Below are 57671 nucleotides of genomic sequence, written 5' to 3'. Positions count from 1 at the left end.
GACCAATCTCGTCGGGCTCATCGGCGAGCTCGGTGCTACATGGAGCCGCTGGGGGCAGCCACTGTTCCCGATCGGGGTGGTGTATGACCCGTTCGTCGAGCGCGCACTGGAGCCGTGGTCCTTTGGGATCTACGCCGGCGGGCAATCCATTCTGGTCGGCACGCCGTCCGGGGTCACACTGGCAGCCGAAGGCGGGGCACACCAGTCCATCAAGACGCCGTCGATCGGCCTTGAGCAGCCGGGGTGCATCTCCTACGAGCCGGCGTTCGGCATCGACGTCGAATGGACCTTGCTCGCCAGTATCGGCCGGCTCGGCAAGCCGGACGGCACATCTGCCTATCTCCGGCTGTCCACGCGTCCGGTCGATCAATCCATGGCACATGTGCCCGAGGACCCAGCAGCCCGTGAGCGCCGACGGCGGCAGGTCGTGGCGGGAGGCTACCCGCTGATCCGGCGCGAGAATCCGGCACTGACGATCGTCGGGATGGGTGCCCTCATACCCGAGGCGCTCGCTGCCGCCGGACGCCTGGAGCAGGTCGGCGTGCTTGCCGATGTCCTGTGTGTCACCAGCCCCGGGCTGCTCTTCGAAGCCCTCCAGGCACGACGGGGCCAGGGCTCGGCGTCGACGTGGATCCTCGATCAGTTGCTACCCGCCGAGCGGGCGACACCAATGGTCACCGTGCTCGATGGCCACCCCCACACCCTGGCGTTCCTCGCCGCAGTCAACCGGGTGCCGTCAGTCTCATTGGGAGTCAGTCAGTTCGGCCAAGTGGGCTCGCTCGAGGACGTATACAAACACCACGGCATCGACACCGACAGCATCGTGCGTGCCGCACTCGATGTGCTCCCGTGACTGCCTCATGCCTCGTCCAACCGGCTCTGAAGACCTCCTGCAAGGGAACACGATGACGAACACACAGTCGACGACCACCGTCGGCATGCCCGCTCTCGGCGAGAGCGTCGAAGAAGGAACGATCACCCGGTGGCTCAAGGATCCCGGCGACCGGGTGCAGGCCGAGGAACCGTTACTGGAGGTGGCCACCGACAAGGTCGACACCGAGATCCCCTCTCCGGTCACCGGTGTCCTCGTCGACATCCTGGCCGCCGAGGACGACGTCGTGGGTGTCGGAGCCGCTCTCGCCATCATCGCGACGGGCTACGCCGCCGGGGATGTCTCGGACACCGACAAAGGCACCACGGACACGCCCGCCAATCATCCAGCGGTGCGACCGGCAGCCCCACCTGCCGAAACCGAGGTCGTCAGCGCGGCACCGCCGCGGACAGCGCCACGCGAGGCGTCGTCGGTGACCGAAGGTGTGGTCGAGAAACTGCCACGCATCCGTCGCACCATTGCCGCGCGGATGGTCGAGTCCCTGCAGACCTCTGCCCAACTCACCACCGTGCTCGAGGTCGATGTCACCGAGATCGCCCGCCTGCGGCGCGCCCACAAGGACGAATTTCTCACCCGCTCCGGGGTCAAGCTGTCGTTCTTCCCGTTCTTCGCCAAGGCCGCGGTCGCTGCGCTGAGCGAACATCGTGTCCTGAATGCGTCGGTGAATCCCGACGTCACCGAGATCACCTACCACGGCGCATGTCATGTGGGCATCGCGGTGGACAGCGACAAAGGACTGATGGTCCCGGTCATCCGGGAGGCGCAGGACCTGAGCATCGAGGGACTCGCGCGAGCAATCGCAGACAAGGCCGACCGCGTCCGTACCGGCACCATCACGCCCGCCGAATTAGGCGGCGGCACCTTCACCCTGACCAACACCGGCAGCCGCGGGGCATTGTTCGACACCCCGATCATCAACCAACCGCAGACTGGCATCCTCGGCATCGGCGCTGTCGTCGAGCGTCTCATTCCATCTCGCCGCGATGACAACCTCAACATCGACGTGCGCTCGATGGCCTACCTGTCGATCTCCTATGACCACCGCGTCGTCGACGGGGCCGACGCTGCACGATTCCTCACCGCAGTGAAGCATCGACTAGAAGGAGGCTTCAGTGCTGACGACCTACGCTGACGCCTCCGTCCCGGAACTCGTCGCCGACGACCGGGCGATGATCCGCTACGCAGTCAGTTGGCTGCCGTTCGGAAGCGGCGACGAGTACATCTTCCCCGAATTCGGTATCACGCCAGCGGTTTTCTATCACAGAATCGTTCTGTTCATCGCCGCTGGATACGTGGACTTCCTGGATAGCTACACACGCGATGAACTCCGTACTTTCTGCACGCGGAAGATCGCGCTGTCGAAAGGCGAGTCGCATGTCGCATCGCTCGCCGGCTGAATCCATCGGCTTGATCTCAAGTGTCTGTTCAACCCGCCCCATCGCCGTACGGAACACCTCAAATGGATCTGATCACCACCTCATCACCACACAGTCGACCGCGAACGCCCGAGGTGCGTCACCTCATTGACGACACGCTAGCCGAAAGCAGCTGCGAGGGAGAACAACTCACTGGTGCAACGGCATTGGCGCGTAGCCTTGAAGCCCTCGCTGTCGAGGCAATCTTCGCGCTGCCGACAGCCGACATCATGCCGATGTGGGCTGCGCTGGGCGCCTCCGCGACGATCAGAACTGTCGCGGTTCGGCACGAGCAAGGGGCTGGGCACGCCGCAGCCGGATATGCCATCGCCACCGGCAGGACCGGTGTCTGCCTCGTAGCGCCAGGATCCGGAGCCACGAATCTGGTCACCGCACTGGCCGATGCAAACATGGACTCCGTCCCGATCGTCGCCATCATCGCCAACGTGCCAACAGGTTCTCTCGGTACCGACACGTCCGCCGAGATCGACACCATCGGAATGACACAGTCGATCACCAAGCACAGCTTCCGGATCAATGACCCCGGGGACATCCCTGGAGTCATCGCCCAGGCGTTCCACATCGCGTCGACGGGACGGCCGGGGCCCGTCGTCGTCGCAGTCCCGCTCGACGTCGCCACGGCCGACCTGAGGTTCGCGTGGCCGCCGCAGTTCGAGTTGCGCGGTTACAGCGTTGCCACGACGGTGGCGAACGGCGACATCAATGGAGCCGTCAGGGAAATCCGGTCCGCCCGCGCGCCCGTACTCTACATCGGCGGCGGTGTCATCAAGGCCGGTGCCTCCCGATCGCTTCGAGAACTGGCCGAACTCACGCGCATTCCCGTGGTCACCACCCTGATGGCGCGTGGCGCACTGCCAGATCACCACCCGCAGCACTATGGCATGCCCGGAATGCACGGCACGGTCGCCGCGGTCGCAGCATTGCAGAAGAGTGACCTCATCATCGCGATCGGCGCCCGCTTCGATGACCGCGTCACCGGTGAGGCCCACTCGTTCGCGCCGAACGCACGTGTCATCCATATCGACATCGACCCGGCCGAAATCGGGAAGAACCGACGCGTCGACGTCGCGATCGTCGGGCACGCACGAACCGCGATCAGGGCCCTCACACTTGCGCTGCGATCTGAGGTCGCACAACGACAGCTGCCTGATCTCGGAGGCTGGCAGGACTATCTCGACCAGATGCACCAGGACTACTCACCCAGCTACGCCGACCCCGTCAACGGAACCCTCTCCCCCGAGCGGGTCATCCAGACACTGAGCCGTTCGGTGAGTGCCGGGACCATCTTCAGCGCCGGCGTCGGACAGCATCAGATGTGGGCGGCGAACTACATCGACTTCAGTGAGCCGCGTACCTGGTTGAACTCCGGAGGACTGGGCACCATGGGTTTTGCGGTGCCCGCGGCCATCGGCGCACAGGTCGGGCATCCCGGCCGCGAGGTGTGGGCAATTGACGGTGATGGTTGTTTCCAGATGACCGGACGCGAGCTGGCCACCGCAGCGGCCGAGGGCCTCCCCATCAAGGTGGCCATCATCAACAACGGCAACCTCGGCATGGTTCGCCAACTGCAGACAATGCACTACGATGGCCGATTCCACGGTGTCGATCTCGCGACGAAGACCCGCCTCATCCCCGACTTCGTCCGTTACGCAGAAGCTCTCGGGTGTGCGGCATTCCGGTGCACCGACCGAGTCGAGCTTGACGAGACCATCCTTGCCGCTCGGTCCGTCACTGATCGGCCGGTGGTCGTTGATTTCGTTGTCTCCGACGAAACCCTGGTGTGGCCCATGATCGCCGCCGGCGCAAGCAACGACGAGATCCTGACCGCTGGAGGCGTCCGGCCGCTGTTTGAGTCCGCAGACTGACCGAACTCATTCTGATCGTGGGCTGGGCGTCGAGCACGGTGGCTCAGCACGGGCCGCGATCGGTCCCTTCGGGGCAGCTTTCAGGGCCTCGGCAGGATGCGATGCAGCTTGATTGCCGTCTCGTCCCAGTGCACGACTGCGTTGTACGTCGTGGGCTCTACCGCACACAGATTGGTTACAGACCTCCAATTGGTCCTGCGAATCCTGATCGCGCGCTTGGGTGTTCACTCGATCGTTCGCGGCCCCGGCGTGCCGCCACCACCGGCCGGGGAATCTGGTCGAGTCCCGCCGATACAAATACAGATCCCACCGATCCGCCGCGACACGCCGAGAATCCTTGGTTCGCCACGGCGTGTCTGCGTCAACATATTTGCATCCGGCTGGGCCGCCGGCCGCGAGCCCGAGTCGACCGATCAATCAGCCCACGTCGAGTATCGCGGCGAAATAGTTGTCGGACAGGGGTTTTCGGGTCTTCAGCGGCCCCAGCCGTTGCCATTGAAGGGCATGATCGGTCCGCGCTCCCCGTCCGCGTTGCGAGGCGAGATCGGCGAGTACCCACCACCCGTCGAGTGGTAGGCGCGTTTCTCGCGTCTCGGGATCAGCTTGCTGAGTCGATCACGCCAGCCTCCGTGCCCGTTTCCGCGTCCCATACAGCCAGGTTACGACCTCTCGCCGTCGCCCGGCCACCGTTCGGTGATCAGCTCGACCATCTCGTCGACCCAGGTGTCGTCGAGCGCCGCGTCGCTGCGAATGAGGATGCGGAAGATCGCGGTACCTGCGACCACCTCGGCGAGCATCGGCAGCCGGTCGTCGTCGCGACGTTCCTGACCGAAGCGGGACTCGAAGGCGGTGAGGTCGCCCGCCAGCCTCGCGATCATCTGGCTGTGGACGTCGGGCGATGCCACGGTGTCGGCGATCAGTCCGGGTAGCGCCACCCGCACCTCCGGCCGGTTGAACATCGAGCGCACGATCTCGACGAGCGCGCGGATGTCCTGTCGGACGTCCCCGGACCCCGTCGGCGGTGTCAGGACCTCCGCCGACAACACCGCCTCGTGGACCAGCTGCGCCTTACCCGACCATCGCCGGTAGATGGCCGCCGTGGTCGTTCCGGCACGAGCGGCTATCGCCGACAACGACAGCGCGGGATAGCCGGTCTCGAGAATCAGCTCGCGGGTGGCGGCGATGATCGCGGCGTCGATTCGACCATCTCGGGGCCGCCCCGCCGATATCGGCCTCTTGTTATCACCTCGACGATCTGGTGTCATGGATCACATTCTAGTTCCAATGCAATGTGCGTCGTATTGATAGGGAGATTCGGTGGAGCTGAGCCCCCTCGACGAGTATCCGATCCATCAGACGCCCGCGCCGATCACCTGGCCGGCCACCTCCGACCGGAACTTCTACGACCGCTCGTACTTCAACGTGCTCGACCAGCAAGGCCGTTTCATGGCCTTGACCGGCATCGGCTACTATCCGCGTCTGGGCGTCAAGGACGCCTACTTCGTCGTCCGCCGCGGCGACACCCAGACCGCTGTTCATCTGAGCGACGCGATCGACGACGACCGACTCCACCAGAACGTCAACGGATATCGCCTCGACGTCGTCGAGCCACTACAGCAGATGCATCTGACCCTCGCGGACACCGAGGGCATCGCCGCCGACCTCACCTGGCGCGGATTGTTCCCGGCAGCGCTGGAGAAGCCGCACACCATGCTCACCGAGCGGCGAGTCACGTTGGAGGCGTGCCGCTTTGCCCAAGTGGGTTCCTGGGAGGGATGGATCGACGTCGACGGCGAACGACTGACCGTCGAACACGACACCAGTGTGGCGAGCCGCGACCGGTCGTGGGGTATCCGGCCGGTCGGCGAGCCGGAATCGCCCGGACGTCCCGACACCGCTTTCCGCGGAATGTGGTGGCTCTACCTGCCATTGGCGTTCGACGACTTCGTATTGTTCCTCATCCTGCAGGAGGACCCCGACGGTCATCGCAGTCTCTACGACTGCACCCGTCGGTGGCGCGACGGGCGCATCGAGCAGCTCGACGGCGTACGGGTCACCATCCACTACACCGCCGGGACCAGGATTCCGCACGGCGCGCACATCGAATTCCTCAATCGCGCGGGTGAGCAGATCTCACTCGACGTCGAGTCGAAGTTGTTCGCGCCCATTGCCTTCGGGTCGGGCTACGGTGGCGATTCGACGTGGGCGCACGGCACGTGGAAAGAGGGCCCGTTCGCCGAACGCGTCACCTTCGATCTGACGGACGCGCAGGTGATGGCCCGCGCGCCCTTCAGCCTCATCGATCACGTCGGGAGTGCGGTGTGCACCGAGGCCGACGGCCGACAACATCGCGGCGCCGGCCTGTTCGAGCACGGCATCATCGGCCCACACCATCCGTCGGGTTTCTCCGACTGGACCGACGTGGCGGGATAGGCAACGCCATGAAGATCATGACCGCACTCTTCGGACCCACCGACGCCGTGGACCGGGCGAACCTCCTGAAGGAGGCCGGCGCGTCCGGCGTCTTCACCTTCGAGGGGCCGTTCGATGTGTTCACTCCCCTGGTGCTGGCCTCGTCGGTCGACGGCCTCGACCTCATGTCCAACGTCGCGATCGCTTTCCCGCGCAACCCGATTCAACTCGCCCACCAGGCCAACGACCTGCAATTGCTCAGCAAGGGACGGTTCGTCCTGGGGCTCGGCACCCAGGTGCGCGCACAGATCGAGAAACGCTACGGTACCGAGTTCGATCGGCCGGTCGAGCGCATGACGGAGATGGTCGGTGCATTGCGTGCGATCTTCGCGACGTGGAACGACGGCGAACGATTGAACTTCCGCGGTGAGTTCTATCGCCACACGCTGATGACCCCGACGTTCAACCCCGGCCCCAACCCGTATGGGCCGCCACCGATCTATCTGGGCGCGTTGGGTCCTCGGCTCACCCGTGCGACGGCCGAGGTGGCCGACGGTCTGTTGGTGATGCCGTTCGGGTCCACACGCTTTCTGCACGGCACGACGCTGCCCGCGGTACGCGACGGCCTTGCCAGGGCCGGGCGGAGCGCGGACGAGTTCACGGTGATCCCCGAGATCATCGTGTCGGTCGCCTCCGGTCACGACGACGACCACACCTCGACGCGAATGTTGCTGGCCTTCTACGGTTCCACCCCCGCATACCGACCTGTGCTGGACGCGCACGGATGGGGCGACCTGCAGCCCGAACTCAATGCGATGTCCAAACAGGGGCGTTGGCAGGAGATGGCTGCGCTCATCGACGACGAGATGCTGCACACCATCGCCGCATGCGGGACGCCCGCCGAGATCGCCGCGCACATCCGCGACCGCGTCGACGGTGTCTCCGACAGCATCTGTCTCTACCAGCCACGCCCGATCGCGGTCGAGGCACTCGCGGAAATCGTTGATGCGCTGGGCGGTTCCCGATGACAGCGGCCACCGTCGAGTTCGACGACATCACCGACGACCGGTACGGCGGCAAGGCCGCCGGCCTTGCACGTCTGCGCGCTCTGGGGCTGCCCGTCCCGGTCGGTTTCGTGGTCGCGGATGCCTCGGTGGACGGATCTCTCGACCGCGTGACGGCCCGGTTCGGCGAGATGGCCTCCGCCGGAACGACTCCGGTGGCCGTACGGTCCTCCGCGGCCGGGGAGGACGGGAGCGAACAGTCCTTCGCCGGCCAATACGACACCGTGCTCGGCGTCGACTCCATCGACGCCTTGACCGAGGCCATCCACACGTGCGCCGCCTCGGTGCACTCCGCACGCGCGTCCGCCTACAGCGGTCACACCGCGGCAACCATGAATCTGGTCGTTCAGCGAATGGTCGACGCGCGGGCCGCCGGAGTGGTGTTCACCGCGGACCCGGCGTCGGGTCGCCGCGACCTGATGGTGATCGATGCCGTCGCCGGACTCGGTGAGTCGCTGGTCGACGGGACCTCGGCTCCCGATCACCTCGTCCTCGACAAGGAGGGTGCACCGGTGGTCGCGGAATACGTTGCCGCTCCGGTGTTGTCACCGCAGGAGATCGACCTGATCAGGGCGGGTGCGCTGCGCGCGGCACACGAATGGGGTATGCCGATGGACCTCGAGTGGGCCATCGACCGGTCGGGCAACCTCTGGTGGCTGCAGGCCCGGCCGATCACCACCTTGCCGGGTGATCTCAACGAGATGGACTCGCCCGTCGCCGGCGCCGACCACGTGTACACGCGGTGCAACATCGGCGAGATGATGCCGGGTGCGTTCTGCCCGTTGACCGCATCGGTGTCCGGGTTCGCGATCGACTATGCGATGCAGACGATTCAGGTCGTCGCGCGGGCACAGGAGGGTTACCACACGCCGTGGCTGCAGGTCGGATACTTCTACGGCCACATGTTCCTCAACCTCACCGAGGGCACGGCGCTGAGTTCCGGGATTCTGGGGAACTCGCTGGAACAGTTCTCGACCTCGATCTGCGGCCGCGTGGTCGATGAGCTGGAACCGAAACCGGCACAACCATTCTTGCGCAAGCTCGGCAGCACGATCAGGCTGACCACCCATGCGCTGACGGTGGGGCCGGCGATCCGCCGGATGCCTTCTGACATCGCCGGTTTCCGTGTTCCGACCAGCTCGGACCCACGGGCCGTGCTGCGGCAGTTGGACGACGGCGTGCAGTTGTACTGCGACATCACGCTCACACACGTCCGTTCATCGTCACGCGCGGCCGTCGCGGCCAATGTCCTCGAGAGCGTGATGGTTCGCCGGGTGGTCACCGACGGCCGTGATGAGGACGAGGGCAAAGCTCAGGCCGCCCGCCTCATGTCAGGGGCATCGGGGGTCGAGAGCGCCGAGACGCTCGCCGAACTCGACGAGGTCGTGCAGACGATCGCGGCCGACACAGCCATCGCCGACGAATTCCTCTCCGCAACACCGGAAGACGCGGTCACCGCCTTGCAGGCGGCGCCCGGGGACGCGGGAGTCGCCTTGCGGAAGTTCCTGGAGCGCCACGGCCACCGCGGATACCGCGAACTGTGCATGCGCGACCCGTCCTGGGCCGACGATCCCGCCGGGCTGGGGACGATGATGCAGGTCATGGTGCGATCGACGACCGAGCGGCCCGGTCGGGAACCGAGCCGCGCCCCGACACCCGAGCACTCCTCGCCGACGATTCGCCTCCTGGCACGCCTGGCGCAGGGCGGCGCGCGTGGACGCGAGGAAACGAAATCGCGGATGGCGTTGATGGCCCACCAACTCAAGCGGGGCTACCGCCATCTCGGCGAGGTGCTCGCCGAGAGCGGACGGCTCCCCGACGCCGATCTCGTCTTCTTCTTCGACCGAGCCGAGTTGCGGCGGGTCGTCGACGCCGAGGACATCACCGACCTCGTACAGAGCGCCATCCGACGACGAGAAGCGTTGGCGTTTCAGGACTCCCTCGAATTCGACGACGTCTCGGTCGGGCGTCCGTCCCCGCGCCTGACCGTCGCCGAACGTGACGTCGCCGACGATCGGATCGTGGGTCGACCGGCGAGCAGAGGTGTCGTGGAAGGCACAGTGCGAGTGGCGAAGACGATCGGTGAGGCGCGTGATGTCCGGTCCGGGGAGATCCTCGTCGCGCCGGTCACCGACGTCGGATGGACGCCGTATTTCACCGTGATCGCCGCTCTGGTCACCGACATCGGGAGTTCGGTCTCCCACGGCGCCGTGGTAGCCCGCGAATACGGCTTACCCTGCGTCGTGAACACCCTGGTCGGCACTCACCTGCTCCGGACCGGTGACCGAGTGCGAGTGGATGGGGACCGCGGGGTCGTGGTTCGGGTCGATCACGACGACCCTGGCGATATCAGGAACCCTTGACGTCATGAACCGGCCCACACCAGGTTCCCGGTCGAGGACGGTTCACAGATCATCGTGGTGCTCCGGACGCGCCGAGGGTTGCCGAATCGACGCCTGCGAGACAGTCGTCGAGCCAGTCGTAAACGACCGCGTCCCACGCTTTCTGCCCCCGGCCGCCGCAGTGTCCGGCGATGCCGGTACCCGCCACGGGCGTGCATATCGTCTTGTGTTCGACGGCCAATGCACTGTAGAGCTCCGCACCGTGCCCACCGACAGGATCTCCGGGAGATTCCATGATCAGTGTGGGACAACCGATGTCGGCGGCCCGATCAGTCATAGTGTAGGTCCTGAGTTCCGCGAGGTAGTCGGCAACGGTACGCACTCCGTGGGATGCCATGCGTGCACCGAAGAAGTCGGCCCGTTTCCGGCTGACCCGGCTCAGTACCGTCATGAGCGGTGCCGCGATACGGCCCTTCCAGCCACCGGGGATCTTCGCCCCCATGTCGGGTTGGGCGGGGTCGCAGATCATCGCGACGATGCGGGGCTCGGAGGCGACCGCACGTGGGATGAGATACCCGGCGAAGGAACGGCCCATGGCGACGATCCGTTGGGGGTCGACGCTTGGTGCGGCGCTCAGCCAGTCGACGATCGGCGATAGGACGTGCTCGTAGTCCGGTCGAAAGAAGATGCGGTGCAGATAGAGTGACGCTCCCTGGCCTGGTCCTTCCACGCTGAGAACGTTGTACCCACGCGCGAGCGCGCCTTGGGCGAAGATCCATCCCGATTCGGCGGTGGAGTCGTATCCGCAGGGCATCACGATGGTCGGAGAAAGTCGATTCGGGTCGGTCACCGGCCGGAAGAGCCAGGCGTGAATGTCGGTGCGGCCGCCGACCGTGGACCGATTGTCGGCGTACGGAATCGCGACCTCGTCGGCGACGATGGGCACCGAGGTGTGCGGCAACAGTTCCATGGCGTGACGGAAGGTGTCGCAGTGCGCGTGATAGGCGTCGTGCAATCGCTGATCGTCGAGATCGGCACGAAGGAAGTAGTACGCCTGCCGGTAGTACTCACTGGCACGAAGGTACGACTGGTGGGCGGTGATGAGGTGGCCGGTGACGTGTGCTGTCTCGGCGGATTCCCGAGCCGATTCGGCGCGGGCCATCCAGTGGGTGTACCAGCGTTGCGTGTTGTACCTTCCGCCGATCAGGTCAGCGGTGGCGTGGGCTTCGCCGAGATCGGCGGCGCCGACGGCCGCGGCCTGCAGTGTGCGACTGAACTGTCCGTCGAACTCTTCGTCGGACATCGCCAGGTGCTGTGTCATGAGTACCTCCACGGTGGATGTCGAATCACGAGGTCCGTCGACCCTGGTCGTGATGTGACAAGAAGACCGTACGGTCCTCACAAAACGCTCACATGCCGGCGAAGCGCTCGTGATCACCCATGACGAGTGCGTCTCGAGCATCGGCAATACCTGCGCGCCACCCCTGGTCGAAGGCCGTGTTCTCGTCGTCGCGGCACCGGCGGATGGCGTCGTGCGTGAACGGATGGCGCGGCCACTCCATGCCCGCGTCCAGCGCGTAGGTGCGTGCGACCGCGAACGCCCGGCCGGCGCGGTTCACCTCACCGGCCGCGGCCAGGTGGTTGCCGCGCTGTTCGACCGTGTCACAGATCTGTACGCCCCCGGCGTCGAGGTACGCGTGAAACGCCTGGTCATTCCAGCGAAGTCCCATGCGGGTGTCGCCGCTGATCAGAGCTCGGATACCCAGCATCACGGCCGCGAGATGGATGGCCAGTGGATCGCCCAGTTCGGCTCCGAGCGCGAGTGCGGTGTGGGCATGGTGCGTGCCTTCCGCCACGTTGCCGGCCGTCAGCTCGCACAGAGCTTTGGTTGCGGTCACGATGGCTGCCTCGCGAGAACCCGTGGCCAGTGCGTCCCAAGCCCGCTGTGCGAAGATGCTCGCCAGGGCGTGGTCGTCACCTGTCCAACTCGCCAGGGCGAGAAAGGCGAAGCGCCGGCAGCCGACGTCGGGGTCCGGGTCGTCCACGACGATCGCCGTGTCGAGGTCATCGGGTGACAGTGCGGTCAGATGCCGGTGCGCTTCGGCAGTCTGCTGACTGAATGCCAACGCTGCACCGAAACAGGCAGTCACCATCGCGCTCGTACGCGCCGAACACCTGCCCCGCGAACAGGTTTCGGATGCGATGCGGAGCAAGCGGATACCGGCGGCGAGACGTCGGCGGAGGTACCAGTACGGGCCGAGCTGTTCGATCAGGTCGATGTGGGTGTCGAGGCGAGCGGGGTCGCTCACCACGGACTCGAGAAAGGCGAGCACCGTGGAGACATCATTGTCGACGCGGGCGAGGTCTCGCGCCGAGGACACGGTGCTGTGCATCGGAGTCGTGGCCAGAATCGCGGTGACTGCGTGGTCTCGTCGTCGTACCGCCTCGAGTGCAGCTGGTCGGTCCAGTACTCGAGCGTGCTCGGCGATCGTGTCGAGAATGGTGAATCGGGTCGGCCGGAGTCGGTCACCGCGGATGGGCCACAACAACGAGCGGCGACAGAGTTCGGCCAGATCATCGGCGACGTCGGCGCCGCACACGGCTTCGGCCAGCGCCGAGGTGAACGGATTGCGCAGAGCGGTGAGGCGGAGATACCGGCGCGCCAGGCCGACATCCAGGGACTCGTAGGCCAGCCGGAAAGCGCGGTCGATCGGCTCGGGGACCGCACTTCCGAATTGGTCGGCCACTTCCCGCACCGAGAACGTCGCCATCCGGGCCGCGGCGAGTTCGAGACCCAGTGGCAATCCACCCATCGCCGTACAGATCCGGTCGAGATCGTCGAGGTCGGCGGCGTCGGGATCGAAGACGCCACGGGCAACGCGGATACGGTCGACGAGAAGTTGCTGAGCGGGTGACGGGCCGCCGGTGCGACCGATGTGGACGGTCAATGGGTGCACGGTCAGCACCCGCTCGCCCCGTACCCCCATTGGTCCGCTCGAGCCGAGAATCGTCACTGCGGCGCAACGTTGCAGGATCGCGTCGACAACGTCGACGTCCTCGGACGACATGGGGCCGTCGAGAACAAGTAGCACTGACATCGTCGCCAGATGATCACACACCTGATCGAGACCTGCGGTGGAGTCTGCCGCGGGCTGGATTCGCATCGTGGTGAGGACGGTCTCGGCCACGCCCGCATCGGTGCTCCGGTCGATGAACCACACGCCATCGTCGAACGAATCGGCAACGCGCCGTGCCGCTTCCAGCGCCAGGCGCGTCTTGCCGACACCCGGGATGCCATCGAGCGAGACGGCGCGTTCCGATTCGAGCAACCGCACGGTCTCGGCGAGTTCGGCGGCGCGCCCAACGAACGACGTGTGTTGCGACGGCAGATGGAGCCGTCTGACGCTCCTATTGTGCTGGCCGAGAGCGTGGCGATGAGCCGCACGAATCTCGTCTCCCGGGGTGACGCCGAGTTCGGTCGCGAGGAGTTCGCGAGCGTCGCGGTACGCGGTGAACGCCTCGGCGCGTTGGCCGGTCGCGGCGAGGGCCGCGATCTTCAGCGCCCACGCGTGCTCGTCGAGCGGGTCCCGGGTGATCAATGCTTGGGCCTCGTCGATCGCCCGATGGTGCTGACCCGATTCCGCGCTCAGATCGGCCCGACGGGTCAGCAACGCTGTCCGGATGACGTCCAGCTGCCGACGGGCCTGATCGAGGCCTGGGGAGGGCGCAGCCGTGGTGAACGGCTCGCCGCGCCACGTCGAGAGCACCGCGTCGAGTGCCGACGGGTCCACCACAGCACCGCTGAGCACCGCGACGCCGGCGGCATCGAAATCGATCGAGTCCACCGACACCTCAGCGAGATCGAGCCGATACCCGGCGCGTTCGGTGATGATCACCGGCGGAAAGCCCTCCGGTACCAATGCTTTCCGCAACCGCCACATCTGCGATTCCAGCGCCCGCTGGGTCTTTGCCGGGGCGTCGGCGCCCCACACCTCGGCAATGAGCGTAGACGCGGGGACCGGCCTCCCGGCGTGAGCACACAGCAGCGCGAGAATCGTCCGGGGTTTGGTGCCGCCAGGATTGACAATGACACCATCCCGCCAGACCACCATCTCGCCGAGATCCCGGATCACGAACATGACGGGTCTCGCGCAGAGCTACTCGATGCGACTGGATTCTTCACTTGCTGCTCCTGGTCACTCACCCCGACTTCGTTTTGCCTCTGCGACGCCGGGAAAGTCGTCTATTGCCCCAGCTCGTTCTCTGACTCGCTGAGCAGTGCCTCCAGTACCGGTATCAGGTCCGACACGTCCATCGTCGCTGCTGTCCACACGATGGAACTGTCTACCTGGGCATACCCATGCACAAGGACGTTACGCATGCCAATAATCTTGTGTACGTGCGGTATTCGTGCAGCCAGGTCCTCATCAACCCGCCGAAGGTTGCGAAGGGCTTCCCCGACGATCTCAATCTGACGTTCGGTCGCAGACTCCACCAACAAGTCACCGATGTAACGCTCAATCGGGACATTGGCGACGATCAGCCCAACGTTTTGCGCTGCGGTCAACGCGTCCCAGATGTATCCCGCTGTGCTGTTGTCAGGCCGCGTAGACATCTTCAGCGCTGTCGAAGATCGACTTGGCGACATAGGGATTCTTCACCGCGTTGGCCACCACCAAGTCCACATCACGCCCGACGATCTGTTCAAGCGCCGCTTTGAGGTCAAAGTAGTCATGAAACACGTTCTCGCGGCCGCTCTTGAACTCGACCAGGAAATCGACATCGCTCCGGCCCGGATCGAAGCGCTTGGTCAGTACCGAACCGAAGACGCGTAACCGCTTGACGCCATACCGGACGCATACACCAGCGATCGCCTCAGCGTCGAGCGGGATCGCGGTGGTCATGCCTCAGTCTCTCAGACTCCGAGCCGCATTTCGACAATCAGACCGACCTGCAAACGAGATCTCAGTGGAGCTAAGGGGAATCGAACCCCTGACCTACTCGATGCGAACGAGTCGCGCTACCAACTGCGCCATAGCCCCGTGCCGGTCCGGAAACCGACCGTTGACACTCTAGCAGCACCGCCCGCGCACCTCACAAACGCCAGGTCACACCGTGTCGTGACCTCGTGCCGCTATCCTGCACCTCGTGGCCGAGATGAAGAATGAGCAGTTGGCAAGAGCGTTGGACGCAGCGATCGCGGTGATCGATCCGCTCCTCGACGTGCTGGCCGAACGGGACCCGCTGGGACTGAAGGCACACACCTTCGACGAGGGCGACCATTCGGGGATCGCCGCAGTCCAGCACACCGTTGCCAAGGCGCTCGACGTCGCCGACTGGCCGGGCACCAAGGGCTGGACGGAGCTGTCGATGAAGGACCGCGCCGACTGGTGGATCAGTCGGCTCGGCACCGTCAACACCATCGCCGTCGCCTATCCCGGCGCACTGGGCGCGTGGGCCAAGGTGTTGCCCCTGGCAACTCCGCTGGGCTTCGCCAATCAGGCCACGGTCCTCGTCGCGATCGCCCGCGAGTACGGCGTCACCGATCGCGCGTGGCAGATCCGCCTGCTCGCGTCGGTGCTGTGCGACCGCGACCTCCCCGATGACGCTCTCCCGGCGTCGGTGACACCGGTCGGCCCGGAGAACGCAACCTCGAAGCGATCGGCGCTGCGTCTGCTGTGGGACATCGCGCAGATCCTGCGCAAGGTCGACGCACAGATGAGTCGACGCCCCCAGCCGCCCCGACCGTTCTCGACGCTGTCGTGGGTTCCGCTACTGGGAGCGCCGTCGCTCTACATCGGGGAACGGCTGGCGCTGTGCCGCGCCGTCCGGTCGGGACGCGAATGGATTGTCGCGCACCCGGAGTCGCTGGATGTCAGCCGGCGGCGGCCTGCCGGAAGTCCTCGTCCTCGCGCATGACGCGACGCCGCTGGAACGGCGGCAGATGGTCGAACACCGGGTCCTCGTCGTCGATCTCGAGGACCACCGCACCACCGGGACGACGTAGCCGCGGCGGCGGTGGGGCGGCAGCGAACTCCGGCGTCTGCATCTCGCGGCGCTCGCGCTCTGCGTCGGCCTTCGCGGCGCGACGTGCGCGGGCGATGCGCTGGGCCCGAATCTGCTGCTCTGCCTTGACGGTTCGCCGCAAGTAGAACAGGTATCCGACGAACAGCACGCCCGACACCCCGGTGGCGATCCAGCCATATTGGCCGAACAGCACACCGCAGACAATGGCCGCAATGACCATTGCCGCGAGTGCCAGGGTGACCCGCTGGCGCTCCTTGTAGCGCAACGCGTCGCCGGTCGCATCGATCGTGTACGCACTCCGACGACGAGACTTCCTGTCCTGCTTGACCTCCGGAACCGTTTCCTTCGCCGCGGCAGGTGTTGCCTCCCGACGCTTCCGGATACCTTCGAGTTCTTCGTCGACCTCGTCCTCGAGATCTAGTTCGTCGTCGTAGTCGTCATCGTCATACTCGTCGTACTCGGAATCCTCGTAGTCACCGTCGAGATCGTCCTCGTACTCGGCGTCCTCGTCGTCATACTCGGCATCTTCGTCGTAGTCATCGTCGAACTCGGCGTTCTCGTCATCGTCGTACTCGTCGTCGAGTTCGGCGTCCTCGTACTGCGACTCGTCGTCGAGTTCGTCGTCCTCGTCCTCGTCGAGCAGGTCCACCTCGACCTCGACGACATCGACCTCGACACGAGTGATGGTGACCTTCTCGGCCACTGCGTCCTCGGTGTCGTCGGCTTCGTCGGTCTCGACGTCACCGGTAAGCACCTCGTCGGCGTCGGAGTGAACCGACGAATCCGCTTGTGCAGTCAAGTCTTCGGCGTCGCCATCGACGGTGTCGCCGTCACCGGCAACATTGTCCTCGGTGGCATCGTCCTCGGCGTCGAGAACGGCGGCCGCCGAGCGACGAGCGGTCGTGCGTTCGGCGACGTAGCTCGGGTCGTGCGGGTGTGCACCGGCCGCGCGCCGCCGCCGGGTGCTGCGGGTTCGGGTGCCACCACGATGGAGGAGACGGGTCGCCTTGGCGACCTCGGTGGTCTTCTTGGTCTGCGGGCGACCCTTGATCACCATCGGCACCAACACGAAGAGCCACACCGCAACGAGGCAGATCCACAGGACGGAGTTCGGCATGGCTCTCCCTTTCTTCACTCTGGTTACACCGGGCCACTCCACAATCTAGGTGCGGACGCGCCGCATCCTGCGCAGACGCGCCGGGGCACACCCGAATCAGTCCAGTTCACATGCACTTCTCAGCGGACGCGCTTGGTCATTCGGCGATGAAGCGCGCGTCGACGGTCACCGACAACTCGATGTCGCGGGATCGCAGGTCGAGCGATGGCGAGCCGCCGTCGCCGGCGGGCGCGCCGGCGGCCAGCAGTGCCCGGGGCATCGGCTGGTGGGCGTCGAGCATCTCCGGGTCGGCGAGTTGGGTCGGGGTGACCGGCCCGCGCCCGACCGCATCGGCGTAGGCCTGCGCCTTGAGTACCGCATCCTCGACGGCCGCGCGCCGCAACTCCCCCTCGTGCCGACGCCGGCTCTCCGGGGTGAGCGCCCACCGCACGCCGGCGATGTCGACCCCGGATTCCTGCGCCCACACGTCGATGAACCCGCCCAACGCGTCGACGTCGGCGAACTCGATGTCGACGCCGATGTTGGTGGAGTACACGAGGTCTCGCAGCTTGCCCTTCGCGTCATAGGGCCGATGGGAATAGACATGCACGGTGTCGCTCGACCACGTCGCCACAGCGTCGGTACCGGCCAGTTCGTCGAGCGTCGCGATCAGACGCGCATGCACCTCGATCGCGTCGCGGTACACCGCTTCCCGTTCACTCCCCGACACCGCCACCCGAAGGTGCACCACTGCCCGCTCGGGCGCGTATTTCCCGTCGGCGTTGCCGCGGACGATGATCTCCAGCTGCGTCATGGCCCGATGCTACGGAACCCGACGCCGTCTGCTCATCCATCGCGTCGCACCAGGTCACGCTCGTAGGCGTAGATCACCACGTGAATCCTGTTGCGTAGGTTGAGCTTGGCGAGAATGTTGGCCACGTGCGACTTCACCGTCGTCTCGGAGACGAACAACTCCGACGCGATCTCTCGATTCGACAGTCCACGAGCCACCGCGACGACCACCTGCCGTTCGCGTTCGGTCAGGTCGTCGACGGGAGCCGGGTCGGGTGCGGTGCGTGCGGGCGGAGTCGCGGCGTACGCATCGACCAGGGCTCGCGTGATACGCGGGGACATCACCGCGTCACCTCGGGCGACGGCCACGACCGCATCGACCAACTCCGCGCCACGCACGTCTTTCAGCAAGAACCCGGCCGCTCCTGCGCGGATGGCGTCGAAGGCGTACTCATCGACGTCGAATGTCGTCAACACCAGCACCCGCACCGATGGGCGGTGGGCCACCACCTGCCGGGTCGCCTCGACACCGTTCATCCGGGGCATCCGCACATCCATCAGGATCACGTCGGGAGCGCACGACTCCGCGAGCGCCACGGCCTCGTCGCCGTCGGCGGCCTCCCCCACCACCTCGATGCCGTCGGCGGCCTGCAAGACCATCCGCAGCCCGAGCCGGACGAGTTCCTGATCGTCGACGATGGCCACCCGGATCGTCATCGGTCGGCGCCTGCCGCGACCCGTCGTGTCGGGATGCACGCCCAGACCCGCCAACCACCGCCCACCAGGGGTCCGGACTCCGTGCGACCGCCGTGGAGTGCCGCACGCTCGGCAATCCCGGTCAGTCCGAACCCCGGCTCGGCCGAGCCCCCGGAGCTGCGCCCGTCGTCGACGATCTCGACGTCGATCGCGTCGTCGCGGTAGACCAGGTTCACGCGAACCGTGCTCGCGTCAGCGTGTTTTCGCACGTTCGTCAGGGCTTCTTGCACGATGCGATACACGGTCAGCCCCTCGGGCGCGGATACATCGGTCGCGGTTCCCTCGACGACGAACTCGATGTCGACTCCGGTGCGCCGACACTCATTCACCAGGGTCTCGACGTCGTCGACACCGGGTTGCGGTCGGCGCGGCAGCTCGTCGGCGCGCAGTACCCGGACGAGGTCGCGCATGTCGTCGAGCGCCTCGCGGCCGGTGTCGGCGACGCGCCTCATCGCGTCCTGCGTGGCGGCGGGGTCGCGATCCCCGGTGGCCAGCGCCCCCTCGGTCAGCGTGACCATCACCGAGAGACCATGTGCCACCACGTCATGCATCTCCCGAGCGATCTGCTGCCGGTGGTGCGCGGCCGCGAGCAGTTCGGTCTGATGCCGTTCATGTTCGCGTCGTCGGGCACCGTCGGCGGCGGCCAGGATCGCATTGCGGCGGTTACGCACCGCGATCCCGGCGCACACCGCGGCGATCAACGGCCCGGTCAACAGCACAAGGGATTCGACGCGGTCACCACTCGCCTGCCAACGCAGCACCGCCAACACCGCACCCACCTCGACGACGGCGGCCGCGGCCCAGGCCGTGCGCGCCGGATACGCCGCCGCCACCGTGTACACAGCGATCAGCAGAGCGATGTCGGCCACCAGCCGAAGGTCGAGGGCCCATTGCACGAAAGCGACGAGCGCGAGCACCGCGAACACCGTCACCGGAAGACGACGCCGCACCAACAGCGGGAGCGCCAGCAGCACACTCACGAGCAGCGCGGCCCCCGGATGAGCAGCAGTCGGGCCGCCACGCTGACTCAATTGGATTGCGGCACAGGCCAGCACAACCGCGACGGGAACGATCGCCGACGCCGCCGGCGACGTCGCACCGATACGTAACCACCGGCCGATGCGCGTGGCAAGCGAGCCGTCGGATGCCGCGGCACCCGGACCGGCGTCGGTCATCCACCACGCGCGCCATCGACGCACGGTCTCGGCAATCTGGGTCGGCATCGGAGCCAACTGTAGACCCCGAGTCCGCAGGAGGCGTCCTCCTCGCGAACGGTTCCGAACTCGTCCGCGCGGAGGACCCACACATCGTTCCCACTGCCGATGTGCCGCACCAGCCGATGGGCCCACCATGGTGCGGTCCCCGATCACCGAACGAAAGTCATTGCCCGTCATGCACACTCATCGCCACCACCCGACTCCGACGACGAGCACCACCCGGACCGTCGCCCTCGGCGTGCTGACCGCCGCGCTCGCTGCGGCGACGATGCTCGCCCCCTGGTTGCTCGTCGGCTCCGGCCCCGACGCCATGGCAACGGCATTCGGCTCGGCGTTCGCCCATTTCTGGACGAGCGGATCGGGCGCACCACCCGCCGATCTGACGGCTCTCGTCGACGACTGGCGGCGCTTTCACATCGCGAAAGCCGTGATCGGCCTGGCGTTACTCGTCGCCGCATCTCGACTGACCATCGCCCTCTACCGGGGAACGAGCGCACCCACGCGCCGCCGACCCTTGCGGGTGCTACCGGCCGCTGCCGTCGCCGCGGTCGCTCTCGTCATCGTGGCAGCGAACGTCCAGGGGGCGATCGCACCGTTGTCCTCGCTACTGCCCTTCCTCTCCGGCAGCGGTGACCCGACGATCCTCGCGATCGCGAGTCAGGCGCACACCGAACTCATGGCATCCGTCGGCGGCGGATTCTCGGCACCGTTGCAGGTTCTCGTCGACGACTTCGCCCGATACCACACGGCATTCGCGGTGATCGCCGGCGTGCTCACCGTCGGTGTTCTCGGCGCGGCCGGCGTCGCTCTTCGTGCCGCGGCAATTGCACCCCGCGGCGCCCGGACACGACCGCTCGCCTGTGCCGGAGCGTTGACGCTCGTCGCGCTGGCCACCGGAGTGGTCTGCGCCGCCAATATCAGCTCGGCCGCCGAGTCGGCACAGGCTCTGGCAGTGTTCTTCGGTGGCTGAGTTCTTCGGTGGATGACGGGCGCCCGTCGACCCACGCCCGCGGCAAATCGGCTACAGAAACGCCGCCCGCCCCGACCGCACGAGGGTTTCGGTGGCGCTGCCGGTGATCTCCTCGGCGGTGAGGGCGTAGAGGAAATGATCACGCCAGCGTTTGTTGACGTCCATGTACCGCTCGAGCAGCCCCTCGCGTCGGAACCCGATCTTGCTCAACACCGCTTGGGAGGCAACGTTGTCCGGTTGGACGGTCGCGTCGAGCCGGTGCAACCCGACCGGACCGAAGCAGTGGTCGACGCCGAGCGCGACGGCCGCGGTGGTGATGCCCTGCCCGGCGTGGCCGGCGTCGATCCAGTAGCCGATCCATGCGGTGCGCACCGCGCCCCGTTGGATGTTGCCGACCGTAAGCTGGCCGATGTAGACACCGTCGAGTTCGATCACGAACGGCAACAACGTCCCTCGCTTGGCCTCGGATTTCAGCACCGCGAACAGCGGCGGCCAGGACGAGACCTGATGACGCGACGCCCACGATCCGACGCCCGTCGGTTCCCACGGCATCAACGAGTTCTGGTTGCGGATGCGCAGCTCGCTCCAGTCCTTGGCGTCTCGCAACTTCACCGGCCGTATCGTCACCGCGCCCGCCTTGGTCCCCAGAGGTCCCAGCGTCGCCGGCCACCCCGGACTGACCGGCTCACCACTCAGCCACCTGAACACATCTGGGAGTCTATGCGGTGACCATCACCCGGCGCGGAGGTAACCGGCACGCGCGCCGACTCGTCGGCATCAGCCGCGTTGGGCGAGGAAGGCGACCTCCACCTCGTCGCCGATCCCGAGTTCCTCGACGTCGGACTCGACGATGATCAGACAGTTGGCCTCGGCGAGTTCGGCGAGCAGATGACTCGATCCGGTCGGTGACGCCCCGAGTACCTGCACGAGGTATTCACCGGAGCGTTCGTCGCGCATCAGTTGTCCGCGCAGATATCCCTTGCGGCCCTTGACCGACGCGATCGGACCGATGGTGCGTGCCTTGATGACCCGGCGCATCGGTTGCCGTTTGCCCAGGGCGATGCGGATCAGCGGACGCACCATCACCTCGAACGACACCAGGGCACTGACCGGATTGGACGGCAGCAAGAAGGTGGGCACCTCGTCGCGGCCGAGCCGGCCGAAGCCCTGCACCGAGCCCGGGTGCATGGCCACCCGCACGATCTCGAGGTCTCCGAGATCACTGAGCGCATCGACGACCGCGCCGCCCGCCTGTCCGCCGATCGCACCGCAGATCACCACGATCTCCGACCGGATGAGTTGCGCTTCAACGACTTCCCGCATGCGTGAGCTGTCGCGTTCGGCGATGCCCACTCGATTGACGTCGGCGCCGGCATCACGGGCGGCCGCGGCGAGGGCGTAGCTGTTGACGTCGTAGATCTGTCCGGGTCCGGGAGTGCGGTCGATGTCGACGAGTTCGGAACCGATGGAGATCACCGACAGCCGCGGACGCGGATGCACCATGACGCGCGCATGCCCGACGGCGGCGAGCAGACCCACCTGCGCCGACCCGATGATCGACCCGGCACGGACGGCGACGTCACCGGGCTGCACGTCGTCGCCGACGCGTCGCACGTAGTCGCCGCTCTCGACGCCGTGGCCGACCTTGACCTTCGACTCCCCGCCGTCGGTCCACCGCAACGGCACGACCGCGTCGGCGAGAGTCGGCATGGGAGCACCGGTTTCGACGCGCACCGCCTGCCGCGGTTGCAGGCGGGTCGGGGTGCGGGCGCCGGGTGAGACCTCCCCGACGACCGGCAGCGACACGATCATCGGTTCGTTCGCCTCGAGGTCGACGAGGTCGGCACCACCGGCGTCGAATTCGTCGAGATCCTCGGGTGCGCCTACACCGGCGAGTGCCACGTCGACCGCCCGTACCGCGTATCCGTCAACGGCGGCCTGGTCGAACCCTGGCATGGGGTGTTCGGTGACGACCTCTTCGGCGCACATCAAACCCTGGGCCTCGGAGATCGCCACACGCACCGGACGCGGGGCGACCGCCGCGGCCGTCACCAACGACAGATGATCCTCAACCGAACGCATCTCACCTCACTCCGCCGCCGGCCCGCGCGCATTCTCATCGGCCGGGGTACCTGCCGGTCGACCTTCGGGTAAAGGCTAGTCGTCGGGCAGGCGCACGCGTGTCAGGCGCGCGGAGGGCCGCATACCCGACACCAGAGGGGGCGGGTCAGTCCTGCTTGAGGCGCTCGGTGAGCCACTCGCGCAGGTCGGGACCGTAGTCGTCGCGGTCGAGGGCGAAGTCGACGGCCGCTTTCAGGTAGCCGCCGGGGTTGCCGAGGTCGTGACGGGTGCCGTGATGGACGACCACATGCACCGGCTCGCCTTCCTCGATGAGCAGGGCGATCGCGTCGGTCAGCTGCAGTTCGCCACCCGCACCGGGCTTGATGCGGCGCAGCGCGTCAAAGATCTTGCGGTCGAGGATGTATCGGCCGGCGGCCGCGAGATTCGACGGAGCATCCTCGGGTGCGGGCTTTTCTACCATGCCCTTGAGGCGCTTGACGTTCGGGTTGTTGGCGTCGGGCAGGTCCTCGACGTCGAAGACGCCGTAGGCGCTGATCCGGTCACCGGGGACCTCGATGGCACACAGCACCGATCCGCCGCGCCGTTGCCGGGTCCGGGCCATCACCTCGAGCACCCCGCCGGGCAACACCAGATCGTCGGGCAGCAGCACCGCGATCGCGTCTTCATCGTCGTCGAGGTAGTCCTCGACGCACCCGACGGCGTGGCCGAGGCCCAGCGGCTTCTCCTGGATCACCGAGGCCACATCGAGCAACGACGGCGCCTTGCGAACCTTGGCGAGCATCGCCGCCTTACCGCGCTTGGCCAGGGTGTTCTCCAGCACCAGGTCTTCGACGAAGTGCGCGACCACGCCGTCCTTGCCGGGCGAGGTGATGATCAGCAGCCGTTCGGCGCCCGCCGACTTGGCCTCCTCGGCGACGAGTTCGATGCCGGGGGTATCGACGACGGGCAGCAACTCCTTGGGCACCGTCTTGGTCGCCGGCAGGAATCGAGTGCCCAGGCCCGCGGCCGGGACCACCGCGGTACGTGGGATCGGCGGGGTGTCGGGTACGTCGTGGTACTCGGGAATCTCGGTCGTCGAATTACTCACGCTGGTCATGAGAAACACCCTAATGTCGGTTGCCGGGAAGCAGCCACAGATGCGATGCGCGAACGCTGGGAGATCGCCGCCACCGAGACCGGTGTCACACCTGGTCAGCGCTACGATACGCGCGGCGACAGCGATCGGCGGCGAAGGAGAATCCGTGGCGGGCAAGGACGAACTGCGGGCCGGCTTCGCAGCCCGGCGAGCAGCATTGACCCTCGAGGATCGTGACCGCGCGGCGACTCGGCTCGTCACCCACCTCGCATCGAGCCCTGTGCTGCTCGACGACACGGTGACGGCCGCGGCATACGTTCCGGTAGGCGCCGAGCCGGGGTCGGTGGCATTCCTCGACGCGCTGCGCGGCCACAGCTGCACAGTGCTGTTGCCGGTGGTGCCGCCCGGGCCGCCGGCACCGCTGGACTGGGTGCGCTACGACGCACGGGACTCGCTGGCCAGGGGTCGGTTCGGACTTCTCGAGCCGACCGGCCCGCGGCTGGGCGTCGACGCGATCTCAGACGCCGACGTCGTCTTTGTCCCAGCGCTGGCAGTCGCCCGCACCGGGGCGCGATTGGGCCGTGGCGCAGGCTATTACGACCGCAGCATCGCCGGCATTCGGGCAACACTCGTCGGCATCGTCTACGACCACGAGCTGCTCGACGACCTACCCGCCGACGCCTACGACGTGCCGATGGAGTGGGTGCTGACGCCGGGTGGTGGGTTCACGCGGCTGTCGCCACCTACATGACAAGGGAGCCACGACGAGTGTCGTGGCTCCCTTGTCAGAGTTTCGCGAAGGTGTCAGAACGGCAGGACGAGGCAGTTGCCATTGCCGAGTGGGGCAGGAAGCTGGATGCCGGTGCCGGTGACGTTGGCTGTCGTCGACTGGCTGACGCCGTTCTGTGTTGCGGTGATGGTGTAGACGCCCTTCGACGTCGGCTTCCACGTAGCAGTCACGGTGGTTGGACCTGCCTGGTTGAAGGTTACGGTTCCAATCGTCGATGTCGAGCCACCTGCCTTGGCGGCCTTGAACACCACAGACGGCGCTCCGGCCTGCGAATTGTTGATATCCGCCGACACGGTGTACGAGCAGGACGTTCCGAAGCTGCCCGAGCTCAACGCGAAGCCGGACGGCGTCGTGATCGATACGCCGGTCACATCTGCTGAGGCAGGTGCGGCCATCGCCGCGGTGAGCGCACCCACGCCGGCGATCGCGGCGGTCGCTCCGAGGACACGGACATTTCGACGAGTCTTGCTGGCTGCCATGCGTGAACACTCCTTTGTGGTTTGCGTCGCCCATTCCAAGGTTTGGGACGTGACCCACACGAAATTATCAGAGTGTGCCTACAGGACAACCCCGGCGAATACAGAAATCAGGTAAATCCGGCGCATTTGCCGCCGATTTCGAAATTTCACCCGAACGATCGACACAGCATCTCGTCGCCAGTCAATCCGGCTCCGTCAGGCCGAGGCGGGTGTCGCTGCCTTGGTGCTGCTCGAGGAGCTCGACGACGACTTGGAGTCACTGCTCGACGACGAGCTGGTGCTGCTGCTCGAGGAGTCCGAGGAGGAACTCGACGACGAGTCGGACTTGCTTTCCGAGGAGCTGCTGCTCTCTGACGACGACGAGCCGTTGCGCGAGTCGGTGCGGTAGAACCCGCTGCCCTTGAAGACGATCCCGACGGAGTTGAACAGTTTGCGCAGCCGTCCGGTGCACTGAGGGCACTCGGTGAGCGAGTCGTCGGAGAACGACTGCACGACGTCGAACTTGTTGTCACACTCCGTGCACGCATACGAGTAAGTGGGCACCGAAAACCTCCACAGGAAACGTAGGAACCTCGATCAGTTTAACCGAAACTGGCACTCGGACATTCCGAGTGCCAGTAGACGCGGTTTGTGCTGGTCAGGAAGGTTATCCGCCGATGACCTCGATGTCGCGGTCGGGAATGCCGTCGCGGTTCATGTCGGGGTCGCGGGTCTTGCGCGCGTCCCAGCGCAACAGCAGCCCGGCGAGGGCTGCGGCGATCACCGAGCCGATGAGGACGGCGGCCTTGGCCGGCGCCGCATGCTCACCGTCTTCGAACGACAGTTCCGAGATGAGCAAGGCGACGGTGAATCCGACACCGGTGAGCATGCCGATCGGTACGAGATCACGCAGACCGATCGCATCGGGCAGTCGTAGCGGCGTGAATCGGGTCATCACCGCGGTCGCGCCGAGCACGCCGACGATCTTTCCGAGCACCAGGCCGGCCACGATGCCGAGCGAGACCGGTTCCACCAGCGCACCGCCGGCGCCGACGAGAGAGACCCCGGCGGCAGCGAAGGCGAACACCGGTAGCGCCACCGACGACGACCAGGGCCGTACAGTCTCGTCGAAGAGCTCTGCACGGCTCAGCTTCTCACCGCGAATCGGATTGGCGGGCACCACGAATCCGAGGAGCACGCCGGCGACCGTGGCGTGTACCCCGGAGACGTGCATCAACACCCACGCCGCCAGCGCCAGCGGCAACAGCAACCACCAGTGAGTGCGCGGCGCCCGCACCGCGAGTGCGAAGACAACGACGACGAGCACCGCGGCACCCAACATCAGCAGATCGATGGTGTCGGTGTAGACGGTGGCGATCACGATGATGCCCAGTAGGTCGTCGACAACGGCCAGCGTCAGCAGGAAGGTGCGCAGCGCCAGCGGCAGGCCGCGCCCGCAGATGGCGAGGACCGCCAGGGCGAAGGCGATGTCGGTGGCCGTCGGCGTCGCCCAGCCGTGCAGCGCGGACGGATCGTCCGACGTGGTGCCCACGACCAGCAGATACACCAGTGCAGGAGTGACCACGCCGCCGACCGCGGCCGCGATCGGCACACCGGCGAGCCGCAGATCCCGCAGTCCCCCGGCGACGAACTCGTGTTTGAGTTCCACACCGACCACGAAGAAGAAGATCGCGAGCAGACCGTCGGCCGCCCATTGCGCCAGCGTCAGGTGCAGGTGGAGTGACTCCGGGCCGATCTCGATCGCGAGTAGATGGTGGTAGGCCTCGCGCCAGGGTGTGTTGGCCCAGACGATCGCGATTGCCGCGAAGGTCAACAGCAGGATGCCGCTGGTGGTGTCGAGGGCGAGTACCCGCCGCAGGCGTGCTCGTCGGTCGGCAACTCGCCAGGGTGTGTGGCCGGTCTTGGCGGGATCCGACTCGGCGTGGGGGTCGGTGCAGGTGTTGTCGGGGTCCGTCACGGGCGGCTCCTGATCGTTCGTCGGCAAGAATCCGGCTCATCGCGAGCGCGGAGCCGACCAGACTTCCCGGCACACCGGGTGCCATTCTCCCAGTTCACAAGGGCCCACGTCCAATCCGGGAGGTCCACCCTGTGGAAGAACAAGGCCCCCAAGCCTTTTGTCCACAGGGCGTCACTCGAGCCGGGTCGGGCGCGCCGAGTACCGCTAGTTTGCCCGTCATGAATGTCTTCGGAGGTGGTTCGGCTCTCGGGCCACGACTGCGGGATCGCGTCGCTCACGTCCTGCGTCCCGGCTGGGCACGATCGGTGATGATCCGGCGCAGCGCAGCGCTGCTACTGGTGTCGGTGGCCGTCGTCGTCGGCGTCACCGGTCAGCGAGCGAAGAACGATGCGCCTGTCCTGGTGGCAGCGCGCGATCTGCTGCCTGGTCACACCGTGACCGGCACCGACCTGCGCGAACTCCGCATTCCGGTGGACCTCGTGCCCGACGGAGCGCTACGGCTGACCGCCGACGGCGAGTCGCATACGGTGACCGGCCCGGTACGCACCGGAGAGATCGTCACCGAGTCGCGGCTGTTGTCGCCGCGCCTGCCGATGGAGTTGACCGGACGGGCCGACGCGCGGCTGGTTCCGGTCCGACTCGCCGACGACACGGTCGCATCATTGTTGCGGGCCGGGGATCTCGTGGACGTGCTCAACGCTCAGGCACAGATCCTGGCCGCGGGTGCCATCGTCGCACTGGTTCCCGGTGCGGGCCCGACGACGCCGACGCGCGCGACGACAAACCCGCCGATCTTGCTCGCGATGACCGAAACCGCAGCTCATCGAGTTGCCGGAGCAGGGCTCGACGTGCCACTCGCGGTGGTTCTGCACTGACCTCGCGCGCTGTCGGCACCGACCGATCAGGCCACTCCGACGCCGACGGCGACACCCGCATCCCGGGTGGCACCACGACCCACTGAACACAATTACTGTCGCGCGTCTTGTCGACTCACTGAGCGAAATACTCAGTCTCGTTTACGATCCTGGATAGAGTTTTCTAAAGGTCCGTGCCCACCCATGGGCGTCACGGCATGAATACCCGGCACCGAAGACCGATCAGGAAGGACCGGAAGTGCTCAAGGGCTTCAAGGATTTCATACTCAGAGGCAACGTCGTCGAATTGGCCACAGCGGTCATCGTCGGCGCCGCGTTCACCGGTATCGTCACGGCGTTCACCACCGGCATCATCAATCCGCTGCTGGCGGCGATCCCCACCGGCCAGGGCGACTGTGGCGGATCGACCACAAAGGCCGGCGAGACCGCCGTCAACAACCCGGTGTCGGTCTGTGGGCTCGGTTTCAAGATCACCGACAACCAGGCGACCTTCCTCGACTTCGGCGCGCTGATCGCCGCGATCATCAACTTCCTGATCGTCGCCGCCGTCATCTACTTCATCATCATCGTTCCGTACAACAAGCTCGCATCGCTGGGCAAGAAGCCCGACGAGGCCGAGGCCACCGAGATCTCGCTGCTCACCGAAATCCGCGACTATCTGGCTCCCGAGGGATCGAGCTCGGCAGCCAAGGAGCAGGCGCAGTCGATTCTTCCGCCGCACCTCAGTGATCCGTCCGGGCCGCCCACCGGTGTCCCCGGCGGACCGTCGGAACGCGATCCCGGCGCAGGTAATGCCGTCGACACCACGACCAAGCGAATCAGCACGCCGCCCGCACCATATTCCGATCCGGCACCGTCGGGACCGTTCACTCCGCCCGAACGTCCCAGCCAGGGGCCGGGAACCACGCCGTATCCGGGACCGGGTTCGCCGACGCCGTCCCCCGCGCCGGGCAACTATCCCCCGCCGGGCAACTACCCGCCCGCCGGCGGACAGCCCGGCAATTACCCGCCGCCCGGCAACTATCCTCCGGGTAACTATCCGCCGCCCGGTCAGCAGTATCCGGGCGAGCAGTACCCCGGGGAGCAGTATCCCGGCGACTATCCGCCGGACGGCCCCGGCCGCCACTCCCGCTGAGTCGCTCGCACCTCCACCGAAGGCCCGTATCCCGAAAGGGATGCGGGCCTTCAGCGTTGACCGAACCCGATTCACACAGTCCAGAGCATCGTTGCGACATACCCCCTAGGGGTATATGGTCGGCGGCATGGAGCAGCACGACCAGCAAGGGAACACCACCGATCACCCGGAACACACGCGCTCAGCACACGCCGGCCATTCCGGTCACGGTGCGATGAGTGGTCACGCCGGGCACGGAGATCATGTCGCCGTGTTCCGCCGGCTCTTCTGGATCACGCTGGCGCTCGCGATCCCGACCGTGGTGTTCAGCGGCATGTTCGCCGACCTGATCGGCTACTCGCTCCCCTCCGCCGACTGGGTGCGCTGGGTATCGCCGGTGATCGGGACCGTGATCTATCTGTGGGGAGGTCGACCCTTCCTCGGTGGCGCGGTCGGCGAGATCCGTTCCCGCGCTCCGGGGATGATGCTGTTGATCGCGCTCGCGATCACCGTCGCGTTTGTCGCGTCGTGGGGATCGACCCTGCATCTACTCGACCACGAGCTCGATTTCTGGTGGGAGCTGGCACTTCTCGTCGTCATCATGCTGCTCGGCCACTGGATCGAGATGCGTTCGCTGGCGCAGGCGACATCAGCACTCGACTCGCTCGCGGCATTGCTCCCGGACTCCGCCGAGAAGGTGGTCGACGGGAAGACCGTGAGCGTCGCGCCGGCCGACCTCGTCGTCGGCGACGTGGTGCTCGTACGCCCTGGCGGATCGATACCCGCCGACGGTGTCGTCCTAGACGGGTCGGCGAACCTCGACGAATCGATGGTGACCGGCGAATCCACGCCGGTCACGCGGGGCGTCGGGGATTCGGTGGTGGCAGGCACCGTCGCCACCGATTCCGGTCTGCGGATCGAGGTCTCGGCGATCGGCGACGACACGGCCCTGGCAGGGATCGGACGACTCGTCGCCGAAGCACAGGCGTCATCCTCGCGGACACAGAGTCTCGCCGACACCGCCGCCGGCTGGCTGTTCTGGTTCGCGCTGGGCTCAGCCGTTCTGACGGCGATTGTGTGGGTCGCACTCGGCATGCCCGACGATGCCGTCGTCCGCACCATCACCGTACTCGTCATCGCCTGCCCGCACGCGCTGGGACTGGCCATCCCGTTGGTCGTCGCGATCGCCACCGAACGGGCCGCGCGCGGCGGGTTGCTGATCAAGGACCGCTTGGCGCTCGAGTCCATGCGGACCGTCGACGCGGTCTTGTTCGACAAGACGGGCACGCTGACGAAGGGCGAGCCCGCGGTCACCGCCGTGGAGCCGACGCCGGACCATTCCACCGATGACGTACTCGCCGCTGCGGCCTCCGCAGAATCCGGCAGCGAACACCCCCTGGCCCGCGCAATCGTCCAGGCCGCTCGCTCCGAGGAACTGAACATCGCACCCGCACAGGACTTCTCATCGTCTCCGGCCATCGGCGTCACCGCAGTGGTACATGGCCGCACGATCCGGGTGGGCGGTCCACGCATGCTCGACGAGATGGGACTCGACGAGCTCGCCGTCGCCGACGACTGGCGCGAGCAGGGCGCGATCATCCTGCACGTGGTCGCCGATGGCGCGGTGATCGGCGCACTGCGACTCGCCGACGAGGTCCGCCCCGAATCGCGGCAGGCGGTCGACGCCCTACACCGCCTCGGCGTGCAGGTGGTGATGGTCACCGGAGATGCACAGGCCGTCGCCGACAGCGTCGCCGCCGAGCTCGACATCGACCGCGTCTACGCGGGTGTACGTCCAGAAGACAAGTCCGCCACGGTTTCTGAGCTTCAGCGCGAGGGCCATCGGGTCGCCATGGTCGGCGACGGCGTCAACGACGCCCCCGCTCTCGCACAAGCCGACGTCGGCATCGCGATCGGTGCGGGCACCGACGTCGCGGTCGCCTCCGCCGGCGTCATCCTCGCCTCCTCCGATCCCCGCTCGGTGTTGTCGGTGATCGAGTTGTCGCGTGCGGGCTATCGCAAGATGCAGCAGAACCTCTGGTGGGCAGCGGGATACAACCTGATCTCGGTGCCGCTGGCGGCCGGCGTCCTCGCGCCGATCGGCTTCGTGCTGCCGATGAGCGTCGGCGCGATCCTGATGTCGGCGTCCACCGTCGTCGTGGCGCTGAACGCCCAATTGCTGCGCCGGCTCGACATCTCACCCGAGGCGAGCACTCGCCGAATCCTGCACCAGCGCACTGGAAACGGATGATTCGACCACATCGGGCGGCGCGATCGACCGGCCAGCGCTTTCACAGGTTTCCCCGAACGACTCCCAAGGTCGCGGGCCTAATGTCGGTTCCGTCGGCAACACTCGGCCGGCTCACGGTTAATCGAGCAACCGTGGCGCCGTGCGGGAAGTGCGCATCTCCCCCGACCCGCGCACAACCCAACACGGCGCACCTCGTTCCGGCAGGATCGCGGTCCTCCCCTATGCCGCGACCGAAGGAACGACAAAGGGCGGGAAACCATTTCTGGTTTCCCGCCCTTGTTGCTTGAAGGATCGTGAGATCCAACCGCGAATGTCAGCCGATGCTGAACGGCTTGCCGTACGCGGTCAGAACACCCTTGACCGAATCGGTCTCCACGGTGACCTGGACCTTGGCCATAGCCTGTGCGTAGCCCGCGCAGCCATCTACGCTGAACTTCTCCTGGCTGTAGGCCACACCACCGGTGGTGCCCGAGAACACGTTCGCGTTGATGCGGTTGTCGCTGCTGTCTTGGAGGCTCACCAGCTGGCCTACGGTCGGCACGAACACGGCCTGACCGGGTCCAAGAGTGAAGCCACCTGACGCACTCGCAGAGGTGCTGACGCCACCGCCCGAATCCGGGGCCGCGCTTCCATCGGCGCCGGCCGAACCGCCGAAGTTGAGCTGGCAACCGACGATGTAACCGGCCGAGATCGTTCCGCCATCGGCCTGACCGCCAACGGTGACGCGGATCTTGCCGGAGACGAACACCTCGCGACTGGTTGCGATGTTGGTAACTGCCGGGTGGACATCGGCGCTCTCGTCGTACAGCTGGATGCTGACGGGGGTGCCGTCTACGAGCTTCTTGACGACCTTGGCGCCCGGCAGCGGGCCGGCAACGGCGCCACCGGCACCCAGGCTGGTCAGGCCCATCAGTGCGGCGCCGACGACGCCGGCGGCCGCGATCGCACGACGTGTGCTGATCTTCTTCATGATTCCCCTTCGTGGAATGTCTATCTGCTTGTGCAGCAGAGAAATCTCAGAGTTGTTGCTGGTTTGTCTGCTGCCACTCAGTTGAGACTGAAGGGCTTGCCCCACAGGGTGGACTGGATGTAGCCACCCTCGCTATCGATCACGTCATTGTCGGTGTCGACCTTCAGGCCCTTGCCGGCCAGCACATACACGTACGACCGCGCCTGCGCGTATCCACCGCAACCCTGTGCGTCGATCTGGAAGTGGTCCAACTGGAACGCCGCAACTCCCGAGTCGCCGATCGACTTGTAGTCAACCGGAGAGGAGACCACCGATCCGGGCTTGACAGGAATCGACAGCGAGGCGGTTCCGGTGGGGAGACCGGTTGTCAGGTCGAGGCTTCCGCCAAGGCCACCGGACAATCCCGAGATGTCCAGCTGGCATCCGATGACGAAGCCGACGTACACGCGACCGGTGACGCCCGGCTCGGTCTTCACAGTGTAGGTACCGGAAACCTCGGCGGCGCGACCCGCACCGTTGGCTGCCAGCGATGGGACCGGCCATGCATTCTCACCGGTACGGATGGTCTGGACTGTCTCACCATCGAGACCGGTGACGACCTTCGATCCGTTCGGCAAGGGAGCCGCCGCGGCGTTTCCCGTACCCATGCTTGCCAGACCGATCGCCGCGGCCGCGGTGATGGCGCATGCCCCCGCAGCACGGCGCAGCCCAAGCTTGCTGAACTTGCTCATTCGTTCCCTCTCACAGGATTCGGCTAAATCTCGCAGGACATGCACCCACACATCCCGTCATGACCTCGGCGGTCGAAGGCATCGTGGCCGACTCACGTAACCCGATCGCATCGATGGGGTTAACGAGAGGTGAACCACCCTCGCCACCACTGCATCTCCACTCGCATGGTTCCGCAGGACCCGCTACCGGTCCTCCACGCTGGGTACCGGTGTAGTCCGTGCGAACGCTATCTGAGAGGTCACAAAGAGGGCAACAGCTGGAATCAGCCGTGTCTCAGGGAATTCATTCACTATCACGCATCTGCTTTCAGCAATCGGAACAATGCCGAATGTTAATGACAGGAAAACTGGCTGCTGTTGGCGCTGTGGCCGCTACTCGTAGTGCGGCGGACGTTCGCGGTCGTAGCGAGCTCGACCGCTATCTATGTGATGTAGATCACTTTCATCACGAGTTGTTTCGGGCAACGAATCACCAAATATCGCGTCCAGATCACGACGGCGTCGCGCGGCGTCACGAACGCGAACCGACTGCTCATCGGCAGAATTTGGATCGGATGATCCATGTGCGTGACCGCATTCGTGCGCTGCGTCATCGCCGTTGGTCTCATGTCCGGACAACAAGTCACCCCGTCCGAGTACGCAAATCCGACAGAGTCAGAAATCCCTGATACTCGAGATCACGTGTTTGGCCAGTGGCGCCACGGTCGCCATGCCGTCGCGAACGGCTGCGCGCGAATCCGCGATATTGACGACGAGAGTCTGCCCCGAGATTCCGGCCAGCCCGCGCGAAAGTCCGCCGTCGGTGGCGCCCGCAGCCAGTCCCGAGCTCCGAACCGCCTCCTCGATACCGCGCAGTCGCCGATCCAGAAGCGGCTCGGTGGCCTCCGGGGTGACGTCGCGAGCGCCCACACCCACTCCACCGACCGACACCACCAGGTCGACCCCGCCGATCACCGCGGTGTTCAGGGCGTTACGGATCTCCACCTCGTCTCCGGTGACGAGAATCGTCGCGTCGACGTGAAAGCCGGCTTCCTCCAACAGCTCCCCCACCAGCGGACCAAGTGGGCTGTCGACATCACCGTGGGCCACCCTGTCGTCGACCACCACGACCAACGCCCGGCCCACCTCGTCGCCCGCGGACTCGCGCGCCGAGCCGCCCTGACGGGCCGCGAATGCGCGCGCCGCGGCATCGGCGGCCACCACGTCGGCCGGATCCACCTCGGTACCTTCGGTCATCGGGAGCTCAGCCACCTGAAAATCGGAGTCGCTGGTCATCATGGCCACTGTCCTCTCTGCGTTCAGCGCGCCTACGGCGTGCTCGTGGTGATTCGGCATGATCGTCGTCGGCCCTGCACGGTGATTCGTCGGAGTGAAGCCGAACGAACCACCTGTTCGATCAGTTCGACTGCAGGGTCGCCAATTGCACCGTCACCGCCTTCGTTTGTCCGCCTGCGGTGTAGGTGACCTGGACTCGATCACCGGGGTTGTGTGAGCGCACCGCCGCCACCAACGCGTCACCGGTGGCGATGTTGCGGTCGTCGATCTTGGTGACGATCGCACCCTTCGGAATACCGGCCGCTGCGGCCGGACCACCGGCCTGCACATCGGCGATCAGGGCTCCGGGAGAGTTCGGATCGGTGCTCGGTCGTACCGACACCCCGAGACCGGCGTGGGTCGCCTTGCCGGTGTCACGCAGCTCGTTGGCCACCCGAATCGCCTGGTCGATCGGGATCGCGAAGCCGAGTCCGATGCTGCCACTCTGCTGCTCCTCACCGCCGCCACCGCCACCGAGGGTGGCAATCGCGGTGTTCACACCGATCAGTGCACCACGCGCATTGACCAGTGCGCCACCGGAGTTGCCGGGATTGATGGCCGCATCGGTCTGGATCGCGTCGATCACCGAGGTGGTATCACCCTCACGCTGCGTGGAGACCGGGCGGTTCAACGCCGAGATGATGCCGGTGGTGACCGTGCCCTGCAGGCCCAGCGGCGCTCCGATCGCGATCACGTCCTGGCCGACCGCGAGATTGTCAGACGTCCCGACCTTGATCGGGGTCAGTCCCGACTTGTCGACCTTGATGACGGCGATGTCGGAGATCGGATCGGCGCCCAGCACGCGGGCCGCGGAACGCGAGCCGTCCTGGAAGTTCACGACGACGTCGGTCGCCGGGCGCCCGTTGCTACCGCTCACCACGTGGTTGTTGGTCATGATGACGCCGTCGGCGCTGAGCACAACGCCCGAACCCTCACCCTGCTCGGTGCCCGTGGTGACATCGATCGACACCACCGACGGCAGGGTCTGCGCAGCCACCTGCTGGACCGAGCCCTCCGGCGCCGGCACCGAGCCGCTATCCCGCATGCTGGGATCACCACCGAGCGGTTGATTGTTGATCGCAGTCGACGTCGAGTCGTCATTGAGCTGTGAACCGACGAATCCGCCGACGCCGCCGGCCACCAAGCCGATCACCAGCGCACCGGCGACGAGCGCCGCAATCAATCCACCCCGGGACTTCTTCTTGGGACCCTGCGGCTCCGGCAATGGTTGCGGATCACCGAAACCGGTTCCCGGCGGCGGACCCGACGGGCCAATCGGATCCGATCCGGCACCGTATGCGCCGTACGGCTCGGCGCCGTGGGACCCCGCCCCGAACGACTGTGTCGGCGCAGTACCGCCCTCACCGAAACCCGGTGTGCGCGACTGCGATTCCGGGCTCGATCCGGAAGTGTCGCCGTAGGAGGAGGTCCGTTCCCACGGCGCCGAGCCCGACGAACCGTACTGGGGTGACCCGTACTGGGGTGACCCGTACTGGGGAGAACCGTACTCAGGAGAGCCGTATTGGGGTGAACCATAAGTGGGGATCGGGCCGGTCGAGGGACCGGGCGAATACCCCGGCGCACCCGACTCCTGGCCCGGACGGCCATAGGCTCCCGTCCACCCGGACTCACCGGAGTTCGGCGCACCACCAGCGTTCTGCGCGTCATCACCGTACGGCCCGCGGTGCGAACCTCCACCCGTCATCGTCGTCCCCACATCTTTCGTCGAGAATCCCTGCCGGCGGGCGCATGTCCGCCAGTCGTGTCGTCGGCACCGGTCCTGTGTCGCTCGCCGTGGTTGTCACCGCGGGTGTCCGTCACCGTTGTCGTGGCGCAGACAACCCTAGGCGATCAAGTACCTGGCCTGCGCGCGAACACCGTCCTGGGCATCGCTGTCGAGTCATCTCTCTACTGACGAACCACCTGCGGCGTTGGTTCCATCGGCGCCGGATGCCCCGGCAATGTCATTCGGATGACTGCTCCGCCGAGGTGTGACTGTTCGGCACGTACCGTGCCGCCCATGCGGACCACCACCTGACGCACGATCGCCAGCCCGAGTCCCGACCCGGGCATCGACCGCGACTGAGTGGCCCGGTAGAAGCGCTCGAACACCAGCGCCCGGTCCTCCTCTGGAATGCCGGGGCCCGCGTCGGCGACGGACAGTTCGGCGGTGGTGGGGTTCAGCTGGGTGAGCGTGACCTCCACCGTGCGTCCGCGCGGCGACCACTTGGCGGCATTGTCGAGCACGTTGAGCACCGCGCGGGCGAGGCCGTGCTGATCGCCGAAGACGAACCACGGCATCAGCGTCGTGGTGAATTCCACATCCGATCGGCGACGACGCACCCGCTCGAGCGCTCCGGAGACCACCTCGCCGAGGTCGATCTCCTCGTGCACCACTTCCGGTGCATCCTCGCGGGCGAGGTCGACGAGATCGCCCACGAGCGTCGACAATTCGCCGATCTGGGCCATCACATCCGAGCGCAGCTCCACCATGTCGGCAGCGGGCACGGGCGGTGCCCCGGGTTCACTCGAGGCGATCAGCAGTTCGAGGTTGGTGCGCAGCGACGTCAACGGCGTGCGCAACTCGTGCCCGGCGTCGGCAACCAATCTCGCCTGCTGGTCCCGGGATTCGGCGAGCGCACGCAACATCGTGTTGAAGCTCTCGGTCAGCCGTGCCAACTCGTCGTTGCCGGTGACCGGGATCGGCGTGAGGTCCTGGGTGCGGGCCACCCGTTCGGTGGCCCGTGTGAGTCTGGCGACGGGTCTCAACCCCGCTCGGGCCACGGTCATGCCGGCCAGCGCGGCCAGGGCCACCCCACCGCAGCCGACCACAAAGAGCACCCAGGCCAACCGTTTGAGCGTGCGATCGGTGTGCAGCAACGACTGCGCCAGGATCAGGGTGCTGCCGTCGTCGAGTTTGCGGGCGAGCACCCGCTGGTTGTTGATCGTGCGCAGGCTCTGCGCGTTGTTGCCCGGCCGTGTCGGCGACATCGCCACCGACCGCTCGGCATCACCGAACGGCACCTCGCCGACGGTCAGCGCGACACCGTCCGGGCGGACGAGACCGATGGAGATGCTGGTGGAGAACACGGTTCCGGTCAGCAGCGCCGCCGGACGCTGGTTGATCGTGCCGTTCTTGGCCAGCAACGTCATCCCGTCGGCACGACTCTCCAGCCCGGTGTCGATCTCGTTGTACATGGCGCGGTAGACGACGAAGTAGGCGGCCGCAGCCATCAGACTCACCGCGAGCAGCACCACCGTCGCCGAGAGCAGTGTCACGCGCACTCGCAGGGAGACCGAGCGCGTCAACGGCATCGGCGCACGCATCTCGCGCTCGCCGTGTTTGCGCAGGCGGAACCACCGACGCGCGGCGCCCCGACGAATCCGCAGGGGCATCGAGCTGCCGGGGTTCATCGCCGACGCGTGCGGAGTCGTCACGTGCGGAGTCGACGCATCCAGGGGTGACGTCGGTGTGTCCGACGTGGTGTGTCCCTCGGTGAAGGGCGACGGCGATGCGGAATCCGTCTCGGCGCCCACCGGGGAATGTCCGGGGTTGGCCACTACGGCGGCGTCTCCCGCAGCACGTATCCGACGCCGCGCACGGTGTGGATCAGGCGGGTCTCCCCGTCGGCCTCGGTCTTGCGGCGCAGGTAGCCGACGTAGACCTCGAGGGCATTACCGGAGGTCGGGAAGTCGTAGCCCCACACCTCTTCGAGGATCCGGCTGCGCGAGAGCACCCGCCGCGGATTGGCCATCAGCATTTCCAGCAGCGCGAACTCGGTGCGCGTCAGACTGATCTGGCGTTCGCCGCGGTAGACGTCGCGGGTCACCGGGTCGAGTGAGAGATCCGCGAACGTCAGGGTCTCCGAGTCGGCGCCGTCCTCGGGGGCCGCGCGACGCAGCAGGGCACGCAGACGCGCGAGGAGTTCCTCCATCGCGAACGGCTTGGGCAGGTAGTCATCGGCTCCGGCGTCGAGCCCGGCCACCCGCTCGGACACCGAGTCGCGTGCGGTGAGCACCAGAATCGGCAGGTCATCGCCGGTGGAACGCAGTCGCCGGCACACCTCCAGACCGTCGAGGCGCGGCATCATCACATCCAGAATCGCGACGTCGGGTCGCTCGGCAACCACCTTCTCCAGCGCTTCGATGCCGTCACCTGCGGTATCGACGGTGTAGCCGTTGAAGGTGAGCGATCGGCGCAACGACTCACGCACGGCCCGATCGTCGTCGACCACGAGTATTCGCATGGGTACTAGTTTTATCCACAACTACTGAGAGGTGTCTGAGCAACGCGCAGGTCGTGCGAACTTTCGGCCGAGCGTAGGACCCGATGGGGCGGGGCTGCGCTTGCACCGGCCGGTCGAGGTGGTGCACTCGGCGGCGACGATCCACCGCACATCTGCCGAGCACGCGTGTGAGGCCAAGTTGATTGCGGCGTAACCGGGGCACCAGGGTCGTGAAACACGCGGTACCGACGCTGGAACGGTGAGCCCGCCGAGTACCTCGCCGTCGACCACCGCAACGCTGTGCGCCTATTGCGGGGTCGGCTGCGGGCTCGATCTGACGGTGTCCGGCGAATCGGACGAGCCGATGCGGGTGCTCAAGAGCACGGGGCGCAAGGATCACCCGACGAATTTCGGACGGCTGTGCACCAAGGGCTCCACCACCGCCGACATGCTGAACTCCAGCGGCCGCCTGACCGCCCCGCTGGTGCGTTCTTCCCGCGACGCCGAGCCGCACCCCGCCGACCTCGACGACGTCCTCCTCGACACCGCCGGCCGGCTGCGCGCCATCATCGACGAGCACGGTCCCGACGCGGTGGCCCTGTACGTGTCCGGTCAGATGTCGATGGAGGCGCAGTACCTCAGCAACAAGCTCGCCAAGGGCTTCATCGGCACCAACCAGATCGAGTCCAACTCACGGCTCTGCATGGCCAGCGCCGGCACCGGCTACAAGCAGTCACTCGGCTCCGACGGCCCACCGGGCTCCTATCAGGATTTCGACAACGCCGACGTCTTCTTCGTCATCGGCGCCAACATGGCCGACTGCCACCCGATCCTGTTCCTGCGGATGATGGACCGCGTCAAGGCCGGCGCCACACTCATCGTCGCCGACCCGCGACGCACCGCCACCGCCGACAAAGCCGACCTGTACCTACCCGTCCGCTCCGGCACCGACCTCGCACTGCTCAACGGAATCCTGCATCTGCTGATCGTCGGCGGCCATCTCGACGAGGAGTTCATCGCCGAGTTCACCGATGGTTTCGAGCAGATGCCGTCCTTCGCCGAGCAGTACCCGCCGGAGCGGGTGGCCGAGACCTGCGGGATCGACGAGAAGGACCTGCGGGCCGCGGCGGCGTTGATCGGCACCGCCGGCAACTGGATGAGTTGCTGGACGATGGGCCTCAACCAGTCGACGCACGGAACGTGGAACACCAACGCGCTCATCAATCTTCACCTCGCCACCGGCGCGATCTGCCGTCTCGGCAGTGGGCCGTTCTCGCTGACGGGTCAACCCAACGCCATGGGTGGCCGCGAGATGGGTTACATGGGACCAGGATTGCCCGGCCAGCGGGCCGTCACCTCCGACGAGGACCGGGCCTTCGTCGAAGAACTATGGGACCTGCCCGCGGGGACGCTTCGCACCGACGTCGGCGGCGGTACCATCGACATGTTCTCCCGGATGGCCGACGGACAGATCAAGGCGTGCTGGATCATCTGTACCAATCCCGTTGCCTCGGTGGCTAATCGGAGCACCGTCATCGACGGGCTCCGCCGCGCCGAGCTCGTCGTCACCCAGGACGCGTTCACCGCCACCGAGACCAACGCCTACGCCGACGTCGTCCTGCCCGCCGCGCTGTGGAGTGAATCTACCGGCACCATGGTCAATTCCGAACGCAACGTCACCTTGTTCTCCCCGGCCATGCCGGCACCCGGTCAGGCGTTGCCGGACTGGCAGATCATCGCCCGGATCGCTTGCGCCATGGGCTATTCCCACGCCTTCACCTATGGCAGCGCCGAGGAGGTCTTCGACGAGATCCGCCGCTTTCACAACCCGCGCACCGGCTACGACCTGCGCGGTGTCACCTACGAGCGGCTGCGCCACTCCCCCATCCAGTGGCCGTGCCCGCCGGAGGACACCGACGGCGACGGACGGCACCCCATCCGCTACCTCAACGACGGTCGCAGCCAGACGCTGTGCAAGCTCGACGACGGCACCCGACCGCGGCTGGCCTTTGCCACACCGACGCGTCGCGCGCAGTTCTTCGCGCGGCCACACGTCGATCCGGCGGAGATGCCCGACGACGACTATCCGATCCTGCTCAACACCGGACGCCTTCCACACCAGTGGCACACGCTGACCAAGACCGGCCGGGTCGCCAAGCTGAACAAGCTCGCTCCCGGACCGTTCGTCGAGATCCACCCCGATGATGCTGCGCGTCTGGCCATTTCCGAGACCGACCGCGTCGAGGTGGCGTCCCGACGCGGGCGTGCGGTACTACCGGCCCAGGTGTCCGATCGCGTCCGGCCGGGCAGTGTCTTCGTCCCCTTCCATTGGAACGACCTCTGGGGTGAGAGCCTCGCGATCAACGCGGTCACCTCCGATGCCATCGACCCCGCCTCCCAGCAACCGGAGTTCAAGGTGTGTGCCGTCGCCATGACCAGAGTCGGTGCCGCCGAACCGCCGACAGCGCCTTCGCTTCCGGCGACAGCGCCCGCCACCGCGCCGACAGCGCCTTTGCTTCCGGCGACGGTGCTCACGGATGCGCTCGCGACGGCCCTCGGCGTCTCCGACATCGCCGCACCGTCTTTCACCGAGTCCGAACGGAACTACCTCGCCGGTCTGGTGGCCGGACTCCGTGCCGCACCGCCCCGCGACGCGGTGCCGACCCTGCCCGCGGACGCGCCCTTGGCAGCAGCCACCACCGCCTTCGTGAACGGAGTGCTGGCCGGGATGTTCTCGCGCTCGGACGCCGCCGACTCATTCACCGCCGCGACAGCCGCTGGGGCGCAGGCACCGTCACGGGCACCGATCGCCGTCCTCTGGGCGTCGCAGATGGGCACTGCCGAAGACTTCGCCGAGACCGTGGCCGCGCGTCTACGCGAGGGCGGACATCCGGTGACGGCCACGGCGATGGACGGGTGCGATCCGAGTACCTTGTCCGGCATCGCACTGTTCGTCACGGCAACCACCGGCGACGGTGAACCACCGGACAACGGCACCGGCTTCTGGGAGCGCTTGAACGCCGACGACTCTCCCGCACTCGCCGAGTTGACCTATTCGGTGCTGGCTTTCGGGGATTCCAGCTACGACGACTTCTGTGGCCACGGACGCAAACTCGACGAACGGCTCGCCGAGCTCGGGGCGACCCGCCTGACCGACCGGGTGGATTGTGAGCCCGATTTCGAGGAGTCCGCCGGGGTGTGGCTCGAGCGTGTTCTCACCCGTCTCACTCCCGAGGCGCCGACGCCCACCGACGTCACCGCCGCACGCGTCGAGGTTCGCGAACCCGCCGCGCAGGTCAGTTCGCCCGGATATTCACGCAAGAAGCCGTTGCGTACCCGCCTGATCCACAACAGACGATTGAATACCTCCGGCTCGGCGAAGGATGTGCGCAACTTCGCGTTTCACCTTCCGCCGGGCACCCTGGATTATCGGGCCGGCGATGCGCTCGGCGTCTACCCACGCAACAGCGAGAGCCTGGTCGACGAGTGGCTACATCACACCCGCCTCGACCCGCAGGCCAGAGTCGAGATCCCCGACGGCCCGTCGGGACCGGGTGGGACCACCACCCTCGACACGGCCCTTCGTGACCACCTCGAGATCGCCCGCCTCACACCCGATCTCGTCCGGTTCATGGCCGAACGCAGCGGCGATCAGGCATTGTCCACACTCGCGGCACCCGGCAACAAGGACGAGTTCGGCGCATGGTCGTGGGGACGACAATCGGTCGACGTGCTGGCGACAACCCGTGTCGACGCCGACCCGCAGGAATGGGTCGACCGCATCAAACCCCTTGCACCACGCTCGTACTCGATCTCGTCGTCACCACTGACCACGCCGGGCGAGGTGCACCTGACGGTGTCGGCGGTGCGCTACAACGTGCACGGCACCCCGCGCCACGGCGTGTGTTCGACCTTCCTCGCCGACCACGCCGAGAGCACCGAGGTGGGTGTCTTCGTGACGCCCACCAACCACTTTCGCCCGCCGGGCGATCCCGACACGCCGATGATCATGATCGGGCCCGGCACCGGTATCGCACCGTTTCGCGCATTCTTGCACGAGCGGCGTGCTCTCGGGCACGGCGGGCGCAACTGGTTGTTCTTCGGAGAACAACACAGCGCCACCGACTTCTACTATCGCGACGAGCTCACCGACATGCTCTCCGACGGCCTGCTGACCCGCCTCGACGTTGCCTTTTCCCGCGATCAGGACCGCAAGATCTACGTGCAGGACCGCATCGCCGAACACGGCGCCGAGCTCTACCGATGGCTGCACGACGGTGCCCACATCTATGTGTGCGGTGACGCGAGCCGAATGGCGCGCGACGTCGACGCAACGCTCAAAGGTGTTGTCGCCCAGTACGGAAAGCTGTCGGAGAAGAGCGCCGAGCAGTACGTCAAGGCGCTCGCCGCCGACAAGCGGTATGTGCGCGATGTGTACTGACCGGGCGGCGACCACGGACCGGAATCCTGCGGATCATGCACTGAGGTGAATTCACATCACTGTAATCGCCGCATAACTATAGAGAATTGGCTTGTTGCCAGACTCGCCGGATGACCACAGACATCACCGTGCCGTCAGAGGGGCCCGCCCGCAAACCCCGGGGCGCCTGGTACACCTCGCTGTTCACCTGGCTGATCGTGGCGATCATCGCCGGTATCGTCCTCGGAGCACTGTGGCCCGATGCCGGGTCGGCACTCAAACCCCTGGCCGATGGATTCATCAAGCTCATCAAGATGCTCATCGCGCCCATCATCTTCTGCACCGTCGTGCTCGGGATCGCTCACGTCGGTGACCTCAAGTCGGTGGGCCGCATCGGCGTCAAGGCCCTCATCTACTTCGAGGTGGTCACCACCTTCGCGTTGATCTTCGGCCTGGCGGTCGGCAACATCGTCAAGCCCGGCAGCGGATTCAGCATCGACCCGCAAACCCTGGCCACCGGCGCCGACGCGGTCGCCAAGTCGACCGGCAACGGCGAACTACCGCACACGGTCGAGTTCCTCATGAATATCATTCCCACGTCGGTGATCTCGGCGTTCGCGGAGAACGAGCTCCTGCAGGTGCTGTTCTTCGCCGTGTTGTTCGGACTGGCCCTGGCGAAACTGGGTTCCAAGGTCCCCGTTGTCGTCTCGTTCGTGGACCAGTCCAGCCACGTCTTCTTCCTGATGATCGGCTGGATCATGAAACTCGCGCCCGTCGGAGCCTTCGGCGCGATGGCCTACATCGTCGGCCAGTACGGCCTGTCGTCACTGGCGAGCTACGGAAAGCTCATCGCGTGCTGCTACCTCGCCGCGGTGCTGTTCATCCTCGTGCTGGCCGCGGTCGTCCGTGTCTTCGCGGGGGTGAATCTCTGGAAGTTCCTGCGCTACATCAAGGATGAACTGTTCATCGCACTCGGGACCGCGTCGACCGAAGTCGTGCTGCCGCACATCATGACCAAACTGACCTACGCCGGATGCTCCCGGACCACCACCGGACTCGTGGTTCCCACCGGATACTCGTTCAACCTCGACGGCGCCACCCTCTACCTGTCGATCTGCGTACTGTTTCTCGCGCAAGCACTCGGCGTGAATCTGAGTCTCGGCGAGCAACTGACGGCTGTCCTCGTCCTCATGCTGACCTCCAAGGGCATGGCCGGGGTGCCGGGGTCGTCGTTTCTCGCTCTGTCCGCGACGGTGACCGCCATCGGCCACGGCAGCATTCCCGTTGCGGCGGTGGCCCTTCTGCTCGGTGCCGACCGCATCATGGACTCGATGCGCGTGTCGGTGAATCTGCTCGGCAACTGCGTGGCCACCTTCATCGTCGCCAATTGGGAAGGCCAGCTGGACAAAGAACGGATGCGACTCGTCCTCGACGGCCGTCCGGTGCCCGCACTTGAGGACATCGACGCCATGTCCGGACAGGTGGAGTTGCTTGCCGAGGAGGAGGCCATGCCCGAGGTGGCTGCGCAGGACGTCGCGAAAGGCTGACCCGGGCCGGCGAGTTGCCGTTACGCCCACACCATGATGCGTCCGTCGCGATCCTCGATGCGGTAGACCTCGATCGTCCCGATACCCGCTGTGGTGCAACCACCATCGGCGAAACCGAACGCGTACTGGTGGAGCGGGCAGACGATGGTGCCGAGGTCGAACTGTCCGTCGGCGAGCGGGCCGCCCTTGTGCGGGCAGACCGCGGAGGTGGCGCGCAGCGTGCCGTCGGTCATCCGGAACACCGCTATCTGCTTGTCGCCGAGCACGTATGCGCGACCCTCACCGAGTGCGAGGTCGGCCATTTCGCCGATCTCCACGGGTTTTGCGGTGATGGGCTCGGAACTGACGGACTCGGAGCTGACGGACCCCGGCGCCCGGCGCACCGCGGTCACCGGACCGGTACCTGCGGCAGCGGCAGCAGTGGTAGGGCGGAGGAGAATTGGGCGGGCGACTTCGGCTCGTCACGGTCGAGCCACGGGTCGACGTAGCCGGCGACCGCCTCGTCGATACGCTCCTGCAAACCCGCGACGAGATCGTCCCGATCGTCGACGAGGACGGCGCGCAGTTCGTCGATCCCGATCCGCGGCACCCACGCATAGGTGCGTTCGAGCCACTTGGCGTTCTCCCGGTAGCACTGGATGAAGATGCCGCACAGTCGGATCACCTCCTCCGGCGAGTCGGCGGTGGCCAGCAGATCACCCTTGCGAATGTGCGCGCCCGCCGCGCCGCCGACGTAGATCTCCCAAAGCCCGTTGCCGATGGCCACCACACCGAAGTCCTTGCACAGTGCCTCCGCACAGTTGCGGGGGCATCCGGTGACCGCCAGTTTGAGCTTGGCCGGCGATTCCAGCCCCTGATAACGCGACTCGATGGCGATCCCCAGCGCCGTCGAGTCACCGAGCCCGAAGCGGCAGTAGTCGGTGCCCACACAGGTTTTCACCGTCCGGAAGCTCTTGCCATAGGCATAGCCCGACGGCATGCCGAGATCGGCCCACACCTTGGGGAGGTCTTCCTTGGTGACGCCGAGCAGATCCAGCCGTTGACCGCCGGTCGCCTTGATCATCGGGATGTCGTATTTCTCTGCGACATCGGCGATTCGGCGCAGCTGTTGCGGCGAGGTGACCCCGCCCTTCATCTGCGGCACCACCGAGAACGTGCCGTCGCGTTGGATGTTCGCGTGCACCCTGTCGTTGACGAACAGCGCGCCCGGTTCACGCTGCCACTCGGCTCCCCACACCACCCGCAGCAACGACGCCAACGGCATTTTCGCCGTCGCGTCCTCCCCGTCGGGTGCGAGCGCGGCGAACACCGCGCTGACCGACCGCAGATCCTGGCGCCGGATCGCTTCGATCAGTTCGGGTTTCGCCAACGGGATGCACGGGACGTACCAGTAGGCGGAGGCATCAGAGGTCAGTGCGTCACCGGCCGCGACCTCGACGATGTCGGCGACGAGCCTCTTGCACGAGCCACAGCCCTTACCCGCGCGGGTGGCCGCACACACCTCGGCGACGCTGGTGGCGCCACCGCGGACGCACGCCACCAGGTCGCCCTTGGTGACGCCGTTGCAGTTGCACACCTGCGCGTCGTCGGACAGCTCCGCGGCACCGGTTGCCGCACTGGGTGTTCCCATGTCGAACAACATCGAGATGCGTTCGGCGGGTAGCGGTACCTTCTCGTCGAAGGCCTGGGTGAGGAACCCGACCTTGGAGACGTCGCCGAGGAGCATCGCGCCGATGAGTTTGTTGTCGCGCACCACCACCGACTTGTAGATGCCGTTGCGCGGTTCGTAGAACTGGACGAACTCGTCGTCCTCGCGTTCCGGGCCCTTGACACCCATCGCCGCGACGTCCACGCCCGCCACCTTCAGCTTGGTGGTCAGACGCGAGCCGTGATACTCCGCATGCGGATCGGCGCCGGTGAGTACATCGGCGAGCACCGCCGCCTGTTCCCACAGCGGCGCGACCAGCCCGTACACCTCGCTGCGGTGCTGTGCGCACTCACCGACGGCGTAGATGAATGCCTCATCTTCACACCGCATCTGGTCGTCGACGACGATGCCGCGTTCGACGACCAGCCCGGCGCCGCGTGCCAGTTCGACGTTGGCGCGGATGCCCGCGGTCACCACGATCATGTCGGCGGGCAGGGTGTCGCTGTCGGTGAACTGCACGCCCGCAACGGTTCCGGTGTCGGTGCGCAAGACGGCGGTCGTGCGTTTGCCGGTGTGCACGCACACCCCGAGCGCTTCGATGGTGTTGCGTAGCACTTTTCCGCCACGCTCGTCGAGTTGCTGGTTCATCAGATGTCCGGGTGAGTGCACCACGTCCACCGTGACGCCCTGGGTGGTCAGGCCGTAGGCGGCCTCGAGGCCGAGGAGCCCACCACCGATGACCACCGCGCGCAGGTGCTCACGCGAGGTGGCCATCTGCAACATGCCGTTGGTGTCGGCGATCGTGCGGAACCCGAAAACCCCTCGCGCCAAACGGCCGTCGGGTTCGCGGAGTCCGTCCATGTTCGGGAAGAAGGTGTGCGATCCGGTCGCGATGATCAACACGTCGAACCCGATGACCGTGCCGCTCTCGCAGGTGACGGTCTTGGCGAAGCGATCCACCGCGACCGCACGGTCGCCGGCGTGCAGGGTGACACCGTTGTCGGAGTACCACGACATCGGATTCAGCATGAGATCGTCGTCGTCGACGGTGTTCTCCCCGGCGAGGACGTGCGACAGCATGATCCGGTTGTAGTTGCCATACGGCTCGTCGCCGATCATGGTGAGCGAGAACTGCTCACCGCCACCGCGCGCCAGGATCTCCTCGACCGTCCGGGCACCGGCCATGCCGTTGCCGACGACGACGAGGCGACGCGTCGCGACAGTGCCTTCATCCCCCGGCGCCTGGTCCCCCATCAGATGAGCACCATGCCGAAGTCGATGACGACCTCGCCCATGCATCCCTCGGGGGCGGCGAGCAGCAGTTCGAGGGTCGAATCCGGGTCGACGTCCTGCACCACCCGCAGCGGCACGTTGACCGCACCCCGTGCGCCCATCGGGAAGATCCGCATCGGCGAGCCGTCGCGCATGAGGGTCACCGAGATCAGTTCGCCCGCGCTGTTGCCGCCGCGAAAGTACAACGGCTGCGCGGTCAGTCCAGAGGGCACCACATACGACAGCGCCGGATCGATCGGCGCGGGCTTTGCGAGCCCGGAGCCGGTGAACGCGAAGACGCCCTGGAGGAAGTGCGGGGTACTGGCCATGGGGCCACTATCCCGACGCCGCGTGAAATACGACTTGCTGCCGTGTTACAGGGGCGTTGTCAGGCGCTCACGTTTCGACCTGCCGTCCGGGAGGTCGCGGGCTAGGACAGGGCCCGGTCGCGGGCCAGCAGGAAGAACGGGATCGCGGTGGCGATGCCGACGCCGAAGGTCAGTACCACCGAGGCGATCCACCACCGCAGGATGCTCAGCCGTCGCGCCTCGGCGAACGCCCAGAGGTGAAAGCCCAGCACGACGTAGCCGAGATCGACCATCGCGAACCGGCCCGGGGTGGTCTTGAGGATGTCCCCGACGAAGAAGTCCTTCGCTGACGACGCCCCGTTGCGCGCCACATACGGCAGCGCAATCGCATTCTGAGTGAAGAACGACGCGATGAACACCGCGAGCAGGGAACGGCGATACCAGACCGGCCGCGCGGATTCGATTGCCGCGGTCATCGTTTGCGCCATCCCGCGGCGCCGACCATGTCGGGGATGCGGGTGAACTTCACGCGCGGGCGGCCCTGCTCCTCGCCGCGACGCCGTTCGATGCGGTCGATGGCACGCATCCCCCGGTAGCCGATGACATGGCGGGTTCGCTTGCGCAACAACGCTCCGAACTCCTCGGCCGCACGCCCGGATCGGGGCAGGATACCCGCGACGGCGTCGTCGATGAAGTCCTCCACGGTGCGTTGCGCGCACATCTTGTTGGCGCCGATGCCGCCACTCGGGCCGCGCTTGGCCCACCCGAGGACGTAGACGCCCGGGATGACCTGCCCGTGCTCGTCGAGCATCCGGCCCTCGTTGTTGGGGAACACGCCACGCGCGTCGTCGAAGGGCAGTCCCGCGATCGGCACCGACCGATACCCGATGGAGCGCACCGCGAGGTCGGCGGCGATGCGATGGGTGTGCGATCCGGTGCGGACGTCGACGGCCTCGACCTGCGTCTGCCCGAGGATGCGTTCCGGGGCGGAGTGGAAGAGGAACACGATACGACGGTGCTGCGCATCGGCGGGACCGGTGAAGTCCGGCAATTCGGCGTCGGGATCGTCGTGGACGACCACCTCCACGCCCGGAATCGTGGACAGCGCACGGTATTCCGCCGACGTGTATGCAGCCGACGCCTGATCTCGACGGCCGAGCACGACGACCTCGTGGACGTTCTGCTCCTCGAGGATCCGCAGCGCGCGGTCGGCGATGTCGGTGGTGGCCAACAACTCCGGCGGTGAGATGAGGATGCGGGCGACGTCGAGAGCGACGTTACCGGTGCCGACGATGACGGCCCGGCCGGTCGCGGCGTCGTCGCGGCGGATCGGGGGTGCGGCGTCGGCGCCGGGCACCGCGTTGTACCAGGCAACGAGTTCGGTCGCCGACGTCGAGCCGGCCAGCTCCTCGCCCGGAATCCCCAGGCGCCGTGACTCACTCGCGCCCACGGCGTAGAACACGGCGTCGAAGTGGTCGGCGATTTCTGCAGGGGTGATCTGCCCCGGCGCTTCCCCCACCTCGACGTTGGTGGCCATGGTGACGCGGGGATCGCGGTAGAGCAGATCGAAGCCGCGCAACACGCCCTTGGTACCCGGGTGGTCGGGGGCCACCCCGGCACGCACAAGACCGCCCGGGGTGGGCAGCTTGTCGATGACTGTCACGTGCGCCTCGGTCCGGTCGAGCAGGGTCCGCAGGGCGTACCCACCGGACGGGCCGGTGCCGACGAGAGCAACCCGCAGTCCCGCAGGGAGTTTCGGTATCTCCGGGTACACCACGTCGGCGATGTTTCGACCCGCTCGCTCCGCTCCCGGCGTCGGCCACCCCGAGGTTACGTCCGGGTTGTTCTTGTAGTAGTCGGCGTTGATCTCGACGAAGACTTTGTCGCGGGTGCCGAGCTTGTCGGCGGGGAAGATCGCGTCCACGGGGCAGGCATCGGCGCAGGCACCGCAGTCGATGCAGGCCTGTGGGTCGATGTGCAGGATGTCGGAGGTTCCGAAGCCCCGCTCCTCAGGAGTCGGGTGGATGCAGTTGACCGGACAGACCGACACACATGCTGCATCGCTGCAACAGGATTGGGTGATGACAAACATCAGAGCATGTGCACTTTCCGGTAGTAGTGCATAGCCGGGCGGGTCAGCAGGCCCACCTCGTCGAGGAACTCCATCAGATGCGCGCAGCTGCTGCGGATCATCGACTGGAAGTGCGAGTTGTGGTTCATCTCCTCGACGGCCCGGTCGGCGTCGAGTCCGGCATCTTCGAATGCCTTGCGCTGCACCAGGCTCGACACGATCATGTAGGCGGCCACCGACACGTACAGCGCACTGAACTGGCGGCGGGCCCAGCTGATGCCCTTCATCGACTCACGCACCTCTTCGCGGGCGAACTTCATGTGCCGCGATTCCTCGAGGACGTGGATCTCGTTGACGGTGCGGATGAACGGGAGGACCCGCTCGTCACGCATGCAGCCGCGCTGGAAGACGTCGAGGACCTCTTCGGCGACGAGGATGCCGGCGTAGGCGACCTCGTTCTTGGCGGTGCCCTTGAAGAATCGGCCGAGCCGACCGACCCACTTGGTGGGCTTGTAGGAGGTGCCGACCATCTTCTCGCTGGCCTTGGCGAACATGATCGAGTGCCGGCATTCGTCGGCGATCTCGGTGAGCGCGAACTGGAACTCGGGGCTGTGGTAGGCGCCGAGGTACTGATCGCGGACGACCATTTCCTGCAGGATCATCTCGAACCAGATGCCGATGTTCATGATCGACGCGAACTCGTGGCGGGTGACCGAGATGCGCTGCTCCTCGGTCAGTTCGTCCCAGTAGGCCGTGCCGTAGAGCGACGACCATTCCGGGCTGCAGCCGTACTTCGTCGGGTCCATGGGTAGAGACCAGTCGATCTCGGTCATCGCATTGCGCGACAGCCGGGCCGCCGACGCGAGCAGTCGCGTCGACACCTCGTCGGTTCCCTGGTCGTGCATGCTGACGACGACTCCGTCGTCATCAGCGGGGGTGTGAGGAGCTGTGCGGTCCATTGCGGCGGTCATGTCGCGGTGCCTCCGTCTCGGTCGGGTCCTTCTATGACAACGGCTGATGTCATATCAACGCTTGTTGTCAAGATAGCAGTCCCGTGTGACCTGGTAAACAGCTTCGCTACTATACTCACCAGTAAGTTCTGAGTGGTACGACGTTTACGCAGGTCACACCAAGGAGTGCACATGTCTTCCATCTTCATCACCGGCGGTGCGTCGGGCATCGGACTGGCGACGGCCGAGCGATTCGAGCGCGAGGGGTGGACCGTCGGCGTCTACGACGTGAACCGGGAAGCACTCGACAAGGTGGCCGCCAATCACCCCGACTTCATCACCGGGGTCCTTGACGTCCGTGAACCGCAGCAGTGGGCCGACGCGCTCGCCGCATTCACCGACCACACCGGCGGCACCCTCGACGTCCTCGACAACAATGCGGGCATCCTCGTCGCGGGACGCCTCGACGAGATCACCCCCGAGGCGATCCGCGCGCAGATCGACATCGACGCGCTGGGTGTGACCCTCGGCGCGCAGGCCGCCTACCCGTACCTGAAGAAGACGCCGGGCGCGCACCTGGTCAACATCGCCTCGGCGTCGGCGATCTACGGCCAGCCCGGCATCGCCACCTATTCGGCCACCAAGTTCTACGTCGCCGGTCTCACCGAGGCCCTCGAACTCGAGTGGGAGCACGAGGACATCCGCGTCGTCGGCATCTGGCCGCTCTGGGCCAAGACCGCGCTCGCCGACAACGACGCCAAATCGACCAAGACCCTCGGTGTGCGCATCACGCCCGAGGAGGTTGCCGAGAAGGTCTACGAATCGGTGAACCCGAACCGCATCGATCGCCTGCTGCACCGCACCAGCTACTCCGTCGGCACCCAGACACTGTTCCTCAACAACGCCGCCAAGTTCATCCCGAACTTCCTGAACCGCACCGTCAACAAGCTGATCGCGCAGTAGGCCCCACTGGTGGAGGACCGCTCCTCCCGACTGCAAAGGCGCCCCTTCCCCGATGGTCGAGGAACCTTTTCCCCGGATGGTCGAGGAGCCCGTTTCCCCGATGGTCGAGGAGCCCCGCGCGAGCGCAGCGAGCCGGAGCGTCTCGAAACCACCGCACACATCCGCTGGAACCCGAAACCAGCCCTGACACAAGAGGACGTTCCTATAACGTGTCAAGGGGTCTGGGAGACGTTTTTTGTGGTGTGGTCGAGGTCTTTGAGATCGGCTTTGAGGGCGTAGAACAGTTCGCGGGCGACGAGGCGTTTCATGGCGCGGATGATGTCTTTATCGGCCATTCCCTCGGCTCGTCGTTTTTCGCGGTAGGCGAGTGCTTTCTCGTGTTTACGTAACCGGCCGATGACCACGAGGTGGACCGCGGAGTTGGCGTGGCGGTCCCCACCGCGGTGCAGCCGCATCCGGCTGGTCTTCCCCGAGGACGCGGGGATCGGCGCGATCCCGGCCAGCCGCGCGAACTGCGCATCACTACCGATACGGTCCGGGCATTGCCCGACGGTCACCAACAACTGCGCGGCGATCATCGGACCGACCTGCGGGCGGGCCCGCAACCGCGGCGCGGCCCGGCGGGTCAGCGTGTTGAGTTGGGTGTCGTAGGCCTTGATCTCGGTATCGAGGTCACGGACCCGTCCGGCGATTCCCCGTAACGCGAGTTTCGCACCCTGTACCGGGTCACCCAACTCGCCACGATTGGGTCGCCACGACCAGATGACCGCCACCATTTTCCGGGTCGTCAACCCCGCCAGCTTCTCCCGTAACACCGGTGCGGTGATCACCAGATCCCGGATCTGATTCAACGCGACACTACGCGCTTTGACCGCCGAAGCCCTTGCCGTGGACAGCATTCGGATCGACTCAACGATCCCGGAGTGATCCTTCGGAGTGATATCGGCGCGCCCGGTCCGCGCCGCCTGCGCCGCGGTGTAGGCATCAACCGGATCGGACTTGCCGACCGTGGCCCGCACCGTCGGATCCGGGCGGTTGAGTTCTTTGACGGTGTAACCATGCTCGCGCAGCACCGTGGTCAACCCCAACCCGTAACTACCGGTCTGTTCCACCGCGACCCGATGCACCCACCACTGGGCCAACCACTCCAGCATCGCCTCGTTCCCGGCCCGATCAGTACCGAACTGCGCGTCACTGATCTGCCGGCCATCATCGTCAACGATCCCGGCGTGGTGGGTGTCTTTGTGGGTATCGACCCCGGCATACACCGGTTGCGTCGACACCCCCTCTACAGTCATGCTCGACATTGCGGTTCCTGTCTCCTTCACTTCGGTGGAGGATGACTACGCCGGGTGAGGCAGACAGGACGGTGAAGAGTCGGACCAACCGCAGCCGACAGGTTCCTATGAAGTCATAACCTCACCCGGCCCAGTCATCACGAATCCAGGTGTCAATTCCGGGCTTCACCGAATGCCGACAGGTCCACTTGAAGACACCCAATTCGAGGTCAGTCTCGAGGTAAGTCAGAACACCCGGTCAAGCCCTACCCATATTCTCACCGTCTCGAGGCTCGTCGCTGGCGCTCCTCGGCACCTCGACCACCGGAACAGGCGCCCACCTACGAATATAACTTCCACCGCAGCGGACCACCGACCCGCAAAAACGCTGTCTTCAGCCCGATTCGGTGGAAACTATATTCACCCCCGATGGTCGCGAGGGCAGCGAGCCGGAGCGCCCGCCTACGAATCGACGTCGCCCGGCCGCTTCCCGGCCCGACGCCGCGGTAACCGCAGGGTCGGCCACACGGTTGTCCGACGCGGGGCGACGGGCAGGCGCCACCGGAACGCGAGTCCGCACAGGCGCAGGGTCGTCGCCATCGCGGCCCCGACCACCAGCAACACCCCGTGCGCCGAGGGGAACATTGCGTGCCCGGCGACGTACACACCGGCACCGACGAGCGCGGGCACCGCGTAGAGATCGGCCGGCTGCAACAGCAGCGGCACCTCGTTGACCAGGACATCGCGGATCACGCCGCCGCCGATGGCGGTCAGCATCCCGACGAGCACCGAAGCCAACGCGCTCGCGTGCAGCCCGACGGCAACACTCGCACCGGTGGTGGCGAACAGTCCCATACCGAAGGCATCGAGCACCAGGATCGTGCGACGCAACTCGGTGAAGGCCGGATGGAAGAAGAACACGACGACACCGGCGATGGCCGCTGTCGCGACCGGCGGCCAGGTCTGCAGTGACGTGGGAGGGGTGACTCCGAGGAGCAGGTCACGCAGGATGCCGCCACCGACACCGGTGAGGATCGCGACGGTGAGGATGCCCCACAGATCGAAGTCCTTGCGCACACCAAGCACCGCACCCGACGCGGCGAACACGGCGATACCGGCAATGGTGAGAATCTGCAGCAGCACGGGCCCTCCTCGCGGCAACCGCCCCTCACAACGACGACCGCCCCGAGAAACTCCCGGGGCGGTCGGTACGTTGTGGACCGGCTATCCGGTCAAACGTTCGCTCAGCGGCGATCGAGATCGATGATGCCGGCCTGCGCGGCCTTGACGAGGCGACGCGGGATACGCTGCGCGACGCCGTTCACCTTGACCTCTTGCAGTGCGGGGTTGTCCGCCTTCCACTGCGAACGACGGCTGCGGGTGTTCGCCCGCGACATCCGGCGCTTCGGTACAGCCATGATCGTGCCCTTCTCTACGTGGTCTCGCCATTCACCCGCACCGAGTACGGGGGATGATCGCTCCTGGTCAGCGCGTCCGCGGCAGTTAGGCGCGACACGCAACCCCACCAGACTACCCGGCGGGTGGTCGTGGATCCAAAACGCGCCGTCACCCCCGACCAGCGGCCGTCACGACGAACTCGACGACACCGCCGCGAAACCACCCACCAGGATCTCGATGACGACGTAGATGAGGAAAAGCACCAGCGCCACCGCACCGATGATGATCCCGGCGAGTGCCAAACCTTCGCCTTCCTCGGTGCCTTGCGAGTCCCTGATCTGGTTACGCGCGATGACCCCGAACACGATCCCGAGCCAGCTCAGGCACCCGCACCCGACGAGCGAGACGACGAGCGCCGCGATGGCCATCGGGTTCGTGCGCTTGGCCGGCACACCGACGTAGGGCTGCCCGTATCCCGGTTGTCCGTATCCCGGTTGTCCATACCCCGGCTGCTGCCCGTAACCGGGTTGCCCGTAGCCCGATTGCCCGTAGGCGGGCTGCCCGTAGCCCGGTGCAGCCTGACCCGGCTGTCCGTAGCCGGGCGCCCCGGACCCCGGATACGACGGAGCGCCGTAGGCGGGCGGGGGCGACGACGCCGGCGGCGTCGGCGGCACTCCAGCGCCCGGTGGTGGTGTCGGGGGCGTGGGGTTCAGCTGGGTCGCCTGCCATTGCGACGCGTCGTCGGACGGTGTCGCCGGCTTGCTGAAGTCGATCTTGGGGTGATGGATCGTCGTCTCGTCGTCCGGCGATGCGCCGGAGTCCGGTGAGTGCCCGCGGTCATCCTGCGGTGTGGACATGCTTCGACCTTCCTGATCGGCCGCCTGGAGGCGTGATGCCGATCAGAATAGCGAACCGGTCGGTCACCACCGCACACCGAAGCCGTCGACTCATCCGTTCGATCGGCGCCGGTTGCGCGGCAATACACTCGTCCGGGTGTCAGGTGTCGTCTCCGGTTTCACCGCGATCTTCATCATGGTCGGCGTCGGATTCCTCCTGGGCCGGACCGGGCTGCTCGGTGAACATGCCCACGAGGTGCTCTCCCGGCTGGTCTTCTTCGTCGCCACCCCGGCCCTGCTGTTCTATTCGCTGGTGACCACCGACCTGTCGGTCGTGTTCTCCTCGACCCTGGTCATCGCCGGCGGCAGTGCTCTGATCATCGGGCTGCTGTACTTCGTCGTCGCAAAGGTGTTGTTGCGCAGACCGACTCCCGATCTGGTCATCGGCGCACTGTCGTCGTCGTATGTCAACAGCGTCAATCTCGGTGTGCCGATTGCGATCTTCGTGCTCGACGACGCGTCGTTCATCGCGCCGCTGCTGCTCTTCCAGATCCTCATCTACTCGCCAATCGCGTTGACCGCACTGGATCTCACCGCGCTGGAACGCGGAACCGGTCACCCGTTCCGTGATGCGGTCGTGTTGCCGCTGACCAACCCGATCGTCATCGGCGGCGTGCTCGGGGTGGCCATCTCCGCGATCGGATGGACGCCACCACAGGCCATCCTGGAGCCGTTGAAGATGCTGGGCAACGCCTCGGTGCCGGGCGCCCTTCTCGCCTTCGGCCTGTCGCTGACCGGGGTGACGGTGTTCAAGAAGGGGCAGAGCCCACGTCGCGACATCGTGCTCGCGACCGTGTTGAAGACCATCGCGATGCCGGTCCTCGTCTACGTGATCGCCCGCTGGGGTTTCGGCGAGCAGGGCCACAAACTGTTCGCGCAGACCGTGATCGGCGCCCTGCCGACCGCGCAGAACGTCTTGGTCTACGCCACCCGATACCGGCGCGGTCAGGTACTCGCCCGCGACACCGCGTTGATCACCACACTCGCGTCGATCCCGGCGATCGCGATCATCGCGTGGCTCCTGGCCTGATCACCGGGGTTTCGCCCCAATCAGTCGAGTGACACCAATCAGTCGAGTGACACCGATGCCGTCGAGAACTCTCCGGCGGCGCCGACGGCGATCTCCTCCTCGCGCTGATGGGCGCTCATCGGGTGTCCGCCGCGCGGAATGGCGAAGGCCGCCAACGCCGCGGCGAGCGCGAACGCCCCGGCGCCCAGCAGAAACGCCACCCGGTAGGCATTCTCGGTGGGCAACGCCACCGGTACTCCGTGCACCGAGTGCACCGCCACCTCGGCGGCGAGCACGGTGATGATGACGGCACTGCCGACCGCGCCGCCGACGGTCCGCATGATTGAGTTGATGGAGTTGGCGATCCCGGTCTCCTGTGGCTCCACGTTGGCGACGAGCAGCGCCGGCATGGCCGCATATGCTGCTGCCACAGCCACATTCGCGACGATCAGTCCGCCGATCATCTCCCCGGTGTTGTCATGCAGCACGGTGAGCATCACCATGCCGACGACCCCGACGATCCCCGCGCCGAGCAGCACCACGCGCGGCCCGCTGCGGGCGACGAGCAGTCCGGCAATGGGTCCGACGAGGATCGACACGATCGCCGCGGGCAGCATGAACACCACGCTGGTCCGCAGGACCGAGGCACCGAACCCGTAGCCCGCCAACAGTTCCGGGGTCTGCACGAAGTAGGTGGCGCCGAGGAACACGCTGAACATCGCGAACCCGACGCACAGTGATGCGGTGTTGGTCGCGAGCACTGCGCGGTGCTTGAGCAGATCCACCGAGACCAGCGGCGTCGCCCGGCGCGATTGCAGGACCCAGAATCCGACGAGGACGACGACGGCGGCGACGTAGAATCCGATCACCCGGGCCGATCCCCACCCCCAGTCGTGGCCCTGCGAGGTCGGCAACAGCAGACACACCAGTCCGATCGCCAACACCAGAGCGCCCGCATAGTCGACGCGTCCACCCGATCCGGCCCGGTTCGGGACGGCGGCGAGCATCAGACCGATCACCACGACGGTCATCGCCACACACAGCCAGAAGATCCGGCGATAGTCGGCGTCGTTGCGGGTGAGCAGCCCGGTCGCCACGAGGGCCAGCCCGCTGCCCACGCCGAGCGCCGAGGCGGTGATCGCCATGGCGGCGGTGAGTCGCTCACGCGGGAGTTCTTCG

At 66.3% G+C, this 57671-nt stretch carries 51 protein-coding genes and 1 tRNA gene (2 of these 52 running past the window's edge); 17 read left to right on the top strand and 35 right to left on the bottom strand.

Translation table 11 applies throughout. The features are described 5' to 3' along the window. From J6U32_RS09235 to ilvB, 4 genes are all read left to right on the top strand, one after another. Window positions 1-853, top strand: partial view of a transketolase-like TK C-terminal-containing protein gene (locus J6U32_RS09235; RefSeq protein ID WP_208794900.1) — the 3' portion only. It extends 1487 nt beyond the left edge of the window; only the last 853 of its 2340 coding nucleotides appear in the window; the start codon falls outside the window, past its left edge; the stop codon is at window positions 851-853. A gap of 52 nt (window positions 854-905) precedes the next feature. Further along, window positions 906-2024, top strand: coding sequence for a 2-oxo acid dehydrogenase subunit E2 (locus J6U32_RS09230; RefSeq protein ID WP_208794898.1), 1119 nt, complete (start codon window positions 906-908; stop codon window positions 2022-2024). Further along, window positions 2005-2289, top strand: a complete 285-nt coding sequence (locus J6U32_RS09225) for a hypothetical protein (RefSeq protein WP_244332741.1) — start codon at window positions 2005-2007, stop codon at window positions 2287-2289. Before J6U32_RS09230 ends, J6U32_RS09225 begins: the two co-directional genes overlap by 20 nt. A gap of 62 nt (window positions 2290-2351) precedes the next feature. After that, on the top strand, window positions 2352-4193 hold the full coding sequence (gene ilvB / locus J6U32_RS09220) for a biosynthetic-type acetolactate synthase large subunit (protein ID WP_208794896.1): 1842 nt from the start codon (window positions 2352-2354) through the stop codon (window positions 4191-4193). Between the two features lie 473 nt (window positions 4194-4666). Here the strand turns inward: ilvB and J6U32_RS09215 are convergent, their stop codons facing one another. Together J6U32_RS09215 and J6U32_RS09210 are read right to left on the bottom strand one after the other, a co-directional pair. Then, the gene (locus J6U32_RS09215; protein WP_208794894.1) at window positions 4667-4843 is read right to left on the bottom strand and encodes a hypothetical protein; all 177 of its coding nucleotides are present in this window, start codon (window positions 4841-4843) and stop codon (window positions 4667-4669) included. A 9-nt stretch (window positions 4844-4852) separates the two neighbouring features. Continuing rightward, entirely contained in the window at window positions 4853-5458 is a 606-nt protein-coding gene (locus J6U32_RS09210) for a TetR-like C-terminal domain-containing protein (protein WP_208794892.1), read from the bottom strand. Between the two features lie 52 nt (window positions 5459-5510). Between J6U32_RS09210 and J6U32_RS09205 the strand changes: the two genes are divergently transcribed. The 3 genes from J6U32_RS09205 to J6U32_RS09195 are packed head-to-tail and all read left to right on the top strand — an operon-like array spanning window position 5511 to window position 10032. Beyond that, the gene (locus J6U32_RS09205) at window positions 5511-6626 is read left to right on the top strand and encodes a hypothetical protein (protein ID WP_208794891.1); all 1116 of its coding nucleotides are present in this window, start codon (window positions 5511-5513) and stop codon (window positions 6624-6626) included. Window positions 6627-6634: 8 nt separating this feature from the next. After that, window positions 6635-7633: a TIGR03617 family F420-dependent LLM class oxidoreductase gene (locus tag J6U32_RS09200; RefSeq protein WP_208794889.1), complete on the top strand. Its 999-nt coding sequence runs from the start codon at window positions 6635-6637 to the stop codon at window positions 7631-7633. Further along, entirely contained in the window at window positions 7630-10032 is a 2403-nt protein-coding gene (locus tag J6U32_RS09195; RefSeq protein WP_208794880.1) for a PEP/pyruvate-binding domain-containing protein, read from the top strand. Before J6U32_RS09200 ends, J6U32_RS09195 begins: the two co-directional genes overlap by 4 nt. 49 nt (window positions 10033-10081) lie before the next feature. Here the strand turns inward: J6U32_RS09195 and J6U32_RS09190 are convergent, their stop codons facing one another. The 5 genes from J6U32_RS09190 to J6U32_RS09170 all read right to left on the bottom strand — a co-directional run bounded on the left by J6U32_RS09190 (window position 10082) and on the right by J6U32_RS09170 (window position 15053). Further along, window positions 10082-11332 carry an alpha/beta hydrolase family protein gene (locus J6U32_RS09190; RefSeq protein WP_244332739.1) on the bottom strand — a complete coding sequence of 417 codons (1251 nt, stop codon included), beginning with the start codon at window positions 11330-11332 and terminating at the stop codon, window positions 10082-10084. A gap of 88 nt (window positions 11333-11420) precedes the next feature. Continuing rightward, entirely contained in the window at window positions 11421-14150 is a 2730-nt protein-coding gene (locus J6U32_RS09185; RefSeq protein WP_208794876.1) for an AfsR/SARP family transcriptional regulator, read from the bottom strand. Between the two features lie 104 nt (window positions 14151-14254). Next, window positions 14255-14578 carry a HepT-like ribonuclease domain-containing protein gene (locus J6U32_RS09180; RefSeq protein WP_208794874.1) on the bottom strand — a complete coding sequence of 108 codons (324 nt, stop codon included), beginning with the start codon at window positions 14576-14578 and terminating at the stop codon, window positions 14255-14257. A 31-nt stretch (window positions 14579-14609) separates the two neighbouring features. Beyond that, window positions 14610-14915 carry a nucleotidyltransferase family protein gene (locus J6U32_RS09175; protein WP_208794873.1) on the bottom strand — a complete coding sequence of 102 codons (306 nt, stop codon included), beginning with the start codon at window positions 14913-14915 and terminating at the stop codon, window positions 14610-14612. 65 nt (window positions 14916-14980) lie between these two features. Continuing rightward, window positions 14981-15053: transfer RNA gene (locus J6U32_RS09170), tRNA-Ala, on the bottom strand. 106 nt (window positions 15054-15159) lie between these two features. On the opposite strand from J6U32_RS09170, the gene J6U32_RS09165 reads away from it, so the two are divergent. After that, entirely contained in the window at window positions 15160-15930 is a 771-nt protein-coding gene (locus J6U32_RS09165) for a hypothetical protein (RefSeq protein WP_208794871.1), read from the top strand. Here the strand turns inward: J6U32_RS09165 and sepX are convergent. The 4 genes from sepX to J6U32_RS09145 all read right to left on the bottom strand — a co-directional run bounded on the left by sepX (window position 15887) and on the right by J6U32_RS09145 (window position 19905). Further along, window positions 15887-17155 carry a divisome protein SepX/GlpR gene (gene sepX / locus J6U32_RS09160; RefSeq protein WP_208794870.1) on the bottom strand — a complete coding sequence of 423 codons (1269 nt, stop codon included), beginning with the start codon at window positions 17153-17155 and terminating at the stop codon, window positions 15887-15889. The genes J6U32_RS09165 and sepX overlap by 44 nt on opposite strands. Window positions 17156-17291: 136 nt before the next feature. Next, a complete protein-coding gene (locus J6U32_RS09155) occupies window positions 17292-17948 on the bottom strand; it encodes an SIMPL domain-containing protein (RefSeq protein WP_208794868.1) in 657 nt (218 codons plus the stop codon). Between the two features lie 32 nt (window positions 17949-17980). Continuing rightward, complete coding sequence (locus tag J6U32_RS09150) at window positions 17981-18643, bottom strand: response regulator (protein ID WP_208794866.1); 663 nt, start codon at window positions 18641-18643, stop codon at window positions 17981-17983. Then, on the bottom strand, window positions 18640-19905 hold the full coding sequence (locus tag J6U32_RS09145) for a sensor histidine kinase (RefSeq protein WP_208794864.1): 1266 nt from the start codon (window positions 19903-19905) through the stop codon (window positions 18640-18642). Before J6U32_RS09145 ends, J6U32_RS09150 begins: the two co-directional genes overlap by 4 nt. Window positions 19906-20074: 169 nt before the next feature. Here J6U32_RS09145 and J6U32_RS09140 point away from each other — a divergent pair, with 169 nt between their 5' ends. Further along, the gene (locus J6U32_RS09140) at window positions 20075-20869 is read left to right on the top strand and encodes a hypothetical protein (RefSeq protein WP_244332737.1); all 795 of its coding nucleotides are present in this window, start codon (window positions 20075-20077) and stop codon (window positions 20867-20869) included. A 51-nt stretch (window positions 20870-20920) separates the two neighbouring features. Here the strand turns inward: J6U32_RS09140 and J6U32_RS09135 are convergent, their stop codons facing one another. The 3 genes from J6U32_RS09135 to J6U32_RS09125 all read right to left on the bottom strand — a co-directional run bounded on the left by J6U32_RS09135 (window position 20921) and on the right by J6U32_RS09125 (window position 24047). Continuing rightward, window positions 20921-21577 carry a GNAT family N-acetyltransferase gene (locus J6U32_RS09135; protein WP_208794861.1) on the bottom strand — a complete coding sequence of 219 codons (657 nt, stop codon included), beginning with the start codon at window positions 21575-21577 and terminating at the stop codon, window positions 20921-20923. A 69-nt stretch (window positions 21578-21646) separates the two neighbouring features. Continuing rightward, on the bottom strand, window positions 21647-22951 hold the full coding sequence (gene glp / locus J6U32_RS09130) for a molybdotransferase-like divisome protein Glp (protein ID WP_208794858.1): 1305 nt from the start codon (window positions 22949-22951) through the stop codon (window positions 21647-21649). 145 nt (window positions 22952-23096) lie between these two features. Beyond that, entirely contained in the window at window positions 23097-24047 is a 951-nt protein-coding gene (locus tag J6U32_RS09125) for a UTP--glucose-1-phosphate uridylyltransferase (protein ID WP_035728732.1), read from the bottom strand. 145 nt (window positions 24048-24192) lie between these two features. On the opposite strand from J6U32_RS09125, the gene J6U32_RS09120 reads away from it, so the two are divergent. Continuing rightward, window positions 24193-24777 (top strand): 5-formyltetrahydrofolate cyclo-ligase, encoded by a 585-nt coding sequence (locus tag J6U32_RS09120; RefSeq protein ID WP_208794856.1) that lies wholly within the window; start codon window positions 24193-24195, stop codon window positions 24775-24777. Window positions 24778-24830: 53 nt separating this feature from the next. Here the strand turns inward: J6U32_RS09120 and J6U32_RS09115 are convergent, their stop codons facing one another. From J6U32_RS09115 to nhaA, 3 genes are all read right to left on the bottom strand, one after another. Beyond that, window positions 24831-25355 (bottom strand): hypothetical protein, encoded by a 525-nt coding sequence (locus J6U32_RS09115; protein ID WP_208794854.1) that lies wholly within the window; start codon window positions 25353-25355, stop codon window positions 24831-24833. Between the two features lie 135 nt (window positions 25356-25490). Further along, window positions 25491-25838, bottom strand: coding sequence for an FmdB family zinc ribbon protein (locus J6U32_RS09110; RefSeq protein WP_081482552.1), 348 nt, complete (start codon window positions 25836-25838; stop codon window positions 25491-25493). Between the two features lie 103 nt (window positions 25839-25941). Beyond that, window positions 25942-27252 carry a Na+/H+ antiporter NhaA gene (gene nhaA, locus J6U32_RS09105; protein WP_244332735.1) on the bottom strand — a complete coding sequence of 437 codons (1311 nt, stop codon included), beginning with the start codon at window positions 27250-27252 and terminating at the stop codon, window positions 25942-25944. A gap of 218 nt (window positions 27253-27470) precedes the next feature. Between nhaA and J6U32_RS09100 the strand changes: the two genes are divergently transcribed. The 3 genes from J6U32_RS09100 to J6U32_RS09090 all read left to right on the top strand — a co-directional run bounded on the left by J6U32_RS09100 (window position 27471) and on the right by J6U32_RS09090 (window position 31492). Further along, window positions 27471-28127, top strand: coding sequence for an SAF domain-containing protein (locus J6U32_RS09100; protein WP_208794850.1), 657 nt, complete (start codon window positions 27471-27473; stop codon window positions 28125-28127). A 238-nt stretch (window positions 28128-28365) separates the two neighbouring features. Beyond that, window positions 28366-29262 carry an MscL family protein gene (locus J6U32_RS09095; protein ID WP_208794849.1) on the top strand — a complete coding sequence of 299 codons (897 nt, stop codon included), beginning with the start codon at window positions 28366-28368 and terminating at the stop codon, window positions 29260-29262. 127 nt (window positions 29263-29389) lie between these two features. Next, window positions 29390-31492, top strand: coding sequence for a heavy metal translocating P-type ATPase (locus tag J6U32_RS09090; protein WP_432276987.1), 2103 nt, complete (start codon window positions 29390-29392; stop codon window positions 31490-31492). 313 nt (window positions 31493-31805) lie between these two features. Here the strand turns inward: J6U32_RS09090 and J6U32_RS09085 are convergent, their stop codons facing one another. The 7 genes from J6U32_RS09085 to J6U32_RS09055 all read right to left on the bottom strand — a co-directional run bounded on the left by J6U32_RS09085 (window position 31806) and on the right by J6U32_RS09055 (window position 38754). Then, window positions 31806-32462: an MspA family porin gene (locus tag J6U32_RS09085; RefSeq protein ID WP_208796029.1), complete on the bottom strand. Its 657-nt coding sequence runs from the start codon at window positions 32460-32462 to the stop codon at window positions 31806-31808. A gap of 77 nt (window positions 32463-32539) precedes the next feature. Beyond that, window positions 32540-33193, bottom strand: a complete 654-nt coding sequence (locus tag J6U32_RS09080; RefSeq protein ID WP_014359189.1) for an MspA family porin — start codon at window positions 33191-33193, stop codon at window positions 32540-32542. Window positions 33194-33615: 422 nt separating this feature from the next. Beyond that, window positions 33616-33786 (bottom strand): hypothetical protein, encoded by a 171-nt coding sequence (locus tag J6U32_RS09075; protein ID WP_208794845.1) that lies wholly within the window; start codon window positions 33784-33786, stop codon window positions 33616-33618. 61 nt (window positions 33787-33847) lie between these two features. Next, window positions 33848-34471: a MogA/MoaB family molybdenum cofactor biosynthesis protein gene (locus J6U32_RS09070; protein WP_208794843.1), complete on the bottom strand. Its 624-nt coding sequence runs from the start codon at window positions 34469-34471 to the stop codon at window positions 33848-33850. 118 nt (window positions 34472-34589) lie between these two features. After that, on the bottom strand, window positions 34590-36212 hold the full coding sequence (locus J6U32_RS09065) for a S1C family serine protease (protein WP_208794841.1): 1623 nt from the start codon (window positions 36210-36212) through the stop codon (window positions 34590-34592). A gap of 203 nt (window positions 36213-36415) precedes the next feature. After that, window positions 36416-37921 (bottom strand): ATP-binding protein, encoded by a 1506-nt coding sequence (locus tag J6U32_RS09060; RefSeq protein WP_432276996.1) that lies wholly within the window; start codon window positions 37919-37921, stop codon window positions 36416-36418. A gap of 146 nt (window positions 37922-38067) precedes the next feature. Next, window positions 38068-38754, bottom strand: a complete 687-nt coding sequence (locus J6U32_RS09055) for a response regulator transcription factor (protein WP_014359185.1) — start codon at window positions 38752-38754, stop codon at window positions 38068-38070. A gap of 238 nt (window positions 38755-38992) precedes the next feature. Between J6U32_RS09055 and J6U32_RS09050 the strand changes: the two genes are divergently transcribed. Together J6U32_RS09050 and dctA are read left to right on the top strand one after the other, a co-directional pair. Further along, the gene (locus tag J6U32_RS09050) at window positions 38993-43174 is read left to right on the top strand and encodes a bifunctional nitrate reductase/sulfite reductase flavoprotein subunit alpha (RefSeq protein ID WP_208794840.1); all 4182 of its coding nucleotides are present in this window, start codon (window positions 38993-38995) and stop codon (window positions 43172-43174) included. A gap of 110 nt (window positions 43175-43284) precedes the next feature. Beyond that, a complete protein-coding gene (dctA, locus tag J6U32_RS09045) occupies window positions 43285-44700 on the top strand; it encodes a C4-dicarboxylate transporter DctA (protein WP_208794838.1) in 1416 nt (471 codons plus the stop codon). Between the two features lie 20 nt (window positions 44701-44720). On the opposite strand, the gene J6U32_RS09040 is transcribed toward dctA, so the two are convergent. From J6U32_RS09040 to J6U32_RS09015, 6 genes are all read right to left on the bottom strand, one after another. Further along, the gene (locus J6U32_RS09040) at window positions 44721-45092 is read right to left on the bottom strand and encodes a Rieske (2Fe-2S) protein (protein WP_208794836.1); all 372 of its coding nucleotides are present in this window, start codon (window positions 45090-45092) and stop codon (window positions 44721-44723) included. Then, window positions 45089-47602: a nitrite reductase large subunit NirB gene (nirB, locus tag J6U32_RS09035; RefSeq protein ID WP_208794834.1), complete on the bottom strand. Its 2514-nt coding sequence runs from the start codon at window positions 47600-47602 to the stop codon at window positions 45089-45091. Before nirB ends, J6U32_RS09040 begins: the two co-directional genes overlap by 4 nt. After that, window positions 47602-47949, bottom strand: a complete 348-nt coding sequence (locus J6U32_RS09030) for a molybdopterin oxidoreductase (protein ID WP_208794832.1) — start codon at window positions 47947-47949, stop codon at window positions 47602-47604. The genes nirB and J6U32_RS09030 overlap by 1 nt, the downstream gene beginning before the upstream one ends. Before the next feature lie 101 nt (window positions 47950-48050). Beyond that, window positions 48051-48404, bottom strand: coding sequence for a DUF2834 domain-containing protein (locus tag J6U32_RS09025; protein ID WP_208794830.1), 354 nt, complete (start codon window positions 48402-48404; stop codon window positions 48051-48053). Beyond that, on the bottom strand, window positions 48401-50020 hold the full coding sequence (locus J6U32_RS09020; RefSeq protein WP_208794828.1) for an FAD-dependent oxidoreductase: 1620 nt from the start codon (window positions 50018-50020) through the stop codon (window positions 48401-48403). Before J6U32_RS09020 ends, J6U32_RS09025 begins: the two co-directional genes overlap by 4 nt. Continuing rightward, on the bottom strand, window positions 50020-50970 hold the full coding sequence (locus J6U32_RS09015; RefSeq protein ID WP_208794826.1) for an AurF N-oxygenase family protein: 951 nt from the start codon (window positions 50968-50970) through the stop codon (window positions 50020-50022). The genes J6U32_RS09020 and J6U32_RS09015 overlap by 1 nt, the downstream gene beginning before the upstream one ends. Before the next feature lie 171 nt (window positions 50971-51141). On the opposite strand from J6U32_RS09015, the gene J6U32_RS09010 reads away from it, so the two are divergent. Beyond that, window positions 51142-51912, top strand: a complete 771-nt coding sequence (locus tag J6U32_RS09010; RefSeq protein WP_208794824.1) for an SDR family oxidoreductase — start codon at window positions 51142-51144, stop codon at window positions 51910-51912. Between the two features lie 212 nt (window positions 51913-52124). On the opposite strand, the gene J6U32_RS09005 is transcribed toward J6U32_RS09010, so the two are convergent. From J6U32_RS09005 to J6U32_RS08990, 4 genes are all read right to left on the bottom strand, one after another. Further along, window positions 52125-53219 carry an IS110 family transposase gene (locus J6U32_RS09005; protein WP_208793320.1) on the bottom strand — a complete coding sequence of 365 codons (1095 nt, stop codon included), beginning with the start codon at window positions 53217-53219 and terminating at the stop codon, window positions 52125-52127. Between the two features lie 432 nt (window positions 53220-53651). Further along, window positions 53652-54332, bottom strand: coding sequence for a trimeric intracellular cation channel family protein (locus J6U32_RS09000; protein ID WP_208794823.1), 681 nt, complete (start codon window positions 54330-54332; stop codon window positions 53652-53654). Between the two features lie 101 nt (window positions 54333-54433). After that, window positions 54434-54607, bottom strand: a complete 174-nt coding sequence (gene rpmF / locus J6U32_RS08995; protein ID WP_014359175.1) for a 50S ribosomal protein L32 — start codon at window positions 54605-54607, stop codon at window positions 54434-54436. A gap of 168 nt (window positions 54608-54775) precedes the next feature. Beyond that, window positions 54776-55444: a DUF4190 domain-containing protein gene (locus J6U32_RS08990; protein ID WP_208794821.1), complete on the bottom strand. Its 669-nt coding sequence runs from the start codon at window positions 55442-55444 to the stop codon at window positions 54776-54778. 136 nt (window positions 55445-55580) lie between these two features. On the opposite strand from J6U32_RS08990, the gene J6U32_RS08985 reads away from it, so the two are divergent. Beyond that, on the top strand, window positions 55581-56513 hold the full coding sequence (locus tag J6U32_RS08985) for an AEC family transporter (protein WP_208794819.1): 933 nt from the start codon (window positions 55581-55583) through the stop codon (window positions 56511-56513). A gap of 38 nt (window positions 56514-56551) precedes the next feature. Here the strand turns inward: J6U32_RS08985 and J6U32_RS08980 are convergent, their stop codons facing one another. Further along, window positions 56552-57671: the 3' portion of an MFS transporter gene (locus tag J6U32_RS08980; RefSeq protein ID WP_244332732.1), read on the bottom strand. The gene runs 380 nt beyond the window's last position; only the last 1120 of its 1500 coding nucleotides appear in the window; its start codon lies beyond the right edge, outside the window; the stop codon is at window positions 56552-56554.

Origin of the sequence: Gordonia polyisoprenivorans (assembly GCF_017654315.1) — a bacterium.
Classification (GTDB): domain Bacteria; phylum Actinomycetota; class Actinomycetes; order Mycobacteriales; family Mycobacteriaceae; genus Gordonia; species Gordonia polyisoprenivorans_A.
Note: the sequence above shows the minus strand (reverse complement) of the source record. Positions and strands in the feature narration are given on the sequence as shown.

Excerpts from the sequence above, each read along its gene's own strand:
- J6U32_RS09230 (WP_208794898.1), top strand. The coding sequence starts at position 906 with ATGACGAACACACAGTCGACGACCACCGTCGGCATGCCCGCTCTCGGC.
- ilvB (WP_208794896.1), top strand. The coding sequence starts at position 2,352 with ATGGATCTGATCACCACCTCATCACCACACAGTCGACCGCGAACGCCC.
- J6U32_RS09215 (WP_208794894.1), bottom strand. The coding sequence starts at position 4,843 with ATGGGACGCGGAAACGGGCACGGAGGCTGGCGTGATCGACTCAGCAAG.
- J6U32_RS09210 (WP_208794892.1), bottom strand. The coding sequence starts at position 5,458 with ATGACACCAGATCGTCGAGGTGATAACAAGAGGCCGATATCGGCGGGG.
- J6U32_RS09200 (WP_208794889.1), top strand. The coding sequence starts at position 6,635 with ATGAAGATCATGACCGCACTCTTCGGACCCACCGACGCCGTGGACCGG.
- J6U32_RS09195 (WP_208794880.1), top strand. The coding sequence starts at position 7,630 with ATGACAGCGGCCACCGTCGAGTTCGACGACATCACCGACGACCGGTAC.
- J6U32_RS09190 (WP_244332739.1), bottom strand. The coding sequence starts at position 11,332 with ATGACACAGCACCTGGCGATGTCCGACGAAGAGTTCGACGGACAGTTC.
- J6U32_RS09185 (WP_208794876.1), bottom strand. The coding sequence starts at position 14,150 with ATGTTCGTGATCCGGGATCTCGGCGAGATGGTGGTCTGGCGGGATGGT.
- J6U32_RS09175 (WP_208794873.1), bottom strand. The coding sequence starts at position 14,915 with ATGACCACCGCGATCCCGCTCGACGCTGAGGCGATCGCTGGTGTATGC.
- sepX (WP_208794870.1), bottom strand. The coding sequence starts at position 17,155 with ATGCCGAACTCCGTCCTGTGGATCTGCCTCGTTGCGGTGTGGCTCTTC.
- J6U32_RS09155 (WP_208794868.1), bottom strand. The coding sequence starts at position 17,948 with ATGACGCAGCTGGAGATCATCGTCCGCGGCAACGCCGACGGGAAATAC.
- J6U32_RS09150 (WP_208794866.1), bottom strand. The coding sequence starts at position 18,643 with ATGACGATCCGGGTGGCCATCGTCGACGATCAGGAACTCGTCCGGCTC.
- J6U32_RS09145 (WP_208794864.1), bottom strand. The coding sequence starts at position 19,905 with ATGCCGACCCAGATTGCCGAGACCGTGCGTCGATGGCGCGCGTGGTGG.
- J6U32_RS09140 (WP_244332737.1), top strand. The coding sequence starts at position 20,075 with ATGCACACTCATCGCCACCACCCGACTCCGACGACGAGCACCACCCGG.
- glp (WP_208794858.1), bottom strand. The coding sequence starts at position 22,951 with ATGCGTTCGGTTGAGGATCATCTGTCGTTGGTGACGGCCGCGGCGGTC.
- J6U32_RS09125 (WP_035728732.1), bottom strand. The coding sequence starts at position 24,047 with ATGACCAGCGTGAGTAATTCGACGACCGAGATTCCCGAGTACCACGAC.
- J6U32_RS09100 (WP_208794850.1), top strand. The coding sequence starts at position 27,471 with ATGAATGTCTTCGGAGGTGGTTCGGCTCTCGGGCCACGACTGCGGGAT.
- J6U32_RS09090 (WP_432276987.1), top strand. The coding sequence starts at position 29,390 with ATGGAGCAGCACGACCAGCAAGGGAACACCACCGATCACCCGGAACAC.
- J6U32_RS09085 (WP_208796029.1), bottom strand. The coding sequence starts at position 32,462 with ATGAAGAAGATCAGCACACGTCGTGCGATCGCGGCCGCCGGCGTCGTC.
- J6U32_RS09080 (WP_014359189.1), bottom strand. The coding sequence starts at position 33,193 with ATGAGCAAGTTCAGCAAGCTTGGGCTGCGCCGTGCTGCGGGGGCATGC.
- J6U32_RS09075 (WP_208794845.1), bottom strand. The coding sequence starts at position 33,786 with ATGACGCAGCGCACGAATGCGGTCACGCACATGGATCATCCGATCCAA.
- J6U32_RS09070 (WP_208794843.1), bottom strand. The coding sequence starts at position 34,471 with ATGATGACCAGCGACTCCGATTTTCAGGTGGCTGAGCTCCCGATGACC.
- J6U32_RS09065 (WP_208794841.1), bottom strand. The coding sequence starts at position 36,212 with ATGACGGGTGGAGGTTCGCACCGCGGGCCGTACGGTGATGACGCGCAG.
- J6U32_RS09060 (WP_432276996.1), bottom strand. The coding sequence starts at position 37,921 with ATGAACCCCGGCAGCTCGATGCCCCTGCGGATTCGTCGGGGCGCCGCG.
- J6U32_RS09055 (WP_014359185.1), bottom strand. The coding sequence starts at position 38,754 with ATGCGAATACTCGTGGTCGACGACGATCGGGCCGTGCGTGAGTCGTTG.
- dctA (WP_208794838.1), top strand. The coding sequence starts at position 43,285 with ATGACCACAGACATCACCGTGCCGTCAGAGGGGCCCGCCCGCAAACCC.
- nirB (WP_208794834.1), bottom strand. The coding sequence starts at position 47,602 with ATGGGGGACCAGGCGCCGGGGGATGAAGGCACTGTCGCGACGCGTCGC.
- J6U32_RS09030 (WP_208794832.1), bottom strand. The coding sequence starts at position 47,949 with ATGGCCAGTACCCCGCACTTCCTCCAGGGCGTCTTCGCGTTCACCGGC.
- J6U32_RS09025 (WP_208794830.1), bottom strand. The coding sequence starts at position 48,404 with ATGACCGCGGCAATCGAATCCGCGCGGCCGGTCTGGTATCGCCGTTCC.
- J6U32_RS09020 (WP_208794828.1), bottom strand. The coding sequence starts at position 50,020 with ATGTTTGTCATCACCCAATCCTGTTGCAGCGATGCAGCATGTGTGTCG.
- J6U32_RS09015 (WP_208794826.1), bottom strand. The coding sequence starts at position 50,970 with ATGACCGCCGCAATGGACCGCACAGCTCCTCACACCCCCGCTGATGAC.
- J6U32_RS09010 (WP_208794824.1), top strand. The coding sequence starts at position 51,142 with ATGTCTTCCATCTTCATCACCGGCGGTGCGTCGGGCATCGGACTGGCG.
- J6U32_RS09005 (WP_208793320.1), bottom strand. The coding sequence starts at position 53,219 with ATGTCGAGCATGACTGTAGAGGGGGTGTCGACGCAACCGGTGTATGCC.
- rpmF (WP_014359175.1), bottom strand. The coding sequence starts at position 54,607 with ATGGCTGTACCGAAGCGCCGGATGTCGCGGGCGAACACCCGCAGCCGT.
- J6U32_RS08990 (WP_208794821.1), bottom strand. The coding sequence starts at position 55,444 with ATGTCCACACCGCAGGATGACCGCGGGCACTCACCGGACTCCGGCGCA.